The organism is Bradyrhizobium australafricanum (assembly GCF_020329495.1).
GTDB classification, from domain to species: Bacteria; Pseudomonadota; Alphaproteobacteria; order Rhizobiales; family Xanthobacteraceae; genus Bradyrhizobium; species Bradyrhizobium australafricanum.
The window spans coordinates 1-57,671 of sequence record NZ_JAGKJL010000020.1; the positions used below are offsets into that span (position 1 = coordinate 1).

The 57,671-nt window shown below is 58.0% G+C and carries 49 protein-coding genes and 3 pseudogenes (1 of these 52 running past the window's edge); 20 read left to right on the plus strand and 32 right to left on the minus strand.

Features of this window, described 5'->3' with window-relative positions; translation table 11 throughout:
• A pseudogene (locus J6525_RS19035) lies at nucleotides 1-284 on the plus strand (pimeloyl-CoA dehydrogenase large subunit); the annotation flags it as partial.
• A 44-nt stretch (nucleotides 285-328) separates the two neighbouring features.
• Here the strand turns inward: J6525_RS19035 and J6525_RS19040 are convergent.
• The 3 genes and pseudogenes from J6525_RS19040 to J6525_RS19050 form a co-directional block, all read right to left on the minus strand.
• Nucleotides 329-1,108: pseudogene (locus J6525_RS19040) on the minus strand (acyl-CoA dehydrogenase family protein); the annotation flags it as partial.
• Nucleotides 1,109-1,120: 12 nt separating this feature from the next.
• A complete protein-coding gene (locus tag J6525_RS19045; RefSeq protein ID WP_225645793.1) occupies nucleotides 1,121-1,858 on the minus strand; it encodes an SDR family oxidoreductase in 738 nt (245 codons plus the stop codon).
• Between the two features lie 20 nt (nucleotides 1,859-1,878).
• Nucleotides 1,879-3,450, minus strand: a complete 1,572-nt coding sequence (locus tag J6525_RS19050) for a class I adenylate-forming enzyme family protein (protein WP_225645794.1) — start codon at nucleotides 3,448-3,450, stop codon at nucleotides 1,879-1,881.
• A 217-nt stretch (nucleotides 3,451-3,667) separates the two neighbouring features.
• Between J6525_RS19050 and J6525_RS19055 the strand changes: the two genes are divergently transcribed.
• On the plus strand, nucleotides 3,668-4,411 hold the full coding sequence (locus J6525_RS19055; RefSeq protein ID WP_225645795.1) for an SDR family NAD(P)-dependent oxidoreductase: 744 nt from the start codon (nucleotides 3,668-3,670) through the stop codon (nucleotides 4,409-4,411).
• A 1-nt stretch (nucleotide 4,412) separates the two neighbouring features.
• Nucleotides 4,413-5,093, plus strand: coding sequence for a glutathione S-transferase family protein (locus J6525_RS19060; protein WP_225645796.1), 681 nt, complete (start codon nucleotides 4,413-4,415; stop codon nucleotides 5,091-5,093).
• On the opposite strand, the gene J6525_RS19065 is transcribed toward J6525_RS19060, so the two are convergent.
• Both J6525_RS19065 and J6525_RS19070 read right to left on the minus strand, forming a co-directional pair.
• Nucleotides 5,090-6,289: a CaiB/BaiF CoA transferase family protein gene (locus J6525_RS19065; RefSeq protein ID WP_225645797.1), complete on the minus strand. Its 1,200-nt coding sequence runs from the start codon at nucleotides 6,287-6,289 to the stop codon at nucleotides 5,090-5,092. The two genes, J6525_RS19060 and J6525_RS19065, sit on opposite strands and share 4 nt — an antisense overlap.
• Before the next feature lie 55 nt (nucleotides 6,290-6,344).
• Nucleotides 6,345-7,025, minus strand: coding sequence for a 2-hydroxychromene-2-carboxylate isomerase (locus J6525_RS19070; RefSeq protein WP_376708531.1), 681 nt, complete (start codon nucleotides 7,023-7,025; stop codon nucleotides 6,345-6,347).
• Between the two features lie 185 nt (nucleotides 7,026-7,210).
• Here J6525_RS19070 and J6525_RS19075 point away from each other — a divergent pair, with 185 nt between their 5' ends.
• Nucleotides 7,211-7,726, plus strand: a complete 516-nt coding sequence (locus J6525_RS19075) for a winged helix-turn-helix transcriptional regulator (protein ID WP_225645799.1) — start codon at nucleotides 7,211-7,213, stop codon at nucleotides 7,724-7,726.
• A gap of 644 nt (nucleotides 7,727-8,370) precedes the next feature.
• Here J6525_RS19075 and panE read toward each other — a convergent pair.
• The 6 genes from panE to J6525_RS19105 all read right to left on the minus strand — a co-directional run bounded on the left by panE (nucleotide 8,371) and on the right by J6525_RS19105 (nucleotide 15,570).
• Entirely contained in the window at nucleotides 8,371-9,312 is a 942-nt protein-coding gene (gene panE, locus J6525_RS19080; RefSeq protein ID WP_225645800.1) for a 2-dehydropantoate 2-reductase, read from the minus strand.
• A gap of 131 nt (nucleotides 9,313-9,443) precedes the next feature.
• Nucleotides 9,444-11,063 carry a long-chain fatty acid--CoA ligase gene (locus J6525_RS19085; RefSeq protein WP_312009806.1) on the minus strand — a complete coding sequence of 540 codons (1,620 nt, stop codon included), beginning with the start codon at nucleotides 11,061-11,063 and terminating at the stop codon, nucleotides 9,444-9,446.
• 34 nt (nucleotides 11,064-11,097) lie between these two features.
• Entirely contained in the window at nucleotides 11,098-12,297 is a 1,200-nt protein-coding gene (locus J6525_RS19090; protein ID WP_225645801.1) for an ABC transporter substrate-binding protein, read from the minus strand.
• 247 nt (nucleotides 12,298-12,544) lie between these two features.
• On the minus strand, nucleotides 12,545-13,870 hold the full coding sequence (locus tag J6525_RS19095; RefSeq protein WP_225645802.1) for an MFS transporter: 1,326 nt from the start codon (nucleotides 13,868-13,870) through the stop codon (nucleotides 12,545-12,547).
• Nucleotides 13,871-13,928: 58 nt separating this feature from the next.
• Nucleotides 13,929-14,726 carry a class II aldolase/adducin family protein gene (locus J6525_RS19100; protein ID WP_225645803.1) on the minus strand — a complete coding sequence of 266 codons (798 nt, stop codon included), beginning with the start codon at nucleotides 14,724-14,726 and terminating at the stop codon, nucleotides 13,929-13,931.
• Between the two features lie 22 nt (nucleotides 14,727-14,748).
• Nucleotides 14,749-15,570: a class II aldolase/adducin family protein gene (locus J6525_RS19105; RefSeq protein WP_225645804.1), complete on the minus strand. Its 822-nt coding sequence runs from the start codon at nucleotides 15,568-15,570 to the stop codon at nucleotides 14,749-14,751.
• 296 nt (nucleotides 15,571-15,866) lie between these two features.
• Here J6525_RS19105 and J6525_RS19110 point away from each other — a divergent pair, with 296 nt between their 5' ends.
• Nucleotides 15,867-16,799, plus strand: coding sequence for a LysR substrate-binding domain-containing protein (locus tag J6525_RS19110; RefSeq protein WP_225645805.1), 933 nt, complete (start codon nucleotides 15,867-15,869; stop codon nucleotides 16,797-16,799).
• Between the two features lie 115 nt (nucleotides 16,800-16,914).
• On the plus strand, nucleotides 16,915-17,739 hold the full coding sequence (locus tag J6525_RS19115) for an enoyl-CoA hydratase-related protein (RefSeq protein WP_225645921.1): 825 nt from the start codon (nucleotides 16,915-16,917) through the stop codon (nucleotides 17,737-17,739).
• Between the two features lie 25 nt (nucleotides 17,740-17,764).
• Here the strand turns inward: J6525_RS19115 and J6525_RS19120 are convergent, their stop codons facing one another.
• Entirely contained in the window at nucleotides 17,765-19,327 is a 1,563-nt protein-coding gene (locus J6525_RS19120) for an acyl-CoA carboxylase subunit beta (protein WP_225645806.1), read from the minus strand.
• Complete coding sequence (locus tag J6525_RS19125; protein ID WP_225645807.1) at nucleotides 19,317-19,571, minus strand: acyl-CoA carboxylase biotin carboxyl carrier protein subunit; 255 nt, start codon at nucleotides 19,569-19,571, stop codon at nucleotides 19,317-19,319. The genes J6525_RS19120 and J6525_RS19125 overlap by 11 nt, the downstream gene beginning before the upstream one ends.
• A gap of 233 nt (nucleotides 19,572-19,804) precedes the next feature.
• Here J6525_RS19125 and J6525_RS19130 point away from each other — a divergent pair, with 233 nt between their 5' ends.
• Entirely contained in the window at nucleotides 19,805-20,602 is a 798-nt protein-coding gene (locus tag J6525_RS19130; protein WP_225645808.1) for a TetR/AcrR family transcriptional regulator, read from the plus strand.
• A 217-nt stretch (nucleotides 20,603-20,819) separates the two neighbouring features.
• On the opposite strand, the gene J6525_RS19135 is transcribed toward J6525_RS19130, so the two are convergent.
• The 11 genes from J6525_RS19135 to J6525_RS19185 form a co-directional block, all read right to left on the minus strand.
• On the minus strand, nucleotides 20,820-22,037 hold the full coding sequence (locus tag J6525_RS19135) for a CaiB/BaiF CoA transferase family protein (protein ID WP_225645809.1): 1,218 nt from the start codon (nucleotides 22,035-22,037) through the stop codon (nucleotides 20,820-20,822).
• Nucleotide 22,038: 1 nt separating this feature from the next.
• A complete protein-coding gene (locus J6525_RS19140; protein WP_225645810.1) occupies nucleotides 22,039-22,845 on the minus strand; it encodes an enoyl-CoA hydratase/isomerase family protein in 807 nt (268 codons plus the stop codon).
• A 133-nt stretch (nucleotides 22,846-22,978) separates the two neighbouring features.
• A complete protein-coding gene (locus J6525_RS19145) occupies nucleotides 22,979-23,947 on the minus strand; it encodes a Bug family tripartite tricarboxylate transporter substrate binding protein (protein ID WP_225645811.1) in 969 nt (322 codons plus the stop codon).
• Between the two features lie 267 nt (nucleotides 23,948-24,214).
• Complete coding sequence (locus tag J6525_RS19150) at nucleotides 24,215-25,033, minus strand: SDR family NAD(P)-dependent oxidoreductase (RefSeq protein WP_225645812.1); 819 nt, start codon at nucleotides 25,031-25,033, stop codon at nucleotides 24,215-24,217.
• A gap of 319 nt (nucleotides 25,034-25,352) precedes the next feature.
• The gene (fahA, locus tag J6525_RS19155) at nucleotides 25,353-26,606 is read right to left on the minus strand and encodes a fumarylacetoacetase (RefSeq protein WP_225645813.1); all 1,254 of its coding nucleotides are present in this window, start codon (nucleotides 26,604-26,606) and stop codon (nucleotides 25,353-25,355) included.
• Between the two features lie 215 nt (nucleotides 26,607-26,821).
• Complete coding sequence (locus J6525_RS19160; RefSeq protein WP_225645814.1) at nucleotides 26,822-28,048, minus strand: CaiB/BaiF CoA transferase family protein; 1,227 nt, start codon at nucleotides 28,046-28,048, stop codon at nucleotides 26,822-26,824.
• A gap of 3 nt (nucleotides 28,049-28,051) precedes the next feature.
• Complete coding sequence (locus tag J6525_RS19165; RefSeq protein ID WP_225645815.1) at nucleotides 28,052-28,846, minus strand: enoyl-CoA hydratase/isomerase family protein; 795 nt, start codon at nucleotides 28,844-28,846, stop codon at nucleotides 28,052-28,054.
• Nucleotides 28,847-28,887: 41 nt separating this feature from the next.
• The gene (locus J6525_RS19170; RefSeq protein ID WP_225645816.1) at nucleotides 28,888-29,070 is read right to left on the minus strand and encodes a hypothetical protein; all 183 of its coding nucleotides are present in this window, start codon (nucleotides 29,068-29,070) and stop codon (nucleotides 28,888-28,890) included.
• 247 nt (nucleotides 29,071-29,317) lie between these two features.
• The gene (locus J6525_RS19175) at nucleotides 29,318-30,169 is read right to left on the minus strand and encodes an FAD binding domain-containing protein (protein ID WP_225645817.1); all 852 of its coding nucleotides are present in this window, start codon (nucleotides 30,167-30,169) and stop codon (nucleotides 29,318-29,320) included.
• A complete protein-coding gene (locus tag J6525_RS19180) occupies nucleotides 30,166-32,538 on the minus strand; it encodes a xanthine dehydrogenase family protein molybdopterin-binding subunit (RefSeq protein ID WP_225645818.1) in 2,373 nt (790 codons plus the stop codon). The genes J6525_RS19175 and J6525_RS19180 overlap by 4 nt, the downstream gene beginning before the upstream one ends.
• Complete coding sequence (locus J6525_RS19185) at nucleotides 32,535-33,026, minus strand: (2Fe-2S)-binding protein (protein ID WP_225645819.1); 492 nt, start codon at nucleotides 33,024-33,026, stop codon at nucleotides 32,535-32,537. The genes J6525_RS19180 and J6525_RS19185 overlap by 4 nt, the downstream gene beginning before the upstream one ends.
• A gap of 478 nt (nucleotides 33,027-33,504) precedes the next feature.
• On the opposite strand from J6525_RS19185, the gene J6525_RS19190 reads away from it, so the two are divergent.
• The 8 genes from J6525_RS19190 to J6525_RS19225 all read left to right on the plus strand — a co-directional run bounded on the left by J6525_RS19190 (nucleotide 33,505) and on the right by J6525_RS19225 (nucleotide 41,172).
• Nucleotides 33,505-33,939, plus strand: a complete 435-nt coding sequence (locus J6525_RS19190; RefSeq protein ID WP_225645820.1) for a MarR family winged helix-turn-helix transcriptional regulator — start codon at nucleotides 33,505-33,507, stop codon at nucleotides 33,937-33,939.
• A 50-nt stretch (nucleotides 33,940-33,989) separates the two neighbouring features.
• Nucleotides 33,990-34,640 (plus strand): DUF8737 domain-containing protein, encoded by a 651-nt coding sequence (locus tag J6525_RS19195; RefSeq protein ID WP_225645821.1) that lies wholly within the window; start codon nucleotides 33,990-33,992, stop codon nucleotides 34,638-34,640.
• Between the two features lie 360 nt (nucleotides 34,641-35,000).
• Entirely contained in the window at nucleotides 35,001-36,230 is a 1,230-nt protein-coding gene (locus J6525_RS19200; RefSeq protein WP_225645822.1) for an ABC transporter substrate-binding protein, read from the plus strand.
• A gap of 164 nt (nucleotides 36,231-36,394) precedes the next feature.
• Nucleotides 36,395-36,958 (plus strand): winged helix-turn-helix transcriptional regulator, encoded by a 564-nt coding sequence (locus J6525_RS19205; RefSeq protein WP_225645823.1) that lies wholly within the window; start codon nucleotides 36,395-36,397, stop codon nucleotides 36,956-36,958.
• An 823-nt stretch (nucleotides 36,959-37,781) separates the two neighbouring features.
• The gene (locus J6525_RS19210; RefSeq protein ID WP_225645824.1) at nucleotides 37,782-38,555 is read left to right on the plus strand and encodes an ABC transporter ATP-binding protein; all 774 of its coding nucleotides are present in this window, start codon (nucleotides 37,782-37,784) and stop codon (nucleotides 38,553-38,555) included.
• The gene (locus J6525_RS19215; RefSeq protein WP_225645825.1) at nucleotides 38,552-39,265 is read left to right on the plus strand and encodes an ABC transporter ATP-binding protein; all 714 of its coding nucleotides are present in this window, start codon (nucleotides 38,552-38,554) and stop codon (nucleotides 39,263-39,265) included. The genes J6525_RS19210 and J6525_RS19215 overlap by 4 nt, the downstream gene beginning before the upstream one ends.
• A 9-nt stretch (nucleotides 39,266-39,274) precedes the next feature.
• Complete coding sequence (locus J6525_RS19220) at nucleotides 39,275-40,153, plus strand: branched-chain amino acid ABC transporter permease (protein ID WP_225645826.1); 879 nt, start codon at nucleotides 39,275-39,277, stop codon at nucleotides 40,151-40,153.
• Between the two features lie 2 nt (nucleotides 40,154-40,155).
• Nucleotides 40,156-41,172: a branched-chain amino acid ABC transporter permease gene (locus tag J6525_RS19225; protein WP_225645827.1), complete on the plus strand. Its 1,017-nt coding sequence runs from the start codon at nucleotides 40,156-40,158 to the stop codon at nucleotides 41,170-41,172.
• Nucleotides 41,173-41,351: 179 nt separating this feature from the next.
• Here J6525_RS19225 and J6525_RS19230 read toward each other — a convergent pair whose 3' ends face one another.
• Together J6525_RS19230 and J6525_RS19235 are read right to left on the minus strand one after the other, a co-directional pair.
• On the minus strand, nucleotides 41,352-42,563 hold the full coding sequence (locus J6525_RS19230) for a CaiB/BaiF CoA transferase family protein (RefSeq protein WP_225645828.1): 1,212 nt from the start codon (nucleotides 42,561-42,563) through the stop codon (nucleotides 41,352-41,354).
• Between the two features lie 2 nt (nucleotides 42,564-42,565).
• Entirely contained in the window at nucleotides 42,566-43,333 is a 768-nt protein-coding gene (locus tag J6525_RS19235) for an enoyl-CoA hydratase/isomerase family protein (protein WP_225645829.1), read from the minus strand.
• Between the two features lie 235 nt (nucleotides 43,334-43,568).
• Between J6525_RS19235 and J6525_RS19240 the strand changes: the two genes are divergently transcribed.
• Nucleotides 43,569-44,615, plus strand: a complete 1,047-nt coding sequence (locus J6525_RS19240) for an AraC family transcriptional regulator (RefSeq protein ID WP_225645830.1) — start codon at nucleotides 43,569-43,571, stop codon at nucleotides 44,613-44,615.
• A 173-nt stretch (nucleotides 44,616-44,788) separates the two neighbouring features.
• Here the strand turns inward: J6525_RS19240 and fahA (J6525_RS19245) are convergent, their stop codons facing one another.
• The 5 genes from fahA (J6525_RS19245) to J6525_RS19265 all read right to left on the minus strand — a co-directional run bounded on the left by fahA (J6525_RS19245) (nucleotide 44,789) and on the right by J6525_RS19265 (nucleotide 50,533).
• A complete protein-coding gene (gene fahA / locus J6525_RS19245; protein ID WP_225645831.1) occupies nucleotides 44,789-46,135 on the minus strand; it encodes a fumarylacetoacetase in 1,347 nt (448 codons plus the stop codon).
• Between the two features lie 25 nt (nucleotides 46,136-46,160).
• Nucleotides 46,161-46,754 carry a DUF302 domain-containing protein gene (locus J6525_RS19250; protein WP_225645832.1) on the minus strand — a complete coding sequence of 198 codons (594 nt, stop codon included), beginning with the start codon at nucleotides 46,752-46,754 and terminating at the stop codon, nucleotides 46,161-46,163.
• Between the two features lie 58 nt (nucleotides 46,755-46,812).
• Nucleotides 46,813-48,498, minus strand: a complete 1,686-nt coding sequence (gene actP / locus J6525_RS19255; protein WP_225645833.1) for a cation/acetate symporter ActP — start codon at nucleotides 48,496-48,498, stop codon at nucleotides 46,813-46,815.
• Nucleotides 48,495-48,803, minus strand: a complete 309-nt coding sequence (locus tag J6525_RS19260) for a DUF485 domain-containing protein (protein ID WP_225645834.1) — start codon at nucleotides 48,801-48,803, stop codon at nucleotides 48,495-48,497. Before J6525_RS19260 ends, actP begins: the two co-directional genes overlap by 4 nt.
• 455 nt (nucleotides 48,804-49,258) lie before the next feature.
• On the minus strand, nucleotides 49,259-50,533 hold the full coding sequence (locus J6525_RS19265) for an alpha/beta fold hydrolase (protein WP_225645835.1): 1,275 nt from the start codon (nucleotides 50,531-50,533) through the stop codon (nucleotides 49,259-49,261).
• A gap of 201 nt (nucleotides 50,534-50,734) precedes the next feature.
• Here J6525_RS19265 and J6525_RS19270 point away from each other — a divergent pair, with 201 nt between their 5' ends.
• From J6525_RS19270 to J6525_RS19280, 3 genes are all read left to right on the plus strand, one after another.
• Nucleotides 50,735-51,331, plus strand: coding sequence for a winged helix-turn-helix transcriptional regulator (locus J6525_RS19270; protein WP_225645836.1), 597 nt, complete (start codon nucleotides 50,735-50,737; stop codon nucleotides 51,329-51,331).
• 415 nt (nucleotides 51,332-51,746) lie between these two features.
• Nucleotides 51,747-52,895, plus strand: a complete 1,149-nt coding sequence (locus J6525_RS19275; RefSeq protein WP_225645837.1) for an efflux RND transporter periplasmic adaptor subunit — start codon at nucleotides 51,747-51,749, stop codon at nucleotides 52,893-52,895.
• On the plus strand, nucleotides 52,895-56,005 hold the full coding sequence (locus J6525_RS19280) for a multidrug efflux RND transporter permease subunit (RefSeq protein WP_225645838.1): 3,111 nt from the start codon (nucleotides 52,895-52,897) through the stop codon (nucleotides 56,003-56,005). The genes J6525_RS19275 and J6525_RS19280 overlap by 1 nt, the downstream gene beginning before the upstream one ends.
• A 115-nt stretch (nucleotides 56,006-56,120) precedes the next feature.
• Here the strand turns inward: J6525_RS19280 and J6525_RS19285 are convergent, their stop codons facing one another.
• Complete coding sequence (locus J6525_RS19285) at nucleotides 56,121-56,540, minus strand: winged helix-turn-helix transcriptional regulator (protein WP_225645839.1); 420 nt, start codon at nucleotides 56,538-56,540, stop codon at nucleotides 56,121-56,123.
• Between the two features lie 388 nt (nucleotides 56,541-56,928).
• Here J6525_RS19285 and J6525_RS19290 point away from each other — a divergent pair.
• Nucleotides 56,929-57,671 (plus strand): annotated as a pseudogene (locus J6525_RS19290) (beta-ketoacyl-ACP synthase) (it continues 466 nt past the right edge of the window).

Genomic DNA, 57,671 nt, shown 5'->3' on the forward strand with positions numbered 1-57,671 from the left:
TCTGCCTGGTTCGTACCGATCCCACCACCAAGCCGCAGTCCGGCATTTCCTTCCTCTTGATCGACATGAAGTCGCCGGGCGTCACCGTGCGCCCGATCATCACCATTGACGGCTCGCACGAGGTCAACGACGTCTTCCTGGAGAACGTCCGCGTCCCCGCCGAGAACCTGATCGGCGAGGAAAACAAGGGCTGGACCTACGCTAAATTCCTGCTCGGCAATGAGCGCACCAGCATGGCCGGCATCGGCCGCTCGACGCGCTACATCGCGCGGCTGAAGAAGATCGTGAAGGCGGAGATCCCCGAAGATGATCCGGCGCATCTGGAATTCATCCGGGACATCGCCCGCGTCGAGCGGCCGATGCCGGCCATGCTGGTGCGCTCATTGCCGAGCAGGAATTTAGCGTAGGTCCAGCCCTTGTTTTCCTCGCCGATCAGGTTCTCGGCGGGGACGCGGACGTTCTCCAGGAAGACGTCGTTGACCTCGTGCGAGCCGTCAATGGTGATGATCGGGCGCACGGTGACGCCCGGCGACTTCATGTCGATCAAGAGGAAGGAAATGCCGGACTGCGGCTTGGTGGTGGGATCGGTACGAACCAGGCAGAAGATCCAGTCGGCGTGCTGCGCCAGCGTGGTCCAGGTCTTGTGGCCGTTGACGATGTAATGGTCGCCGTCGCGCACCGCCTTGGTGCGGACGGTCGCGAGGTCGGAGCCGGAGCCCGGTTCCGAATAGCCCTGGCACCACCAATCCTCGCCGGACAGGATGCGCGGCAGGAATTTCTTCTTCTGCACATCGTTGCCGAAGGTGTAGATGACGGGCCCGACCATGGTGACGCTGAACGCCAGGGGCGGCATCGTGCCAGCGCGCGTCGTCTCCTGCTCGAAGATGAAGCGGCGGGTGATCGACCAGCCGGGCCCGCCATATTGCTTCGGCCAGAGCGGCGCGATCCAGCCCTTCTTGTGCAGGATGCGATGCCACAGCAGCATCTGCTCCTTGGAGAGATCGGTCTCCGGATTGGCGACGCGCATCTCCGCCGGGTAGTTGTCCTTGATGAAGGCGCGAACCTCATCGCGGAACGCCGCATCTTCAGGGGATAGCGCGAGCTCCATCTGACCGGCTCCCTACCACTTCTCGCCGAAGGGCCGGATTTCCAGCTCGAAGGTCCAGGCGCTCTTCGGCTGCTGATAGAGCTGCCAATAGGCGCCCGCGACCGATGCCGGCGGCATCAAGAGATCGGGATCGTCGAGCGCGTTCGGGCCGAGCGCCTCGATGCGGCGCTGCCGCACCCATTCAGTATCGACGCCGGAATCGATGATCAGATGCGCGACATGGATGTTCTTCGGTCCCAGTTCGCGCGCCATGGCCTGCGCCACGGCGCGCAAGCCGAACTTGGCGCTGGCAAAGGCGGCATAGCCGCTGCCGCCGCGGAGTGACGCGGTGGCGCCGGTGAAGAAGATGTTGCCCTCGCCGCGCGGCATCATCAGCCGCGCCGCCTCGCGCCCGGCCAGGAAGCCGGAGTAGCAGGCCATCTCCCAGACCTTGCGGAACACGCGCTCGGTGGTCTCGAGAATCGGGAAATTGACGTTGGCCCCGATATTGAAGATGCAGACCTCCAGCGGCGCATGCTTGTCGGCGTCGTTGAGGAAGGCCGTGATCTCCTCTTCCTTGCGCGCATCGAGCGAGCGCGCATGGATCTCGCCGCCGGCGGCCTCGATCTCCTTGACCAGCGGAGCCAGCTTGTCGCCGTTGCGGCGGCCAGCGAAAATCGTAAAGCCTTCGGAGGCGAACTTCTTGGCGATCTCGCCGCCGATGTAGTCGCCGGCTCCGATAACGGCCACCGTTGCGTTTTTCTTGGACATAGCCATCTCCGTTGGTTTGATTATGCTGCCGAGCCGCGCGGCGCGTCTTTGTTCGTTTCCAATGCTCGCTCTGCGAGTTGGTGCTTAAGTATCTTCCCGGTCGAAGTCGCCGGGAGCGCGTCCAGCATTACGAGCTCCGTGGGACGCTTGTACGGCGCAAGCTGAGGTTCGACGTAGGCCATCAAATCCAATGGTCGCGTCCGAGCACCTCGAATGAGCTGAACGAAAGCGACGACTTCTTCATTGCCATTAGCAGCGCGTCCCACCACCGCGGACTGCAACACATCCTCATGGGAATTGAGAACAGCCTCGACTTCCGCCGGATAGACATTGAAGCCGGACCGGATGATCATCTCTTTGCTTCGTCCGACAATGTAGAGATTGTCGCCCTCAAAGCGAGCGAGATCGCCGGTATTGAACCACCCTTCACTATCGATAACTTTTGCAGTCAACTCCGGCGCACGATAGTAGCCTCGCATAACATTCCGGCCGCGCACATGGAGCTCGCCAATCTCCCCAAAATCCACCGGAATTCCATCGAGCGTCCTTACCCGCGCCTCGACGCCCGGCAAGAGCACCCCCACGGAATCGTCAGCGCGCCGCGCCTCGAACGGAACGCCGGAGATTCCCGATGAACATTCCGTAATGCCGTAACCATTCGACAACGACAAGCCGAACTCGGCTTCCACGCGGGACTTCAGCGCAAGATCCAGCGGTGCGCCGGCAACGGCGATCACCCTCAACGCGCCAGGGTCGAGGCGTCGCGTCCCGGAAAGCGTCTTGTACTCAAGCAGGCGTTGATAGGTAGTGGGAACTCCATTGAGGACAGTAATTCCTTCTTCAGCGATAGCCCTCGAAAGCGCCCCGGGATCATGCTTGGTGACGAGGCGCGCGGTGCCACCGACCATCAGAGTCATCGTAAGCAGGGAGATTCCCACGATGTGCGAGATGGGTAATACGAGACACACCTTGTCACGCGACGTCAGCCTGCGGACATTTGCCGTTGTCTTCGCGCTGATCAGTAGATTCTCATGCGTCAACATGACGCCCTTCGGCGCGCCGGTCGTCCCGGATGTGTAGATCAGAACGGCAACCTGCTTGGCCGGATTCACCTCGGTCGGCTCAACGACCGAATGCTCATTCAATGCGCCGACCGCGATCTCATCAAGCGGCCCGATCACGCGTTGCTCGGCCCCGACGCGATCAGCGTGAATCGCGGCCTCCTTCGAAAGCGCAGCTGTGTAGAACACGCGGCGCGCACCGCTATGATCGTAAATCTGATCGACTTCGCGCGCCGAAAGCTTTGGATTGACGACGATCGCCCAAGCATCCAGACGACTTGCCGCCAACAGCAGGCCGGCGAGCGCAATGCAGTTTTCGCTGACGATCATCATGCGGTCACCACTTCGAATGCCCAGTGAAGTGAGAGCATCCGCGATATGACCGACGTGCAGGACAAGGCTCCCGTAGCTCCACGCCTCTCGGTCGTCGATAAGCGCTACATGGTCGGGGATTCGGCCAGCCTGACCTTCTGCAGCATGATGAAGCCGGCGCGGCAGATCAGCAAGGATCTGGTCGATTGCCTCCGACACGTCTTACCTCCCGAACTCCGCCGGCCTCTAGCAGACCGCCAGACGCTTGATCCCGACTAAACGTTCTATTTTAGAACTCGTCAAGCGCATTTCGAGCGGCGAACGCGCCTCTTGAGCTCTGATGATAACCTCCCAGAATAGTAACGAATGCTATTTACAAGCGTCTTGCGCCGTCCTAATAGTTCCGTTCTCAAATAGAACTTAAAGGAGGAACCCTATGGCTCAGACGCGTGGTGTGGCAGTGCTTGTCGGCGCGGGAGATGCCATCGGTGCGGCAGTTGCCCGGCGCTTCGCCAAAGGTGGCTACAGCGTTTGCATTTGCCGCCGTGATGCCACCAAATCACAGGACCTTGTTGACGAGCTCAACGCTAGCGGGCACGAGATCTCTGCCTTCAGCGTCGACGCCCGCAAGGAATCTGAAGTTCAAGAGCTTTTCTCGCGAATAGAGAGGGACATCGGGCCAATCGAGGTCTGCCTCTTCAATGCCGGCTCAAACGTCAATAAGCCTCTACTTGAAACTACTGAAAAGCTCTTCTTCAAGGCTTGGGAGTTGGCCTGTTATGCGGGCTTTCTAGTCGGACGCGAAGCGGCGCGCGTGATGTCGGGCCGTGGGCGCGGAACGATCCTGTTCACCGGCGCGACCGCAAGTCTTCGGGGCGGCTACGGCTTTGCTGCCTTCGCAGCCGCAAAGTTTGGCTTGCGCGCCGTCGCACAGGCCATGGCACGCGAACTTGGTCCCAAGAATATCCACGTCGCCCATCTGATCATCGACGCCGCGGTCGATAGCGACGCAATCAGGGCGCGTCTAAAGGCCGGAAGTGGTATTGAGGCGAAGGATATCGCACCGGATAGTCTTACAAAGACGAACTCGATCGCTGAAGCCTATTGGTTTGTCCACCAGCAAGCGAAAGACGGCTGGACCCATGAGCTGGACCTCCGTCCTTCAGTGGAGAAGTGGTGAGATGACGAGCGCCCCTGACCTAACTTTGTGGGGAGTTGGAACCAGCCGCACCGTTCGGGCGCACTGGGCGATGTTCGAACTTGATCTCCCTTACAAAACAATGCCGATCGGTCCGCGCACCGGCGAAACCAAGACTGCCGAATACACCAAACTGAATCCTCGTCAGAAGGTACCGCTTCTGCGGGATGGCGATTTTTGCATCGGTGAAAGCGCCGCGATCGTCGCCTACTTATCTCGCACGTACCCGAAGCCCGAACGCTCGCTTATTCCCGACCGCCAGCGCGACTATGCGGCCTGGCTTGAATGGTGCTTCTTCATCGTAACCGAACTGGACTCCACCAGCTTGTACGTGATGCGCCGTCACAGCGCGGATGCGCTCGGCCCGATTTACGGCATCGCGCCCGACGTTGTGGCAAAGGCGGGAGAATACTTCCGGGAGCAACTTCGGCACGTCGAGACAGCGCTTCACGACGGGCGAACTTACCTAATGGGAGACCAATTCACCAGCGCCGATATCCTGCTGACGACCTGTCTCGACTGGGCGATCGCATACGGCGTCGGAATTTGCGACAACGCTCATCCATATCGCGACCGCATCCACCAGCGCGCCGCGTATCAGCTGGGCAACAAGGCAAATGAGCCTCTTGCGCCGATCACACGTGCGACTCCGCCGTCCGCCTAGCCTGCTAGGCGGACCGCACTCTCCTCGACCATGCTCTGGATAGCCTGCTCGTCGTAACCCAGCTCGAGCAGGATCTCCCTGGAGTGCTCACCAATCCGGGGCGCGGGACCGGCGATTTTCGCCTCGTTCAACGTGAAGCGGGCTGCGGGCTTCGGCTGCCGCACTTTACCGACGCTGGGCTGATCGAACTCGGTGATGATGCCCCGCGCAACGACTTGCTCGTTTGCGATGATTTCAGAACGACGCAGGATAGGGGCGCAAGGGACATCGGCCGCATCCAACCGTTCGAGCCATTCGGCAGTAGTATGCTGACCAATATACTCCTGCATCTTGTTGATCCGGGCCGTCGCATTTACGCTCCGTCCCGTCGGTGTAGCGAAGCGAGGATCACTTGCAAGCTCCGGGTCACCGCTCGCGCGGCAGAAGCCTTGCCACTCCGAATCTGAGATCGTCCCACACGTAATATAGCCATCGCTGGTCTTGAAGACGAGGTCCGGGCGGTCGTTCGGATCGCCGGCCTTTGCCTCGGCGCCAACCACCGTGTATTGCATCATGCCCTCCGGCCACAGATAGGAAATCATCGTGTCGAGCATCGCAACCTGGATGTGGTCGCCCTGGCCGGTCTTTTCACGGGCGTAGAGGGCGGCAGCCACAGCCTGTGCCGTCATCACTGCTGTCGTCTTGTCGCAAACGATCGTGCGGATCATCTGCGGCCGATTTGTAACCGGCTGAGATTGGATGTCGGCAAATCCCGACAAACCTTGAATGATCGGATCGTAGACCCGCTTCTTGACATAAGGCCCTGTCTCACCGACACCACTGATGGACACATAGATCAGCCTCGGATGACGCTGACGCAAATCGTCTACTCCGAGGCCGAGCCTCTCCATCGTGCCGGGACGAAAGTTCTGCACCAGGACGTCCGCCTTCGCGACGAGCTTGGCCAGCACCTCTCGCCCGGCCGAACTCTTCACGTCGATCGAAAGAGACCGCTTGCCGCGGTTCGAAGAGATGAAGAGTGCCGAAAATTCGCCTTTCTTATCGATTGTCGCGCGGCTGCGTCGGGTGATGTCACCCGAGATCGGCTCAATCTTCAGGACATCGGCTCCCTGATCCGCCAAGAACATTGTCGCAAATGGTCCGGACACGACACCGGTCAAATCAAGCACACGCACGCCATTCAGTGGACCCGGCATAACAATCTCCTGCTCTCTATTCTTGGTTCAACACGCGACTGCGCAATCCTGACGCCTAACCGGCTCTGGCCGCAGCTCCCTGCTGTTTAACGATTTCATCCTCGACGTCGCGCAGCTGGTCTTTGCCGAAGAACATTTCGCTTCCCACAAAGAAGGTAGGCGACCCAAATGCGCCTCTCGCGACCGCATCATTGGTGACTTCAATCAGGCGCTTCTTGACCTCATCCTGCTGTGCGCGGGCGATCAAGCGATCAATGTCGATGTCGGAGGATTTGAACGCAGCGTGGAACACCTCCACGTCGTCCATTTTCTTCGGATCTTCCCACATGTGATGGTAAGCCGCCCGGAAGTAAGGCTCGAACATATTCTCAAACTTGGCAGCGACTGCACCACGCATCAACATCAGTGTGTTGACCGGGAAGAACGGATTCTGGACGAACTTCGTGATGCCGTGCCGACGAATGAACCGCTGCATCTCGAGGGCCTGATACTCCGGCTTGTTCTTGATGCCGCGAAGCGAGTCGCTCGGGGACATGTTGCCGGTGGCCTTGTAAACTCCACCCAGGAGAACAGGTACGTACTCGAACTTGATACCCGTGCGCTTCTCGATGCCCGGGATCAGATATTCCGCCAGATAGGCGTTTGGACTACCGAAATCGAACTGAAACTCGACCTTAATCGGATTTGTCACCAGCCTCTCCTCAAAAGCGTCACGGCAAATGCGGACACGAGCCATAGGCGTCGCTGACCGGCCTCCTTCCCTATAGTTCTAAAATTGAACTGTCAATTCGGAACTGGCTCGCCGTCCCGCTAATTTTCCACCTAGTTGACGAGCAAGGTGGTTGTGTCAGCGTTAGTGCCTATTTAGAATGCCAGCGTAATGCCTTGGCGATGCGGACCTTCGGCGATTTGGAGACTGGAATGAAGTGGGACGCCCTTGAGGAGGAGCCCTGTTCGGTTGCCCGAACGATCGGCGTTATCGGCGATCGCTGGACACTCCTGATACTGCGCGAGTGCTTTCTAAGAACGCGACGCTTTGAAGGGTTTCAATCTGCGCTCGGCATTACCCGGCATTTGCTCGCAGAGCGCCTGAAGAAGCTTGTCCGTACCGGAATTCTGCGACGCATCCCCTACCAAGAATCGCCGAAGCGCCATGAATATATCCTGACCCAGAAGGGACTCGACCTTTATCCGATCATGATGGCGATCGTCCATTGGGGCGACACCCATATGGTCGATGAGCGCGGCCGTCCGTTACTGCATGAACACCGCAAGTGCGGGAAGCTGTTCAACCCCGTGATGGTATGTTCCGAATGCAGAGAGCCGCTCGCCGCCAAGGAGGTTGTTACCCGTCCCGGTCCGGGTGCCGCCCCTTCGGGGCAGCGACCCGCGGCGGCTCGCGCCGAAAAATCAGCCACAAAAAAGAAGGTCGCCTGAGCTAATCGCAGCGGACATTTTCGTTCCTTGGCTCCGCCCCCCCGAGAAGCCGGTACATTAACCGGCTGACTCGTCGAAGCCAGTCCGCTCTACGGTCCTAGCGACCGAAGACGGCGCCAGTTCGTCACTCGTGGTTCGTTGCCCTAACAGCTGCGCAAGCAACTTGGTAAATTCGGCAACCTCGGCTTCCGACAACTTGCCTGCGATATCCGCTTCGATAGTGGCCAAGTACGTCTCCGCCATACGCTCTTGCAAGGAGCGGCCGCGCTGAGTGATCGCTACCCAAGTCGGCTTGCCTCGTGCTTGGCCTCGACGGCGCACGACATGATCCCCTTCGACCAGACACTCGATCAAACGCCACAGTCTGTATTGAGGAATGGATAGCCGGCGCTGCATTTCCGTCGACGTCAATTCTCCGTTTGGCGTAGTTGCAAGAGCAAGCAGTGCATCGTGCCATATCAACGCAGGAAGCGCTGAGCGCCTCAAACGCCGCTCGACAAGCTGAGTCCAGTGACGTCGGCTCTTGGCTAGCCGATGCCACACCTCCATCGACCTGCTTGTATTGATCTTTGAAGCTCCGACGATATGCTCCTTTGGCCGTTCTCGCCCTTCATCCAACGCTTCATTCAGCCCATTCTCGCTAGTCATGCCGGTTGCAAAACACTCCGCTCGCGCGATCGGCGACTTTCATAAGTCTTCAGATGCGAATAGGCCACAGACAACAACGGGGACGCACTTCCGATGTCGCATGCTCTCTTCAGCAGATCTCCGACAATATGATCAGCTTCAATCGCCTGGCCGGTCTCGATATCGCGCAGCATGGACGCAGTGAAGGGTGAATTGGGCGCAGTCAAGATCGACAAGTACCGATCCACAGCCGGCTTGCTCGGAGCAAATCCACACGAAGTAGCGATTGCGACGCATTCGTCGAACATAGCAACGGTGAGTTCGGCGGAGTTGGCCGCGACAATGTCACCGACTGAGCCTCGCATCAGACTTGTCGCGCCAGCCGCCGCGGCAATGAAAATCCATTTCTCCCACATCTCTTGAACAATGTTATCAACGTGGGAGACTTCAAACTTCGCTCCAGCGAGCGCCTCCCTCACTTCCTCTGTCCGAGCGGATTTTCCACTTTCCTGCTCACCAAAGGAAATTGTGTGAAATGGCTGCAAGTGTCGGATTTTCCCTTGATCATTCATCGTTGCAGAGATTGCGCACCATCCACCCAGGATCTTAGATCTTTCAAAGCGCGCATTTAGCGCATCCATATGGGACATGCCGTTGAGCACGGGTAGAATCAGCGTGCGATCATGTACAGCGGGCGCCATTGCATCCATCGCGCCTTGAAGATCATAGGCTTTGCAGCTTAGCAGTATCAGGTCATAGGGCTGATTGAGCCGATCTGCCGTCACCGTGGGCGGGTTCGGGATCGTGATGCTGCCGGCCACGCTCTCAACCTGCAAACCGGCTTGAAGCTTTATGGCACGTGCCGGACGAACGAGAAACGCCACATCCCGCCTAGCCTCGAGCAATCGCGCCCCAAAATAGCCTCCAAGCGCGCCGGCGCCGATTACGAGTATTCTCATCCGTACACTTCCAATGTTCAGTTAACCCGTTTGTTACAAAAGCGACGACGAGGACTTTGCGAGCCTCGGCCCGGGCTCCTCACCCGACGGCCCGATGATGGTGAGCTATCATTACGTCTTCTCTGGCCAGGTCACGGCGTATAATGCGTTGCGTAGCGCCTTCGCAGCTCCGTCTTCTGAATCTTCCCCGTGGCACCGTAGCTCAGAGACTCAGTGAACACGACATCATCAGGCATCCACCATTTTGCTATTTTGCCTTCGAGAAAGTCGACCAATGCGTTCCAGGAAAGATCGGCACCCGGCCTCGGCACGACGACAAGCAGAGGCCGCTCCTCCCATTTCGGATGGGGAATCCCGATAACAGCCGCCTCGGAGACTCCTGGACAACCCGCAACGATATTCTCGATGTCGATCGAGCTGATCCATTCGCCTCCAGACTTAATGACGTCCTTGGCGCGATCGGTCAGCCGGATATTGTTGTCACCACTCATAACCGCAAGATCTCCAGTGTCGAACCACCCGTCCTGGAGTACATTCTTGTCATCTCTGAAATAGCCAGAAATGACCCAGGGTCCGCGAACCATGAAGCGGCCGCCCGAATTCCCATCCCTTTCCTTTTCACGCCCGTCCTCATCAGCGATCTTCACGTCGATGCCATAGATCGGGTAGCCCTGCGATGCCTTGCGTTCGCGTTGATGATCGACGTCAAGAGTTACCGCGAACCGTGAGGGCTGCGAGGTCGTGCCGCTCGGGCTGGTCTCGGTCATACCCCAGATGTGATGCACCGAAACGCCCATTCGTTCGAAGCCCTCGATCAAGCTCGGAGCCGGCGCGGAACCCGCGACAACGATCCTCCGTAACGCAGGCGGTTGCGTTCCCGTCGCTTCATAGTGACGAAGCAGATTCGCATAGTGCGTCGGCACGCCTGCTGTAACGGTGACTTCCTCACGATCGATCAATTCGGCAACGGACGCGCCGTCCATCTTGGGGCCCGGCAACACCAGCTTAGCGCCGACCATCGGGGCCGCGTGAGTGAACCCCCACGCTCCATTCGCATGAAACATTGGGGTCATCGGCAGAATGGTATCGCGGGCAGTAAAGCCCATCGAGTACGCACCCGTAATGGACAAGCAATGCAGGACATCCGAACGGTGTGAGTATAACACCCCCTTCGGATTGCCCGTCGTCCCCGATGTATAGAAAAGCGATGAGGCGGACAATTCATCGAACACAGGCCACTCAAACTCCTCCTGGCCAGAGTCGATGAACTCCTCATAACAAAGCAAGGATGGTAGCGTCGACGTCTTCGGCATGTCCGCGCGGGCGACCATCAGTACGACGGCATCCAGGGTCGGCAGCCCCGGCGCAAGCGTTTCGACCAATGGCAGAAAGCTGGCATCCAGGAACAAGACCTTATCCGCCGCATGATTGACAATGTAGGAGATCTGCGCCGGAGAGAGACGCGGATTGATTGCATGCCACACTGAACCAAGGCCGGTGACACCGTGCTCCAACTCGAAATGTCGGAACGTGTTCCATGCCAGCGTGGCTACGCGGTCGCCAAGGCCAACGCCCTTGCGCCGAAGTGCATCGGCGAGCTTCCTTGTCCGCTGCGCCGCTTCACCGTAGCCGTAACGGTGGATGGGCCCCTCCACCGTTCGCGAAACGATCTCGGTATCCGCGTGATACCGATCCGCGAATTTCAGTAGTGAGGAAATGAGAAGCGGTTGATTTTGCATCAAACCTTTCACGATATCCCTCCTCGGCCCCACTCGTAGAGCTCAACTATTCAGAAGTCGCATCCAATGGTTCGCTGAATAGATCCCAATCCTTTCCAGTCCAGCGCTGCAGACGTAACTGGGTGTAGTTCATGTTGATCGTCTCGGAGGTGTTGATCTTGATACCGGGCAAGATGGTCGGCAGCTCCACATCCCGGAGATGCTTCGCCTGCTTGATGATGTTTTCTCGAGACAGATCATCTCCGCACTGCCGGATAAGCGTTTCGAGCAGCATGCCCTGCGTGTAACCAAAGAGGTAGTTGTTCTCGGTAATGTCAACACCAGGCATGTATTTGTCGATAAACGCGAGATAGTTCTTCATACCTTCGTCAGTCGCCCATCGCGGATCCACTGGATCCTTGGTGACTGTCCCGACGACGACGCCGGTCGAGACGTCAAGGCCAGCGGGCTTGAGCGAAGCACCGACCGAACTCGAAGGATAGTTCAGGACTATTAGCGGCTTCCAATTGATCTCATGCGCTTTCCGTATCGCTTGAGCGGCAAACTTCGGCGTCCCGGCGACCAGAAGAGCGGCAGCGCCCGAGCTCTTTAGGCTGACAATCTGCGAGTCCACGGTCGGTTCGGAAATTTCGTAGGAGACCGCAACGACTTTCTTATCGAAATCGCTTCTCAAGAACTGCTTGAACGCATTTACGTAGTCTTTTCCGAGATCGTCATTCTGGTAAAGGATCGCGTACTTTGCCTCCGGAAGGGCTTTGGTCAGATACTTCGCGTAGATCTTGCCTTCGGTGTCGAAGCTCACCAGGCTTGTGGTCGTCAGCGGGAAGTTTGCGACTTCCGTAAACTTGCTCGACCCAGAGACAATACCGATAGCCGGCACGCCCCTGCTCTTGAGGTATTTGGCGGTCGCCGTATTGCCTGGTGTCCCAAGCTGGCTGAACATGAATGCGACTTCGTCGCTCTCGACAAGCTTGCGCGCGTGCTCGACCGCTTTTGGCGGGCTGTAGGCATCGTCGTATGCGATGTAATTTATCTTCCGACCGTTGATTCCGCCACGATCATTGATCGATTGCACGTAGGCCAGGATACCCCGCCCGACTAGGCCGATCGCGGACGCGGGTCCGCTGAACGGGAATATGCCACCAACCCTGATTTCCTTCGTTGTTACGCCCGGGGTCTCGGCAGCGAGCGACGATGTCACCAACGCGACCATGAGCGCACATGCAGCAGCAAATGTCCTGAGCATCAAATTTTCCTCCGACTTATGATTTGGCGACACCGCTCCGGGCGTTGAGACCGAAACTAAAGTTCTTTTTTTGAACTTGTCAAGATATCCCGCCGCCCGGAAAAGCCTGCCATCGGTCGACCAATACCGCCAAGCAGCCCGGTTTTTATCAAGCTTTTAAAGCCATTTGACAGCTCTCTGGTCCTGAACCCGTTAGCCAGATCATCTTTCAATTCTTTTTTCAGACGGACTAGTATCGCTGGAGGGATTAGCGCGAGCCAAACTCCGCATTCCCATCATGTTTCAGGAGGGTCACAATGGCTGCAGCCAACAGAGGCAGCACGGACAAGAACAGCAAACCCGCGACTGCACTCCCGGTCCCGTCTTTGATCCAACCAACGAGATAGGGTCCGCCAAACCCGGCCAGGCTTCCGATTGAATTGATGAGCGCAAGCCCTCCTGCGGCGGCCGCACCGGTTAGCAGTGCTGACGGGAGCGTCCAGAACAGGCCAAATGCTGCAAACCCCGCCATCGACGCGACGATGAGAGCAAGCATCGTGATGACGAGGCTGCCGCCATAGGCCGACGCGGCCAAACCTCCTGCTGAAACGAGAAGTGCTAGGACGATGTGCCAAACCCGCTCACGCTTGCGGTCAGACCTCGCTCCCCAGAAGATCATAGCGAGTCCACCGAAAGCGAACGGCAACGCGCTCACAAAGCCAGTCTGCAGGTTGGAAAGACCAAAGCCCTTGACGATCTGCGGTAGCCAGAACTGAACACCATAGAGCCCAGCCAGAAGGCCGAAATAAACCAGCCCCAATGCGATAACTCGGGGCGAACGAAGCGCCTGGCCCAGAGAATATTTGTGAGTGGTTTCGACCGACGCACGCTCGTTTGCCAGCCGTCCCTCGAGCCAGGTCTTCTGCTGCGGCGAGAGCCACCTTGCGTCTGCCGGTCGATCGTCGAGATAAAGCAATGCCACGATGCCGATGACGACGGATGGGATACCTTCCGTGATGAAGAGCCATTGCCAGCCCTTGAGGCCCAGGAAGCCATTCAGTTCGAGCAGCAAGCCGCAGAGCGGACCACCGATGACCGCTGAGAGCGGCGCACCAAGGATGAAAGCGGACATCACCCTTGCCCGATATTCGGCCGGGAACCAGTAAGTGAGGTAGAGGATAATTCCAGGAAAGAAACCTGCTTCCGCGAGTCCGAGCAGAAACCGTGTCACGTAAAAGCTCGTTGGCCCGGTCACGAACGCCATGCCTGCGGAGATGATACCCCACAGGATCATGATACGAGCAATCCAGCGCCTCGCTCCGAACCGGTGGAGTGCCAGATTGCTCGGAATCTCCAGAATGAAGTAACCGAAGAAGAAGATGCCCGCACCCCAGGCGTATACAAGTGGCGAGAACGAAAGATCGGCATTCATTGTCAGCGCCGCAAAGCTGACATTCACCCTGTCAAGGACGCAGAAGAAGTATGCGACGATCAGAATTGGGATCAGTCGATACGAAATCTTCGTGATCGTCGTCTGTTCAATATCCTGGGCTCCTGAAGTCAGGCGCGCGTAGTCGTTGATTGCTTCGCTCACGTTACCCCCCCAATTAGATTTCTGTTTTGTGCATTAAGCGGAAAGACGGGCCTTCCCGTCAGTCCCGGAAGTTATGACCGGCCGCGTCTAACTGCCGGACGAGCGCGGCGTAGGTGTCCTCACCAAATCCGCTTGCCTTGTCGAAACCTTTGGCAACCGACGACTGGGCTTGTCGAGCGGTCTTGGCCAATATGTTTTCTGCCAGAGGACGCAGCTCCGCTCCCATCTTCATCGTGTTGACCTGCACTTCGCAAGCGCGCTGCAACTGGTACATACGAAAAAAGGCGGCTGCGGCAGTCTCTCCGCATGTGAGAAGACCGTGGTGACGCAGTATCATGTAGCTCTTGTCTCCGAGCGAGCTTACCAGCCGCTCCCGCTCACCAAGATCGATCGAGATACCCTCGAAGTCGTGATATGCGACCTGGCCATGAAGCTGTGCACCGTAGAAATTGTGCGGCGATAACCCATCTTGCGAGCAAGCCACCGTCACACCTTCGGTCGTATGCGTATGCACGATGAAGTGCGCATCCTTGCGCGCGATATGGATCGCCGAATGGATGGTGAAACCAGGCGCGTTGACGCGAGCGTTGCTGCCGTCCACGACACGACCGTTGACGTCGATTTTGACGAGGTTTGACGCGGTCATCTCGCTATACATCAGGCCAAACTGGTTAATGAGAAAATGTCGTTCCGGCCCGTCGACGCGCGCTGTGATGTGATTGTAGATGAGCTCCGTCCAGCCGAACATGTGGCAGATGCGATAGAATGCAGCGAGGTCCACACGCGCTTTGCGTTCGGCCACCGATTGGTCGAACGCGACTGAGGCTCCCGAAAGTTGGGTGGCATGGTTAGTCATGATCCGCTCCCTCACGTCTTCGTCAGTCCAGAAAATCAGGCTGCTCTTTCAGAATCCGCGCATACAAGGACTGAAACTGGAACCAGCCACTGAAGGGCGTGCCGACAATCCCGAAGGCCTGCTCCGCTGCCTGTTCCGAGATCATCTTGAGTGGCTGCCCGGTTCGTGCTGCGGCCGCTTCTGCGAGTAGCTGAACCTGACAGGATCGCTCCATGGTGATGAACCACCACGCTGCTTCATCCACGGTAGCGCCAACTGTCAGCAGGCCATGGTTCAGCAGGATCGCAGCCTTGCGAGGCCCGAGCGATTCCGCGATCCGCTGCCCTTCATCGAGCTCGACCGCGACGCCGCCGTAGTCATCGTACAGCGCATGATCATTGTAGAAGGCGCAAACATCCTGCGAGATCGGATCAAGCGTGCGGCCCAATGCCGCAAAAGCGCGTCCGTAGGTGGAATGCGCATGCGCGGCGCCGACCGATTCCGGTCGAGCGGCATGAATCCGCGAGTGGATCGCAAAGGCGGCGGCGTTCACCGGGCGTCCCCCTTCCACGACCTTTCCGGTGTGGTCGACTCTGATGAGATCGGACACCTTGATGAGGCTGAAATGCAATCCGAAGGGATTGACCCAGAACGTATCAGTAAACTCTGGATCACGCGCCGTGATATGCCCGACGACCCCCTCGTCGAAGCCGAACTTCGAGAACAAGCGAAATGCGCCCGCAAGCCGCTGCTTGCGATGGGTACGCTCCTCGCTCACGGATGCGAACACTGGCGGCTGCGGCAGCCCAGTGTACATCCTCTTTGCATCGGCAGTGATAACCTCGTTCTTCTGAATCACGTTCATTTTATGCTTTCCTTGACTGCTGGTGGTGGTTTGCCTGAAAGGAATTCACGCGCGATCGCTCTGTTTGCGTCAGCGCCTGCGGGTAGAAAGCCCACGGTCCATTCAGGACGACAATTCTTACGACCGCAGACGGCCTGCGGTATCAACTTGGCGCCATCCTCCCTTTATGCAACTGCATGATCTAACCGGCATCTTGCGATTGGCTGCGTTGCTTGTTTCGCTCTTTGATGCGAGCATGAAGAGGCGCCCAAGACGCGGCAATTGAATTCCATTGAGACCAATTGAACAGAATTCACATGCAACGCCTTCGATCATCGCTGCCCCCTCTTTCCACGCTTCGCGCCTTTGAGGCCGCTGTCCGGCTTGGCAGCTTCAAGGCAGCCGCTGAGGATTTGCGACTCACACAATCGGCGATCAGTCACCAAATTCACGCGTTAGAAACGCACTTTCGGCGCAAGCTGTTTCTTCGTGTCGGAAACAAGCTGCTATTGACGAGGGATGGCGAGGCGTACGGCGCCTCCATACAGAAAGCATTTTCGGAAATGAGCCGTGCCGGGGAAGGACTGCTTGGCAAGAGTGGGAGCGACATTGTGCGCGTGAGCGCGTCCCCCAGCTTCGCTGCATTTGCCGCACTGCCGCACATAGAGAAGCTGAAGAGTATGAACGGCTCTCTTGAAGTACGGCTAGAGGCTCGAAACACAAACGTCGATTTCGGCGCCGAGAGCATCGATGCTGCAATCCAAGTAGGTCCTCCCTTAGATCGCCAATTGAGCGGGCACCGCGTATTCCGCTCTAAGCTCGTTCCGTTAGTTCACCCCGAGCTCTGCGATCGGCACGGGCCGATCAAGACCGAACGCGATATCGCCAGATTGCCGTTAATCGAGCTCAACAATATTCCCGGCCTCTGGACACACTGGTTTAGACGGGTCGATCCTTCAATCGGCGTACCTGACCTTGTTCTGTCCAGCGATAGCCTGCTCGCAGCGCTTCAAATGGCGGAGTCCGGCGTGGGTGCTGTACTGGCGCCGCTGCCGCTCGTTGCGCCCCTTGTGTCTTCCGGGCGCCTGAAAATGCTCGTCAAGCCGCGGACGTTGCCGGAAGCACCCGATTTTCACCTTGTCTATCGAACCGAGGACGCGACGACGGCGCGCATCAAATCGATCAGGCGATGGGTGGAGGAGATCGCTGCGACGCTCGAGCGTCAGTCCGTTTCGTGCGATCGAGCTTGAGATCTTCGCTTGCGGCGTGACGGCTTGCGGCCCGATCGTGCCATTGCACGGAGCCGCGGGCTTGACGCTCCGGGCAATCTTTCTACATGATGATCGTCATGTCACCAACTGCGGAATGGCGGCGATGAGATCGATAGACACGGGAACGGATGAACTGCTGTGCGGAATCGATGATCGGGTGGCGATCATCACCCTAAATCGTCCGGCCGCCCGGAACTCGTTATCCGACCAACTGACGCCGGCACTACGGCGCATGATCAAGGAGTGCGGCGACGATGAGACGGTGGGATCCATCCTCATCACAGGCGCCGGCACGGCATTCTGCTCTGGTGGTGACGTGAAAGGCATGGGCAACAGCGCCCCAAAGGTCGATGCTTCCCTCGAAGATCGCGTCGCGACTCTTCGAATTCGGCAACGCACCCTCACTGGCGCACTCATCGCCGTACGCAAGCCGACAATCGCGGCCCTCCCCGGCCCCGCAGCTGGCGCCGGCATGGCTATTGCCCTCGCTTGCGATATCCGGATCGCGGCAGAGTCGGCAATCATGTCGACGGGGTATGCCCGCATCGGGCTCACGGGAGATTATGGCATTGCCTGGCTCCTGACTCGGCTCGTGGGGCCAGCGCGTGCGCGCGAACTGATGTTCTTGTCGGAGCGACTTAGCGCGAAACGATGCGAATCGCTCGGTCTCGTAAGCATGGTGGTGGTAGATACTGAACTTCGTCACGCAGCTCATGAGCTTGCTCGACAGCTCGCTCACGGTCCAACATCTGCGTTTAGCATGATGAAGGACAATCTCGATCACGCGATGGTCTCTGACTTTCTGAGTTCAATGGACCAGGAAGCAGAAAACATGGCATTGGCCGCGCGGACGAATGATCACAGGGAAGCTGTTCGCGCGTTTGTCGAAAAGCGTAAACCCACATTCTCCGGTACCTGACCCACGTCAGCTCACTTTCAAAACGCTAAGGCCGATAGCTAAAGCGAGGGGGCCCCAGCTCCGCAGCGAGCTTTGACGAAACAATCCCTAGCCATTCAATCAGACGGTCGCGTGTCTCGCGCGGATGGATGATATCGTGCACGGAAAACGCTTCCGCCTGCCGAAACGGGGATTGGAGTGACGCGAATTGATCTTCCAGTTCAGCGCGCTTGGCCGCGGCATCTGGCGCCGACTCGATCTCGCGTTTGAACGCTATCGCTACACCGCCTTCGACTGGCAAGGCACCGCTTTCTGCAGATGGCCAGGACAACTGATATGTTCCGGATGGCCGGTGCGCATAAGCACCGAGGCCCATCGCCTTCCGGATCACTACCGACGCCCAAGGGACGGTAGACAGGGCAACGGCCGCAAGCGCTGCGGCACCATACCGAATCGTCGCTGCGGCTTCCGCTTCGGGGCCAATCATGAAGCCAGGCTCGTCGACGAGCGTAACGATCGGCAGATGAAAGAGCTGGCACAAGTCGACGAAACGCCGAAGCTTCTGCGCGCCTGCGGCTGTGAGCGATCCTGCGTTTTGACGCGCGTCGTTCGCGAAAACGCCAACTGACTGACCCGCCAACCGAGCAAATCCGGTGACCTGCCCAGGCCCGAAACGGCGCCCCATTTCAAAAAACGACAGATGGTCGAATATCCCCTCAATGATCCTGCGTACGTCGTAGGTACGACGGCGGTTAGCAGGAACGATGCTCTCAAGACCTTCGCTCGCCCTTGCGGACGGCTCCTGCGGCGGCAGCTTCGGCGCCAACTCCCATACATTTTGGGGCAAGTATGACAGAAATCTGCGGATGGTATCGAAGGCGGCCTGCTCGTCCTCGACGATATCGTCGACGAGTCCGCTGCGTGCGTGGACATCTGGGCCGCCGAGTTCTTCCTTGGTGAGCTTGATTCCAAGTGCGCGCTCCACCAGCGCCGGACCGCCGGACATGATCTGCGATGAACGTGTCATCAGGGCATAGTGCGAGCCAGCAAGTCGTCCAGCCGGGAGGCCGGCGACGGCACCGACTGCCGCGCTGACGACCGGCACCGTGCCGAGGCAACGGGCGATCGATTCAAACCGGTTCGTTGCGTAAACCGGCTCCGGAAGCGTACGCGCGTTCTTTCCCCCGCTACCAGTGATGCTGGCACCAGAGCCTTCGTGCAGCCTCACCAACGGCAGCCGATAGTGCAGAGCCAGCTCCTCAGTGTAGATGCTCTTGCGTAGGCCGGCCGGATTTGGCGATCCTGCCCCCATCGTAAAATCTTCACCGCCGACGACGCAGTGACGGCTGTTGATACGACCGATTCCGAGCACGAAGTTCGCCGGTGTAAAAACGAGCTTGCCGTTCTCGTCGACTTCGCCGGCTCCTGCGATCGGACCAACTTCGCTGAAAGAGCCCGGGTCGACAACACCGAGGACGCGCTCCCGAATTGTGAGCTTGCCCCTGTCATGCTGCCTGCGAACCGCTTCCTCTCCACCCTGGAGCTTGGCAAGGCGGCGCCGTTCATCGATTTCCACCGCCCGCTCCTGCCATGGCACATCACGCGTCATGGGAGCCTTCCTCCGAGGCAAATTTGATTGAAAGGATCGGAGCGCCCTCGGACACCATCTCATCCGGCTGGCAGAACACGCCGACAACGACACCGCTGACAGGGCTGGCCAACGGGATTTCCATCTTCATGGCTTCGACCACCGCGACTTCCTGCCCTTCCCCGACCTTGTCGCCAACACCAACGCTTAAGCTGATAATTCGGCCTGACAGTTCAGCGACAATTCTCGTCTCTACCATAAGCATCGACCCCGTCAGTTTCGAAATAGAACTAACAGCTTGGTTCTCCGCTGTCAAAACCGAAGCCGGGCTCTATTGCCGATGCGCATCGATGCCGCGAGCTCAACCGCATGAGAGTAGGCTCGAGGCGCCGGTAGTGCTGCATATCCGCTGCCGATCGCGCCATGCATCATCGTTCGCTTCGCTCTCGAACGGCGAGCTAGGCCGTTGCCTCGCTTTCCTGTCGGAGGTTATATTTCATGGCAAATCAGCTGCCCGAACCAGAGATGCGCTCAAAACGCTCTTTTCCCAGAACGAATGACTATCACCATGGCGACTTGCGCAACGCCCTCATAGCTGCGGGCCGGCGAGCGCTTCAGGATATAAGTCCTCAAGATCTGAGTTTGCGATATCTCGCAAAGGTCGTCGGCGTCTCAGAAGCTGCACCATCGCGCCATTTTGCCGGAATGGACGCCCTTCTTGCCGCGATCGCAGCTGGCGGTTTCAGAGAACTGGCGGCTCTACGCGCCGATATTCAAAGTTCCGGCGACGATGTGATGTCGACCGCGTATCGGATGATGCGCGTCTACGTCGAATTCGCCATGCACCACAAAGGACTGTTCGGACTTATGATCGGTCCGCGAATCGTGTCCCGCACCGCTCATCCGGAGCTCTCCGAGGAGGCGAGTAGGTCATTTCAGCTGTTCGCTGGGGCGATCGAAGCGCTAGCGATTGAAAATGGCTGGAAGCCCAATCAGCTCAACCTGGTAGCCCATGCCGCATGGAGCATGGAGCATGGCCTCGCAACACTGACCATTTCGAACCGCGTTCCACGCGCCGATAGGCCGGTATCCGTTGAACCGATGATCGACTTCGCGATAGCAGCATTCCTTGGTGCGGTCACGGCTGGTCCCGCTCACCTCAACAAGGTGCTCACCCGGCTCCCCAAATCAGTCAAACAGACGGAACCTGAAACGAAACCCGAACTCGCTTTGCGCTCCCCAGGCAAGCGAATGATTTCTTCGACCAAGGTCTCTCCGAAAAGGCGCCGATCCTGATTGGCATGCGGCTACAATGACAACTGACCCCACCGTTGAGCGAGGTTCGCGACGTCGGCGACTGGCATGATCCGGTTCGACGTCGCAAATCGTCACTGAGCTTTGGTCCTAGTCAGACCGCAGACTTTCAGGGCGGTAAAGGTAGATCTCGCAGACGGATGCTTGCTCGATTTGAGCCTCTGTTCGCCATCTGATCGCCCCCTCTTTCAGGCCGTGGTCAAGGCCTTTGGCCACCGCCCACGAGCATGTTCGACGCGATGCACTGATCGATCTGCTCTTGCGTGAATCCTAGCTCACCGAGAATGTCCGCGTTGTGCTCGCCTTGGAAGGCAGGAGGCGACGTCTCGTCCGGAACGCTCTCTGAGAAATGCCAGGGATGCCCCGGCAAGCGATACGCTCCGCCCACCCGGTCCGGGACCTCACGGGTCGCTCCCCAATACTGAGCCCATTCGGTTTCAGAGAGCTCCTTCAAGGAGCGGACGACGCCCACCGCGATTTTGGCCTCGTCAAGTTGTGCATCGAGGGACTCAAGATCAGGAAACCCATTAATCCAGGATTGGATGATGGCGTGCAGGGCGTCATAATTGGCCCGGCGCCGCTCAGCAGTACAGAAGCGTTCGTCCTTCGCCAGATCGGGTCGACGCATGGCGCGCAGATAGTTCGGGAATGTCATACTCCCGACAATGCTTTGAGCCGCAACAAAACGCTGACCGTTGGGGCCGACAAACTGCGGCCCGTCGGTGGCTCCCAGAACAGCTGGCTCTGCTCCCGTGTCGGCCTCGACGAGGTCGACATGCGCCCGCTCATTTACCGCCAACAGCACAGCCGCCATGGCAATATCGATGTACTGTCCCCGGCCAGTCCGCTCCCGGTGCCGCAGCGCCGCCAGAACGGCGATCACGCCCTGCATCCCGGCATAGACGTCAGCATGGGACAATGGATCGGCAAGCGTCCGTCCCAGATCGCCCCCGAAATGCCGCTGGGTATTTTGCGTAAAGCCAGATTCCGCTTGGACCGTTGGCGCGTAGGCCATACGCGACTTCCAGGGTCCCCCCTGTCCATAGCCGGTGATCGAAACATAGATCAGTCGCTGATTGGTTTTCGACAGCTCGTCGAAGTCGAGTCCGAAAAACCGTAACGTTTCAGCGCGAAAGTTCTCGACCACAATGTCGGCATCGTCGCACAGCTTCCGGACGATATCGACCGCCCCAGGTACATTGAGATCGATACTGAGATTGCGCTTGCCGATATTCTGTTGGGCATAATAGCCCGACATACCGTCCTTGAACGGAAAGGCCGCACGAGATACGTCCGGACGCGGTGGCTCAATCTTGATCACGTCCGCGCCGAGGTCAGCGAGTGTACGTGCGCACAGCGGGCCCGCCAGAACACGCGAGAAGTCGACGACCTTGAGTCCTTGCAAGGGTCCGGGCATATCACTTCCCCTCGAAAACTGCGAACCCAGGGCCCCTCGCGCGGAACGAGTCGAGGCCCGTACGCAGGTCTTGCGAAGCCCAGACGGGCTTTTGGATCTCCCACATCTTCTGGTCCGCAGCATCGACGCCCTCGTTTGTCGCAATGGCGACGAGACGTTTCGTGGCTGCGTGCGCCACGGTAGGCCCATGGGCCAACTCCTGCGCGATGGTGAGTGCAGCGCTCTCGAGCTGGTCATCGGGAACGACGCGATTGATCAATCCCCACCGCTCAAGCGTTGCGGCGTCGTAGCGATGCCCCAGCAAGGCCATTTCCTTCGCGCGTACGGCACCGATACGCTGCACTTGGCGTTGGATTCCGCCCAGGAGCGGATGTACGCCAAGAGCGACTTCGACAGAACCAAGCTTGGCCGACGCAGCAACGACGGAGATGTCACATGCCAAGACCAATTCGAGCCCGCCACCAAGGCACGCTCCGTGAACAGCGGCCACGATCGGCACCGGAAGCTGCTCGAAGCCACGCAGCAAAATTAGGGGATCCATAGCCGCTCGCCCTTCATTGGCGATCCGCTCGTCCCACAAACTGACATCGGCTCCGGCGCAAAAGTGTCGAAGTCCACTCTTGAGCAAGATCGCGCGACTGCCCGCTTCCACTGCTCCCTCGAATGCAGCCAGAAGCGCGCGGTACAAAGTTGGGCCACTAAGGTTGTACGGGCGATGAACCATCGTCACGACGGCAACATTGCCGTGACGCTCGACAGTCACGATCTTGTTGTCCGCCTGACCGTTCTGATGTCCTTCCGCTTCCATCTGGGATACTCCTAATATCTGATTACGAATCATGTCGACTTGGCGTTGCGAGTGAACGAACAGCAAGTGTTATCGAGCTCGTGCTACAGCCTCGGCGCGACACCGAGCTGCGCGCGCACTTCCGGCTTTTTGATCATTCCAGCTTGATGTCCCGCGCCGAAACAACATCCTTCCATCGGTCGGCATCCTTGCGAATCATCTGGGCAAACGCGTCGGAGCTGCTCGTCCTAGATTCAGCACCGAGATCGACCAAGCGGGCCATATCCGGATTTTTTGCTGCCTGGCTAATGCTCTCGCGGATCGTCGAAATGACCTCGCTGGGAACGCCTCGACGCGCAAAGAATCCCCACCATCCCGGAACGGAAAGTTCGCTGACACCCAGCTCTCCGAACGTCGGTACATCCGGGTACGTTTTCACACGATCGGATCCCACCGCAGCAATAGCCTTGACTGCGCCGGCACTCACCAGAGGGAGCGCGGCGACAGCATCTGCGAACAGCGCTTGGATGTGGCCGCCGACTAGATCGTTTAACGCTGGCGCAGAGCCCCTGTAAGGTACGTGCTGAACCCGAATCTTCGCGGATTGGCTCAATACCTCTTGCTGCAAATGAGAGATGCTACCCGTGCCGTAGGATCCAAATGAGATCTCACCGGGCGCGGCTCTCGCGCGCTCTACGAACTGTTGATAGGTCTCAGCCCCCAGGGTCGGCGATACCACGAGAACACTTGATCCTATTGCGGCCAAACTCACCGGCTCGAAGTCTTTGAACGGATCGTAAGGTACTCGAAAAAGCTGTTGCAGCGCGTTGGACGAATTATCGAAAAGCAATGTTGAGCCATCGCTAGGCCCATTGAGCAGCGCCTGGTAAGCCGGAATCGATCTACCGCCGGGCTTGTTGACGACAATCACCGGCACATGAAGGATTGCCGCGACCGCACTTGCATACAACCGCGCAATTGCGTCCGTGCCGCCGCCGGCGGCATACGGCACATAGATTTCAATCTGTTTGGGCGCCCATGCTCCGCGAGCCGAAAGCCCACCTAACGGCGCAAGCCCAAGGAAAGTCGCTGATCCAAAGACCAGTTGCCGCCTACTGAGCATTTTCGATCCCTAATGGTTGCGACACGACGTGCCGGCCCCCTCCTTTCGGACGCAGGGCTCGTCGCACTCTGCGATCGAACTTAAGTTATCGGTGTTAACTTGTCAACGTCTGAAACCAACTGCAAGGTCTTGGCTTGAGAGCGCATGCACTTGCGTCGGCGCGAAGAGATTGGACTGTCTTGGATTATTGAGAGCAGAAAGCAGATCAAGGTCGACCAACGTGATCGGCGCGAGCGAAAGGAGCGGTGGCCGGCCATGGCCAAAACGCTATTGCCCCGTCAGGATTCCCGAATACTTGTTCGATGCACTGCGATAACGTGGCGCGGGTTGCGCATTGCCAAGATTGGGTACCATCGCCTTTCTGGCCGACAAATAAGCCTCCCAAAGGGCCGCATCATGAAGCGAAGGCAAGCTGACCGTTTCGCGCCGGTCGAAGCCAACCAGTGCGGCGTCGACGAGGTCCTCTACTCCCATGGTATCGGGGATCTCGCCAACATCTCGGCCAGAGCGCTCCCAGATCTCGGACCGTGTCGCGGCCGGCAAGACGGCTTGCAGGTAGATCCCCCTTGGTCCCAACTCGATATTGAGCGCCTCGGACATAGCGAGGACGAAGGCCTTGGTCGCTCCGTAGAAGCCCAACTGAACCTCGGGCGCCAACCCGGCAACAGAACCAATATTGATGATAGCTCCCTCACCTCGCTTCAAAAACTGAGGGATCACAGCTCCCGTGAGTCGGGCGACTGCCGTGACATTGAGGTCAATCAACTTCTCCCACGCGTTCAAGTCTGCAGTTATAAATGTCCCGTGCGTCACCGCAGCAGGATTGTTGATCAAGACGCCGATACTTGGATCCCCTGACAATCTTTTCTCGACAATCGCTCGATCGTCACTTTTCGTCAAATCCGCCTGAACAATGTCGACTTGCACCGCAGTCTCGGTCCTGAGGCGACTGGCAAGCCCTTTTAGCCGGTCCAGGTCGCGCGCTACAAGAACGAGAGCGTATCCCCGTCGTGCAAAGCGGTCAGCATAGGCAGCTCCGATGCCGGTAGAGGCGTCGGTGATAAGTACGGTCCTGCCTCTTGGCATTTGGTTCTCCCAATCAAGTCTTGTGCGGGGCACGGTCGTCGTTAGAAGGCGGCGCCGAGCTCCCACCGCAAGAGCGGAGTTCTGTGCCGATCGCAACAGCGCAACGTCAAGACCGAAGCTGAATGGGCCCGCGAGATATTTCGGCCAATCGGAGTACGCCAAGAATCAATTTTCGGGCACAATCGAAAAGCGAGATCACGCTGTCCTCGACCGGGCGCTTGATGCGTAATCGCATCAAGCGTCTTGCCCCGTCCTCTAAGAGCCGACGATGCGCCCCGTCAGTCTCCATGACCAGCCTCACGAACTGCTGGTGTCCGAGTTAATCGGGAAAGGGACAAATCAATCCCGATAAGGTGCCGAAGTCGATAGGAGGATGCCCAACCTTCTGACTGATTCCTCGAAGCTCGATACGGTCCCCATCAAGCAAATAGCTGCGAGTTGAACCGTCCGTCAGCTGAATTTTGCTGGTACCGCCTTTACTCAATTCGACGAGACAGCCAGCGCTGTCGTCTGCCGCGCCCGAAACTGTCCCGGAGCCATATAGGTCTGCCACCCTTACCGACGCTCCATTGGCAGTAAGGTGCGCAAGTTGCTGGGCTCCGTCCCAGTACATCTCCTTGAAATTTGTTCGGCTTATCGTTTGCGGCGTCAGCTTTTGCTCTCGCATGGCTGTCGTCTCGATCACAATCTCGAGCGAGATGTCGAACGAGTACTTGCCGTCATGATCCAGATATTTGACGGGCGGTCGCTCATACCCGGGATCCCGCTCGACACGATAGTCTTTCAGCGCTTCTAGCGGAACGACCCAGCTTCCCATTTGGGTACAAAATGACTTTGCGAGGAATGGACCTAGCGGAGTGCTCTCCCACCGCTGCAGATCCCGCGCACTCCAGTCGTTGAGCAGAACGAGACCAAAGACGTAATCTTCAAATTCCGAGACCTGCACGGGTCGCCCACGATCCGAGCCGCGGCCGACCACAAACCCGACCTCCAATTCAATATCGAGCGCTTGGGTCGCCGCATAAACCGCCCCTTCGGGGGTTAATATTTGTCCCTTGGGACGGAAGATAGGCTGGTCCGTGCCGACAATCGTTCCTGTCCGGCTGTGGTACCCAACCGGCATCGACTTCCAGTTGGGATGAAGCTCGCCGCGCAAGAGCCGCATCGTGCGCGCCGCATGGTGGTAGCTGGAATAGAAATCGACGAAATCCCCGGGCGCGACCGGATTTACATTCCTTAGGTTCCCGCGGTCGAGCAGGCACTGCTCCAAGGCAGCGCGCTCGCTGCTTTCGGCTGATGAGAGCAGCCGGGTGATTCTGGCGCGGAGTGCCTTGTGCTTCTTGGCGCCGAGCGCCAGAAACGAGTTTAGTGTTCTCTGCGACCAGACCCCCACGGAAATTTCGAGCTGGTCGAGCAATCCCCGTCGCGCAGTCTCCGCGAGATCGAGCGCGTATGCACCGATTGCCACGCAAGCTCGAAAATCGTTCGGTCCGACTTGGGCGATTCCATATGGTAAGTTCGCCAGGGAAAAACCAGAGTCATCGGCCCCCGGAACCCATGATCGTCCTGTCATGACAGCCTCTCCTCACATTGTTCTTCAAAGCGATCGCTTCTGCTCGCCGGCTCTCCGTGGAGCTCGATCGGCCGCACCGTTTCCCCAAAAACTCGTCGAATGCCCGCGAACAGGACATTGGCACGTTTGCGCCAAGACGCGTCCTCTCAAAGTAAGCAGGTTATCGACTCTGTTGCGGGAAGCCCAACGAGAGCCGGCGAGGGGCAGGACCCGAATCAGGCCCCGCCTGTCTGCGCAGAGGGAACGACAAGGGCTCCAGCGGAGACGAGCTTGTCGACCTCCTCGCTGGTGAATCCAAGCTCCGCGCACACTTCACGATTATGTTCGCCACGCAGAGCCGGATCGCCAATCGGAGTGAGCTCATCCTCTGAGAAATGCCAAGGGCGGCCCGGAAGGCGGTAGGTGCCTCCGTTACGGTCAGACACTTCCTGGACCCCTCCCCAGTAAGTTGACCATTCGCTTGTCGCCAAATCTCCCAGGGAACGAATCTCCCCCATCGCGATCTTCGCTTCATCGAACTGGGCATCAAGTGCGGCCATGTCGGCGAAGGTCAGCATCCAGGTCTGAATGATCTCCTGCAGTGCACTCAGATTCGCTTTCCGTAGCGCGGCGGTCGCAAACCGTGGATCGTCGGCCAAGTCTGCCCGCCGCATCGCGCGCAGATAGTTCGGGAAAGTCAGTGACCAAACCATGCTGGTGGCAACGGTGAACCTCTCTCCACCAGGACCGTTAAAGAACGGACACTCGGTAGCGCCGAGGATCGCCGGTTCATCGCCGAGATCGAAATCACCAAGATCAATGTGCGCGCGCTCATTGATCGCGATCAAAGTCGCGGCCATCGCCACATCGACATATTGCCCTTTGCCCGATTTTTCTCGACTTTGAAGAGCCGCGAGAATCGCAATTGTCGCCTGCAATCCGGTGTAGACGTCTGCGTGCGAGAGGCTGTCCGTCTGCTCGAAACCGAGGTTGTCGCCATAGTGCCGCAGGCTGTTCGATGTAAACCCGCTTTCCGCCTGGACCGTCGGAGCATAGGCCATCCGACCGCGCCACGGCCCTCCTTGCCCGTAGCCCGTGATGGAAGCGTAGATGACTCGTGGATTACGCGCCGCGATCGTTTCGTAGTCGAGTCCGAACGACGCCAATGTACCCGCCCGGAAATTCTCGACGATCACGTCAGCCACATCACAGAGCCGTAGAGCAATTTCACGGCCTTCGGGCACGTTCAGATCAATGCTGATGTTCCGCTTCCCGGAGTTCTGCTGGGCATAGTAGCCAGACATCCCCTGCTTAGATGGATGCGAAAATCGAGAAACGTCCGGCCTAGGCGGCTCAATTTTGATTACCTCGGCGCCGAGGTCCAGAAGAGTCCGCGCACAGAGCGGTCCCGCCAGAACGCGCGAAAAGTCGACAACGCGAATCTTTGACAAAGGCCCAGTCATGTCTCAACGCCCCTTGAACTTGGCAAGACCAGGACCGTTCTGCCGGAACGAGGCCAGCCCCGTCTTGAGATCCTCTGACGCCCAAATCGGCTCCTGCAATTTGTCCATCGCCTCATCGGCCGCTCGCACCCCCTCGTTAGCCGCAATGTACGCGACATACTTCGTCGCTGCGTGCGCGACCGTCGGGCCGTTGGCAAGCTCCTCGGCGACTGTCATTGTCGTCTTCTCGAGCGCCTCATCGGGCACAACGTGGTTGATCAACCCCCACCGCTCGAGCGTAGCTGCATCGTATCGTCGACCCAGCATCGACATCTCCTTGGCACGTGCGATACCGACGCGCTGCACCTGCCGCTGGATGCCACCCATCAGGGGGTGAAGACCAAGCGCAGACTCCACTGAACCAATCTTCGCGGAACTTGATGCAATGATGTAATCGCAGACCAACGCGAGCTCCACGCCGCCTCCGAGACACACACCGTGAACACTCGCAACGATCGGAATAGGCAGAAGCTCCACTTCCTTAAGGAAATCGATTCTCGACCACCCGTCGGGATTTGCGGTCCCACTGCTGCCTTGCTGCAGGCGGGCTCCGAAGAGGGTCAGGTCAGCACCAGCCGAGAAGTGTCGCAATCCGCTTCGCAAGACGATTGCTCGACTTCCCGCCTTCTGTGCGTCTTTGAGAGCCGCCTGAAGCGGAATCATCAGAGTCGGCCCAATCAAATTGTAGGGCTTGTAAACCATCGTAATGACCGTGACCGGTCCACGCTGCTCCGTGATAATCGGCGTCTCATCGGCCATCGGGAGGCCCTCCTCTGTGATTTGCAGACTTCTTGACCACGTCACATTGCTGCCGGGTTCGCCTGCGTGTCGACTACACCTAGCATTTGAGTTGCATTTTGCAAGTCAAAGACTTCTTCTTCCGTCAAAAAAATGTCGGACTGAAGCCAATGGTTCTGCCGGCGCATGCGGCAAGCCGCCAAACGGAGAGACACCCGAACAAACTCGCAAACAATGCCGATCAACGTTACATCCTGGCGTAACTGATCACCGTGGGATGCCAACTCGGCAGACTCTGCTCTCAAAAAAAGGACCGGCCGCATTGCAACCGGTCCAAGTGATCCAAGCCGAGGAAGGAGCAGCAAAGTCTCGTCTTGGACGGGAGATCAGATCACCAAGCGGTCCCAGCTCTGCCGATGATCAATGGCAACAGCGCCCGCGTCCTTCTCCGTCGGCGATTGGCGGTCCAAAATATGCTCGCGGAAACACCCATCATGAACCAAATTCGAGTAGCGCGCGCCTAGTCTCCGTCTTGATCAGACTCGCACGATATGCGGCGGACGCATAATGGTCAGATAGGCATTCAGTGTTCTCACTGAGCAGGCGAGCGGCCTCCTCGACATTAGCCGTAGTGAGGGGTTTTCCTATCAACGTATCCGTCGCGACGCGGCCTTCGAAGGCATGGTTTGCGACACCGGTGAGACCGATAGACGCATCCGCAACCAGCCCGTCCTTTAGGTGGATACCGACAGCGACCCCTAGAATGGCATACCCGCTCGCGGGGTGACGGATCTTGCGATACGCAAATCGCATGCCGCTCACAGGCCGCGGGACGATGATCGCGGTCAGCATTTCGGTTGGCTCGAGCGCGGTCGTGAAGATATCGACGAAGAAATCGCGGGCCGCTACATGCCTTATGCCGTTTCCCACTAGCTCGAGCTCGGCTTTCAGCGCGATCACCACAGCCGGCCAGTCGGCCGCCGGATCAGCATTGGCGAGCGAGCCACCGATCGTGCCGCGGTTGCGCACCTGTGGATCCGCGATACGGTTGGCAGCCCGCGAGAATATCGGCGCGACTTCGCGAAGCTCGTTGGAAGCGAGCAGTTCGGCGTGCCGCGTTAGCGCCCCAATCCGAATAACTCTGTCGGTGATCTGGATTCCCTGAAGCTCGGCAATGCCGCCGATGTCAACCAAGCGAGCGGGAGTTGCCAGCCTGAGCTTTAGCGTTGGAATCAGCGTATGGCCGCCAGCCAGCAACTTAGTTCCATCCGGATCTTTGTGCAGGAAATAAATCGCCTCCTCGAGCGAACTGGCGCGGACGTAGTCGAAGGCTGCAGGTATCATTGATGCACTCCATTACGCGCGCTCTGAACCGCGGCCCAAATACGGGGCGGCGTCAACGGCATATCGAGATGAGTGATGCCAAAGGGTGAGAGGGCATCAAGAACGGCATGGACCATGCACGGTGGGGCGCCGATTGCGCCGCTTTCGCCGACACCCTTGACGCCAATCGGATTGGTTGGCGAGGACGTCTCCTGGAACAGAGATTTGACATTCGGTACATGCTCTGCACGCGGCACTGCGTAATCAAGCAACGATCCGCTCAGAAGCTGGCCGCTGTCGGAATCGTAGCTGACCTCTTCATAGAGGGCTTGGGCGATGCCCTGCACCACTCCTCCATGGATCTGGCCTGCGGCTAGCCGCGGATTAACCAGCATACCGGAGTCGTCGACTGCCACGTAGTCAAGGATATCGACGATTCCGGTCTCCGGGTCGACCTCGACATAGGCGAGATGGACGCCGGAGGGCGAGCCCATGCCTACGGGATCGTAGAACTCTGTCTCGTCTAGACCCGGCGCCAGTCCCTCGGGCAATTGGTGACCGACATAGGCCATGCGGGCCACCTTCGCAAAGGTGACTGGCGCGATATCAGTTCCCGGAATGCTAAAAATCCCGGCGGAATAGGCAATGTCCTTCTCGTCCGCCTCCAGCATGCCAGCTGCTATTTTCTTTGCTTTGTCGACAATACGCTTCGAACAGACGTAAACGCTCGATCCGCCGACGGCCATCGATCGCGAATTGAAGGTGCCATGGCCGGCTTGCACCTGTCGTGTGTCGCCCTGCACAACGTCGATGTTTTCGATCGGGATCTGCAGCATGTCGGCAGCGATCTGCGACAGCGACGTCAAGTGGCCGTGCCCCTGACTCATCGAACCCGAATAAATTGTGGCGCGTCCGCTCGAGTCGATGGCGACTCGCGCGCTTTCCCAGCCGCCACGATCGAAGCCGCTCCTCGCTAACCATCGCGAGGGCGCTACAGCGCACATATGGGTATAGGCGGCAAGGCCGATGCCTCGGTAGACACCGTCACGGCGCAGGGTCTCGCACTCCTTGCGACGCCCCTCGTAGTCGAACGCCGAGAGCGCCTTATCGAGCAAGCTTTGATAGTTTCCGCTGTCGAACATGGTAGCCATGCTGCCATAAGGCCGGTAGGGAAAATCGGAAGGCTGGATGAAGTTCTTCCGTCGTATCTCGGCCTGATCAATCCCGAGATGACGCGCGACCGCATCGATCGCCCGCTCGGCGATATAGGTTCCCTCAGGGCGACCATAGCCGCGATAAGCATCGACCGGCACAGTATTGGTTATGACAGCGCGCGAGGTCGCCTCGTAGTTCGGGATCTTGTAGCTCCCCGTACCGTAGTTCACCGTGTTCACGGTCGGCCCACCGGTCGCCATGTTCGAAAGATATGCGCCGACGTTGCCGAGCGTATCGACCTTCATGCCTAGGATCGTGCCGTCATGCCGAATCGCGACGTCGATCGTCTCGACATGTGCACGGCCATGGCTGGTCGACTGGTGGCTCTCCGAGCGACTCTCCCACCACTTCACGGGGACGCCAAGTTCGCGGGCAAGGTAGGGGCAGAGCAGATCTTCCGGATATAGGTGCATCTTTGCACCGAAGCCGCCCCCAATATCGGGAGCAATGACACGCAAGCGATGTTCAGGGATGCCGAGCGTCTCGGCAATCCACCGTCGGTGCATGTGCGGCACTTGGCTGCCGATGTAGACCGACAACGTTCCGTCGGCTTCTGGATCAGCAATGATCGACCGCGTCTCCAGGCATGTCGGAATCAGACGGTTGTTAACGACCCGCAGGCGAATGACCTGATCGGCCTCGGCCGCCGCCTTCGGGTAGTCTCCCCCGCTCACTTTGTAGATGGTCGCAACATTGCCCGGCACGTTGTCATGGAGCTGGGGAGCCTCGGGGCGGACTGCCGCCTCCTCTCCGGTCACCGCAGGCAACACTTCGTAGTTAACTTCGATCTGGCTGGCAGCGTCATAGGCGTCGGCCAACGTCTCCGCCACGACCAGAGCCACGCACTCACCAACGAAGCGAACACGATCGATAGCGACGACGGCCCGATATGGCACCTTCGAGCCGGGAAGGATCCAGTTCGGCACAATTGGACCAATCTTTCCGTCAAGATCCCTGCCCGATAGAATCAGGCGGACGCCGGGCGCGGCCCTCGCCGCCTCAAGCTTAACGCTCTTGATATCGGCATGCGCGTGCGGGGAACGCACGACCACCATGTGAAGCATTCCCGGCAGCCTGATATCGTCGACGTAGCGACCCTTGCCGGTCAGCAGCTTGACGTCCTCGCGACGCTTCAATGGCTGGCCGATATAGCGGAGCGGGGTTGCGTTATTCATGACTGTGTCTCTTTCACTACGAGGGATTCGACGGCTCGCACAATGTTGTGGTAGCCCGTGCATCGGCAGATATTGCCGGCGAGGCCGTGCCTGATGTCCTCCTCGCTCGGATCAGAATGGTCCTTTAGTAGCTGACGTACGCTCATCACCATCCCCGGCGTGCAGAAGCCGCACTGCAAGGCGTGATGGTCGTGGAATGCGGCCTGCACCGGGTGCAACGTGCCGCCGGGCTCAGAAAGGCCCTCGATCGTCGTGATCGACGCACCATCGGCCATCACGGCCAACACAGTACAGGATTTCACAGCACGTCCATCGAGCTCGATCGTGCAGGCCCCACACTGAGAGGTGTCGCAGCCAACATGCGTTCCAGTGAGACGAAGATCCTCTCGGATCAAGTGAACCAGCAGCTTCCGCGCCTCAACTGTCACGGTCCTGCGTGCACCATTGATGGTGAGTGTTACAGCGTGATGCTTCTCTGCCTCGTGCATGCGCTCTCCTTGCTAGCAACGCTCTCAAATGCCGCGTGTCCAGTCACGGCTAGCCGCAAGCGGCAGCTGTCCGGACGAGTCTTATTACTCTAATTATCAGAGTAATAGGATTGCAAGAAGTTTGTCGAATGGTGCGCGGTCTCGCCAAAGGCTTGCAAAACAACAGCCAGAGATCTTTCAGCGCACACCGAACGGGATGGATTCGCGCATGACAACAAGCAGATGCGGAGACTGGGAGGAGCTACACAAGGAAGCTTCCGGCCCCTGCCTGCAGCAGAGAGCACCGAGAAGGTTCTACGAAATCCCGGCGCTGAAAACCCGCATTCGTTGCGCGTGACTTGTCAGGCATCGCCAACACGGGTCGCTCGAACCGCTAGGAAAACATGCTCAGCGTCGCGCCCTGGCAGGCGCCGATCTCGCATCCCCACCTACGGTCGCGGCTATTGACATTTAGTGTAATTACACATATATCTCACAAATGGAAAAATCGAAACTAAGTGCCGCAGAGTTCTCTGCCGCTTGTGTATGCCTCGGCGTGCAGCGAGCCGCACGGAGCATCGCACGACGCTATGACGAAGCGCTACGATCCTCGGGCCTCACTTCGGGGCAATTCACTATACTTTCCTCCCTGCTTAGGGACGAGCCAACTCCGCTCGGCTCGCTCGCCGACGTGCTTGGGCTTGATCGGACAACCCTGAACCGCAATCTTCGGCCGCTCGAGTCAGAGAACCTCGTATCGACCGTGCCGGATCCCACGGATGGCCGCGTACGCCGCATCGTCTTAACCTCGGCCGGACGCAAACGGGTCGAAGCAGCAATTCCGCTGTGGCGCAGCGTTCAATCCGATAGCAACGACCGTCTCGGCAAAACCGGTTGGCATACGCTAAGGCCCCTTCTTGGCCGCCTAGGTTAAGTATGGCTTCGGAGTCGGGGGATCAGAGCTCCATTTAGGTGTAACTACACATGTCGGAGAACAACATGCGAAGGATGACGAAAGCAGTCGACTTGAAGCTCGGAACCAGCACGCTGGTCGCCTCTCTGGCGGCGTGGGGATTCGCAGTTGCCGCAGCGGCATACGCCGGGTTCTTTCAAGCCATGATCCCAATCTACTATGGCCCGCTGGTCGCGGTCGGTATCGTGACGCCGTTTGCAATCTACGCCCTGACGCCGGCAGTACGAAGGTACTTCGAAAACATCGGTGTCTATCCTCTTACCGTTTTGCATACTTGGCGTATCCCCGCCTCGCTCTTTTTTTTCTGGTACGGGCTCCAAAACCAACTTCCACCCGCGTTCTGGATTCTAGCTGGTGTTGGTGACTTCCTGGCTGGCGTGAAGGCATTGCCGTTGCTGAAGGGTCCTGCCGACGATGACACCTACTTCCGCATTCATCGTTTCGGCTTCGCCGACTTCGTCGTAGCAGTCGGAACCGGGCTCCTGTTTACCGTCCTTAATGATCCACGAATGGTGACAATCCGCGAGCTACCTATGGTCCTCATCCCCCTCTACGGCGTCGGGATATCGGGCGCATCCCATCTCATCGCTTTCGACTTGCTTCGCCGACGGCGAAACGCGGCGGCCCAAGATCAAGCGGTAAGGACCAACGCAGCCGAGTAGTTACACATTCGATTATCGAAACCGGCTGGATGGTTAAAGGGCAGAGCAATGGCTCTGCCCTTTGGCCTGCGCTTGGCAAGCTCGAGCCAAGACTGCACACCCTTTTCGACTGCCCGCCCTCTCGCCCAAACATGGTGACCGCCGCGGCTTGCTGTTCTGACACTGCCCAGGCTTGCGACCCAAACCTCACTAGGCAACCATCGAGAATCCCCTGCTGCGGTAGAATGAACGAACATCAAGGCGGCATTGATGAGACGAGTTGTCGCGCGGGACTCAATCATCATCGCGAGGTCTTTGACTTGCATTATGCAAGTTATAGGCGTAGAGGCGTTATCGGTACTCTCACCAGAGGAGGAACGATTGCGCACGACAACAATCAAGATTGCGCCGCTCGCGTTTGGAATCATTTGGTTGGCGGGAAGCTGGAACGCGGGTCTGGCCGCCGAAACGAAATACGATCCCGGAGCATCCGACACCGAGATCAAGATCGGCAATATTATGCCCTACAGCGGACCCGCTTCCACCTGGGGAGAGATGGGGAAGATCGAAGCGGCCTATTTCGAGAAGGTCAACGCCGAAGGCGGCGTCAACGGCCGCAAAATTAAGTTCATTAGCTATGACGACGCCTACAGCCCGCCGAAAACTGTGGAGCAAGCGCGTCGGCTGGTCGAAAGCGACCAGATTCTACTACTCTTCAGCCCATTCGGCGTTCCAACCAACACCGCCATACACAAATACATGAACGGCAAGAAGATTCCGCAGCTGTTCATCGGCGGTGGTGGATCGAAGTGGAACGACCCCAAGAAGTTTCCGTGGACAATGGGGTTTCAGCCATCATTCCTGGACGAGGGCAAAGCATATGCTCAGTACGTGGCGAATGCTCATCCGGATGGCAAGATTGCTGTACTTTACCAGCACGATGATTATGGCAAGGACGTCCTAGCCGGATTGAAGCTTGGGCTTGGCGCCAAGGCGTCGATGATTGTTGGCGAAGCAAGTTACGAAGTAACCGAGCCCACCATTGACTCGCAGGTCGTAAGGCTGAAGGCGAGCGGCGCAGGCATCTTCATGAATTTTGCCGGACCCAAGTTTGCCGCGCAGGCAATTCGAAAGATCGCCGAGCTTAACTGGAAACCGGTGCACATCGTCAATATCCCCGCCTCTCAAATTGGAAGCGTCATGAAGCCCGCCGGGCTCGACATTTCGCAGGGGCTCATTAGCGGCGGATTCGTCAAAGACGCCACCGACCCCGGCATGGCGGATGACCCGGGCGTGAAGCGCTATCTAGCCTTCATCAAGCAATACTATCCGGGCGCCGATGTGACCGCTGGAACGAACGCGCTGGGTTACATCCTGGCACAGGTCATGGTTCACGTCCTCAAGGCAGCCGGTGATGACCTTACGCGTGAAAACATCATGCGGCAGGCGACCAACATTAAGGATTTGGAAGTCGACATGCTGCTGCCTGGGATCAAGGTCAACACGCGACCGGATGAATTTGCGCCGGTGAGATCCATTCAACTCCGGAAACTCGTCGGCGATCGTTGGGTACCCTTCGGACCGGTGATCGAACCTGTCGATGAAAAATGACGCTTGAGCTCACAGGTGGCTTTCCGAAGGGTCACCGTGGTGAGAGCTTGCACGGTTGAAATGAGTGCTAGTATCTAGCCGAGCTACTTAGAACGGTGCTAAATGATGCGAGCTCAGTCACCGTAGGCGACACCACGACAACAGAGGGCGCAGCGAGATCGAACATGGAGCGGAATGACAAGGCCAACAAACTATGCTCGGTCGCGCGTGCCATGGAGGTGGTTGGAGATAGATGGTCTATTCTGCTACTCCGCGAAGCCTACTACGGCGTGACGAGATTTGATGAATTCCAGCTCTATATTGGCGTCGCTACCAATATCCTAAGCACGAGATTGAAAAAGTTCGTCGAGCTCGGCGTCATGGAGCGCAAGGGATTGCCTGAACATTCGCGACGCTACGAATACGTGTTGACTGACATGGGGCGCGACTTCTTCCGAACCTATCTCGCTCTTAAGAAATGGGGCGACGACTGGCTGGCAGATGGAGCGGGACCGCAAGTCGTATTTCAAGATCGCCACAGCCGAAAGGAAATCGTCAGTCCTGGCGTATTGGATGCGCACGGCAAGCCACTGCAACTCGAGGATATCGAAGTCGTCGCCGGCCCCGACGCTGTCGCGTTCAACCGCAAGAGGTTCGGAAAGGGCGTTCCTCTTGCTGGTGGCAAGACTGAAGCTGCTGGAACCACCGTTGCACGGACTCCAAGCCCATCGGCTCGACGAAAAGCTTAGCCGGACAGCCAGCTTCGGCTACTTGGGTTACCCTTGGCCGCGTTCCGCGATAGTTCGAGCGTGCGCCAGTCCTAGCTACTTTAGTCCGTATCCTCTCGAGCCATTTAGTCCCTGCCTCACTTTGCATGAGCCCATCGAACCGATGCGAGTACGGCCAGGCCAGCGCATTTGGCAGCCACGTGAATTCATGCGATGTGATCGATAGGCTCCCCCTGGCAACTTCCCAACGAAGACGCGCAATTGCAGCGCGGCCCGTGGGGCCATTCCTGCTTGGCTTAGGACGCGATACGGCCGTCCAGTTCGGCGCTTGCGGCACCGCAATTCGATCTGCTTAGCCGCTACCTATGCGTCACACACGCGCTCGCATCGCCCGTCTCGCTCGACGTGACGCTTGTTGTCGGGAGGACCACGCGGTCTCGTAAAGCACTTCATCGCCACCGATTTCCGACCCGGCCCAGCCTTGCTCGATCAAAACCGACAGCGTCGCGCATTTTCAACTTGCAATTTGCAAGTTACACGATACGGTCAAGCTAAGAGAACCCATCGGCAACCGAGCGGTTCGGACAATACCATCAATGGAAGGCCTTGCTGGCCTTGGACTAAGGGCGGATGCAGGGTGACGCCGACGAACTGATACGATTGTTTTAGCGGTAAGCGTTCAGACGCGTCATCGCCTACGGTGGCGGCCGCCGCAGCGCGCTCAGCCTTGCTCCGAACATGCGACTGGCGTGGAGAGTCTGGGTGGGTTCACCCAAACCGAACACGCGCAGTGCTGATCTAACTGGAAATTTACGAGGCCGCGGGTAGAATCGAAGAGGCTGACTTGCATCCAAAAATACTTGAAATTCGCGATCTGACGATCCAGTTCGGAGGCGTTGTCGCGCTCGACGGCGTGAGCTTCGACATGGATCCGGCTACGATACTAGGGCTCATCGGCCCTAACGGCGCCGGAAAAACGACGCTCTTTAATTGCCTCAGCCGTCTCTACAATCCAGACTCCGGAGACGTTCTCTTCCAAGAGACTTCGATCCTCCAGATGGCCTCTCATCGCATCGTGGACGCCGGCATCGGACGGACGTTTCAGAATCTCGCACTCTTCGGTAGCCTCTCAGTGCTGGACAATGTGCGAATCGGCACTCATTCGCGCTTTAACGGCAGCTTCTTGAGTGACGCATTCTATTTTCCGTCCACTGGCCGCAATGAGAAGGCAGCGGAAATAATTGCGCGAGAGGCCATCGATTATCTCGGGCTGGGGCCCGTTGCAAATCGACGTATCTCAGACCTTCCGTTTGGAACGCAGAAACGTGTCGAACTCGCCCGCTCCCTGGCGACCAATCCAAAACTGCTCTTGCTCGATGAACCTGCCTGCGGCCTCAACCACGAGGAAGTAGAGGAGTTATCCTCTGTGATCCTCCAGATCCGGCGCGATCGAGGCATCGCCATCCTGCTCGTCGAACATCACATGGCGTTGGTCATGTCGATATCCGACAAGGTGGTGGCGTTAAACTTCGGCAAGAAGATCGGCGAAGGTACACCCACCGAAATACGTTCTCATCCTGAAGTGATCGCCGCGTATCTTGGAGCAGAAGCGCCATGACGAAGCTGCTTCACATCAGAGAATTGAGGGCATACTACGGTCGCACGACCGCTCTGCATGGAATCTCCTTCGACGTGCAGGAAGGAAACGTTACCGCGCTCCTCGGCGCCAACGGGGCGGGTAAGACCACCACGCTCCGCGCGATTTCAGGTATGGTCAAGCGTTCCGGCGAGATAATGCTTAAAGAGCGATCGCTCATAAACGTTCAAACTGAAGATATTGCCCGGCTAGGTGTCGCGCACGTTCCAAGCGGGCGCGGCACCTTTGAGAAGCAGACCGTCGAAAACAATCTAAAGCTCGGTGCAATCTCGCGTCGTGACAAGACCGGCATCGTAGCTGATATCGAAATGGTCTACAGCTACTTTCCGATCTTGAAGCAACGCCGAGACCAGCAGGCCGGCCTCCTGTCTGGCGGCCAGCAGCAAATGCTGGCGGTAGGACGCGCACTGATGCTGAGGCCGAAGTTGCTGCTCCTCGACGAGCCATCTTTTGGCATCGCGCCACTCGTTGTAAGAGAAATCTTCGAAATCTTCAGACGCCTGAACCGAGAATTACGAACCAGCATTCTGCTCGTCGAGCAGAACGCTTCGATTGCACTGCAATTGGCTGACCATGCTTATCTGATCGAAACCGGACGAATTGTATTCTCGGGGACCTCTGCCGATATCCGCAACAACGAGCAACTGCGCCGCTCTTATCTAGGTCACTAGGATTCTCTCATGGAATTGCTCAGACAACAGATAGCAGCGGGTGTGGCGACTGGCGCCATTTATGCGCTCTTGGCTCTCGCTCTCGTCATGATCTATCAGGCGATCGGCCATATAAACTTCGCTCAGGGCGAAATGGCCACGTTCTCGACGTTCGTCGCCTGGCAGTTGATGCAGTGGGAATTACCATATTGGGCAGCTTTTGCGGGAGCGGTGGTCATTTCCTTCGGCGGCGGCATCTTGATCAACCGGCTTGTTTTCAAGCCAGTCCGTTCCGCGCCGGTCCTCACCCAAATCGTCATGTTCGTCGGCGTTCTCGCGGTGCTCAACAGCGCTGCTGGCTTCATTTGGGATTTCTCGAGCAAATCGTTCCCTCCTCCGTTTGGAGTCGGGCCTCTCCTGGGAACCCGCATTTTGAGCACGCATCAAGCGACCATTCTCGGCGCGACGTTCCTGTTGCTGGTGTCGCTTTACGTATTCTTCCGCTACACCCGCGTCGGCTTAGCGATGCAATCGGCTACCGAAAATCCGGCCTCAGCTAAGCTTGTGGGTATACGCGTCGAGCGGATGATCGCGCTCGGGTGGGGCATGGCAGCGGCGATCGGCGCCTTGGCCGGGATGCTAATCGCCCCCGTCGTTTTCCTTGAGCCCAATATGATGCTTGGCATGTTGCTCTATGGATTTGCCGCCGCTGTTTTGGGAGGTTTATCGAGCCCAGGCGGCGCTGTGCTGGGTGGGTTCATCGTTGGGATCATCGAAAACCTGGTTGGCACCTATGTCCCCGCTGTCGGGGGTGAATTGAAGCTGACAATCGCCCTCGTCATCATTATCGGGGTATTGGCATTCAGACCGACCGGCCTGTTCGGCGCAGCGCACACGGAGAGGGTCTGAGCATGGCCGAACTGGATACAACCTCGAGCCTCCCCCATGCGCCGCTCGCTCTCTCGACCGATCGACCTCGCAATCGGCTCGTTGTCGTCGCTGTCGCGACGCTTGCTGGCTCGATCGCACTGCCGTTTGTCCTCGACCAGTTCTTCATCTTCCAGGTAACGATGGTTATGATCTATGCCATCGCTATTCTTGGGTTGAACCTATTGACCGGCTTCAATGGTCAACTTTCTCTCGGGCACGGGGCATTCTACGCGATCGGTGCTTACACAGCGGCGATTCTGATGGGCAGCTACGACGTCGCCTATTTCTGGACACTTCCTATAGCGGCGATCGTCTGCTTTATATTCGGCTTCCTGTTTGGCCTACCGTCGTTGCGACTCGATCGCGCCTATCTGGCGCTCGCAACATTTGCATTGTCTGTCGCTACGCCTCAGATTCTGAAGTTCTCTCTGCTAGAGCATTGGACCGGCGGGGTACAGGGCTTGGTGATAACCAAGCCAGATGCTCCGTTCGATCTGCCATTGTCTCAGGACCAGTGGCTCTATTTTTTCACTCTTGCGGTCGCGATCCTCATGTATGTTCTCGCGATCAATCTGATCCGGACTCGGACCGGGCGAGCGATGATGGCAATCCGCGACAATCCGCTGGCGGCTCGTTCAATGGGGATCAATAATTCAATTTATAAGGCGTCAACATTCGGCGTTAGCGGACTTTACACGGGAGTCGCCGGCGCGCTCGGCGCAATAGTTGTTCAGTTCGTAGCTCCAGACAGCTTCACTGTCAGTTTGTCGATAGCGCTCTTGGTCGGGCTGGTGGTTGGAGGGGTCGGATGGCTACCGGGAGCGCTCTTCGGCGCAGCATTCATTCTTTTCGTGCCAAACGCCGCTGACCAGATCTCGAAGGGACTTTCGGGGGCTGCATACGGTCTAATGCTGATTGCTTTGATGCTCGTCATGCCAGGCGGCTTTGCAGGAGCGATCCGGCTCGCCTCGTTAACTTTAAGGAAGCGTCGGGCATAGGTGAGCTTTGCCCCACCACACGTAGCGCCTCGCGGTAGGATATCGCCTTGAATGTTCTCGGCAAGTGCCCACCCGGCGGGTCGCAATACCCGCCGGATTGGGAGATGGCAACAAGGGCAACGACAACAGGGCCCGCTGCTAGTCCGATGATCGGCGTTCGCTTTTTCTCTCTTCGTTTGCTAGCGCCGACTGAGAAGGATATTCCGCTCCTTCATATCCTTGATCTTTTGCTCTGGGACTTGCAGCTCTTTCAGGATGTCATCATTGTGCTCGCCCTGATAGGCGGGCGCGCCGGGACGCGGCAACTGTGACTGGCTGAAGATCCAAGGATTGCCCGGCATACGCACCGTGCCGCCGTCGCGATCATCGACGTCTACGATCGCATTCCAGTCCCTCACCCAATCGGACTTTGCGAACTCGTTGACGGTTCGCACACGACCGACGGCGAGGCCCGATTCGCTTACCTGTACCTGGAGTTGCTCGAGACTGTCGAAAGTTGCGAGCCACGCCCGCACCTCCGCCAAGAGAGACGCCAGATTTTGACGACGCAATTTTGCAGTAGCGTAGCGGGGATCGGCCAACAGGTCGCTTCGGCGCATCATCGCGCAATACCGGGTAAACATCGGAGAATAAATTGGACTTCCGGCAATGGTGAGCCTGGCACCATCGGCCATTTCGAATATGTGAGATTCGTTGGCTGAAAGCGCAATCGGCTCGCCATCGTTGTCGATCTCTGACAGCAACGCCCCGGCGCGCTCGTTGACTGACAGCATTGTGGCGGCCATCGACACGTCGATATGCTGGCCTTCGCCGGTGCGGTTGCGGTGTTGGAGAGCAGCCAGTACAGCGATAACACCTTGCAACCCTGTATAGACGTCTGCGTGGCTTGAAGAATCGCCGCGCGGCTCAGTCAGTGCTTCACCGAAGTGATCCTGGACGATCGCGGTCAGGCCGGTCTCAGCCTGGACGGTGGGTGCAAAGGCCGGGCGGTTTCGCCAAGAAGTGGTCTGGCCATACCCACTAAGGGAGACATAGATAATTCCAGGATTGATTGCCTTGATGTCTTCATATCCGAAGTGGAAGCGCGCAAGCGTTCCGGGCCGGAAATTCTCGACGATGACGTCGGCGTCGCGGCAAAGCTGAGTAACAATCTCGCGCGCTTCCGCATAATTCAGATCGAGACTGAGATTTCTCTTTCCGGCATTCTGCTGCACATAGTAAAGGCCGATGCCATTGACGTAAGGCAAGCCAACACGCCCGAGGTCGCCCGATGGCGGCTCGATCTTGGTGACGGTCGCACCAAGGTCACGCAACGCCTTCGTGCAATGAGGTCCTGCGAGTACGCGGGTGAAATCGACTACCCGGAGGCCTTCAAGTGGAGCCGCGGACATGGTCAATCCCCCTCAAACGTCGCCGTCGCGGGACCTGACGCGAAGAAGGCATCAGCACCACGCTGCCGGTCCTTGGCTTTCCAGATCATATCGTTGATCTCGACCTGCTGTGCATCGGCGGCCGCGATACCGCCGCGAGCCTCTAAATTGGCCTGTCGTTTGATGCCCTTGATGACCTGCGTAGGCCCGGCCGCCAGTTGCCGCGCCCAAGTAATTGAAGCTGACCCGAGTTCCGGCTCGGGCACGACCTGGTTGATAATGCCCCAGCGTTCGAACGCTTCGGGAGTGTGCCGGCGGCCGAGCATCGCGATCTCCTTGGCGCGAGCCACGCCGGCTCTCTGAGAGAGCCGCTGCGTACCGCCGAGCAGCGGCAGGAGGCCTACCGCGACCTCGACCTGACCGAGGAATGCGGTATCTGCCGCGATGATAAGGTCGCAAGTCAGCGCCATCTCGAGACCTCCCCCGAGCGCGCCACCATTGACAGCGGCGACGGTCGGCACTGGCACGTCCTCAAGTTCCCGCATCATAGTCTCGAACCTGGGCTGACTCATGTGGATCGTCGTGCCGGTTCCCCATGATGCCATCTCGGCGCCGGCGCAGAAATGCCGCATGGCACTTCGGAGCAGTATGGCTCGGCAGCCACCCGCAACCACCGCCTTGTAGGCGTTTACGAGATCACCGATCAGCTGATCATCCAGCAAGTTGTGCGGCGGCTTCGCCAGCGTAACCACGCCGACCTTGCCATCAATTTCGTGCGTTACGTATGTCATGTCGTCCTTCGCTCATCGCTTTCCGCCCAGCGCCCGAAATCAGCACGCTCATGCGGGATTGACGTTTCCCTATTCTACTCGGCTTCGTTCTGCCCAAGCTTCACTTTCAAATGTCAAACGTCATAAGACACGTGACAATAGCCAGCTCTGCCATTTATAGTGCTCAAAGCTGCCATCTTCCCTCGAGGCACTTTTTTTGGCGCGTCAAATTGTGCCATGCAGCGAGACACGATCCATGAAACCGATTCACCTGGTAATGCCGATTTCGGCGGACCCCGACGCCCCGACGCAGAACCTGGTCGGACTGGGAGCGCTTGCGGCCGAACTCGCCGCGGAAGGGATCTCGGTCCATGATCTATTCGCGCGCACAGGTGTCGCTCTGTCGCAGCTGGAAGACGCTCGTGCCCGCATCTCGCACCGGCAACGCCTTGCCATCTACCGGAACGCCAAGCGGCTCGCCAAACGATCCGATGTCGGCCTGCTGGCCGGAGCACGACAACGCATTAGCGATTACGGCATCTATGGCTACGCGCTGATATCCAGTCGCACGTTCGGCGACGCTCTCTTGTTCTCACTCAATCATATTACGATGGCAGGTCCTGCGGTTCGTCAGATCAGTTTTCGCATCGATGGATCGACGGCGATTCTGCGCAGTCACGGACTTGATACCCTTGGCGATTTACTGCCATTCGCTGCGGAATTCTGGCGGAGCTCAATGACCGCGCTGTTCAGCCGTGTGCTGGAAGCACCATTCCCCAGCAAACGAATGCTCTTTCCTTTCGCAGCTCCCGTACACTGGCGCAACTACGAACGCGTGTTCAACTGTCCGATCGACTTCAGCTCCGATCGGATGGAATGGCATTTCGACGCGAACGTTCTCGATCTTCCCTGCCCCAATGCAAACCCGATCACTGCCGAGATTTGTCAGCAAGTTTGCGATGTGTTGATGACGGAGCGCCCTGGTGAATCCGAGCTCGTGCGAAAGATACGTAGCGCCTGCCTCAACCGGCAGAACCGTTTTCCGACCGCAGCCAACATCGCTTCGGATCTTGGGTTATCCCTGCGTACCTTTCACCGGAAATTGGCGCTGGAGGGACTATCCTATCAATCAATCGTCGACGACATGCGCCAGTCTCTTGCGACCGAGTTTCTCGAAAATACAAACATGGGAATAGATCAGATCGCAGAGCGCGTCGGTTTTGCCGACGCTGCCAGCTTTCGCAAGGCCTTTAGAAAGTGGACGAACCGTTCGCCAACCGATTTCCGCCATTCGAACTGTTAAAGCAGCGATAGTGCTTGAAGCAACCAAAAGACCGAGTACGACGTAGACAACAACAGCAGAGCGGCCAACATGGCCAGAAATTGCCCCTGCCGCACTTCATCCGGATCTAGCCCGGGCGACGCAAGTACCCCGTAGATGAGCGCAGTACGACATTCCATGGTGCTTCTCGAGTTTTAATGGTTTGCTCTGGCGATTGACAAATCGGCGGATTCTATTCTGCCAACGCACGATCCGAACCCGATGCTAGCGAAGCCCTGCCGGCTGCATCTGCCACGGAACGTGATCTCGTCGCCGTCCTGCAGGAATCCGCGCCGCTCTCCGTTCGCCAAGGTGATGGGATTTAAACCGGCGCCAGTGAATTCAAGCATGCTGCTGAGCTCTGCGGAACTGGGTCCGGAAATTGTGCCAGTACCGATGAGATCGCCCGGCTGAAGATTGCAGCCGTTGATGGTATGGTGGGCCACCATCTGCGCTGGCGTCCAGTAGAGATACTTCGCATTCGAAGTAAGAATTTCGATGGCCCGTTCGTCTGTGCTGCGCATTTTTTCAGTCGACAGCAAGACCCGCAGATGAACGTCGAGCCCACCGCCAGCCTGGTCTGCAACGTCAAACAGATAGTCGAGCGGACGCGGGTCGCCCTCCGGCCGTGACAGCGCTGCTGTCCGGAACGGCGCAAGTGCGTCAGTGATGACCACCCATGGCGAGACCGAAGTCGCGAAGCTTTTGCTGAGGAAAGGGCCGAGCGGATACATCTCCCAACGCTGGATGTCTCTTGCAGACCAATCGTTCAAGAGCGAGAACCCGACGATCTCGTCGGAGGCTTCGTTGATGGGAATTGGCCTGCCTAGGCGATTGCCGGTCGCGAGGTAGAAGCCCATTTCGAGCTCAAAATCTAACCGCTCGCACGGACCGAAACTCGGGACTGCACCAGATGCAGCCGGCGGGCGCTGCCCGAGCGGCCGGCGTACCCCGCCAGGCCCGACCTGAACAGACGATGCACGGCCGTGATAGCCGATCGGTATCCATTTGTAGTTTGCCGGCAACGGATCTTCCGGTGTCAGCAGCGCACCCGCCGCACGGGCATGGTAGATGCCCGCATAGAAATCGGTGTAATTCGCAACCTTCGTCGGCACATGAAAGGTGCACTCCTCCATCGGAGTTAGGAGATCAGCCGCGTGACGTCGGACCTGATTTCCGCTGCTGCCATGGTCGAGCATATCCCCGATGATACGGCGCGTGTCGCGTATCGCACTGCGACCTAGCGCAAATAACGCATTGAGCGAGGATTCTTGCAACGCGTTCCGCACGGGCTCAGCAAAGCGCTCGCTTGCGAGGCTGACTTTCTTAAGGTCGAGCACGTGATTGCCGATCGCGACGCCGACCCGGAGAGCGGAGTCTGCGGTGTTGCTGAAAACGCCGACCGGCAAGTTTTGGATAGGAAAATCGCTATCGGCATCATTTGCAGCTTCGACAAAGCTTCTTCGGGCTGGATCGTGCGTCTCGTCGAGGTTTTCGATCATCTTAGGCACTCGGACAAATGAGCCGCTACATGCTGGCTTTCTTCAGGAACGTAAGAAGCCGGTTGTCGAGCGACACTGCAACCGCGTCTATCTGTGGGCTCTTAAACTGACCGAACATGGAGGTCGGCCGATCATATTCCATGGTGGTTCCACCCTGCTCGTTTGCGTAGACGACCACTCGCAGTGGAGCATAGAGGCCGGCGGCCGGATTTACATTGGTCATCTCTGTCGCCGAGAGGATGTTGCCGATGTAGTAGGCCACCAACGGTTGGCGCTTGCCCTTGAGAGCCAGAAGATCGCCATGCATTGCGACGTAATGAATCGCAAGGCCATCCGCGCCGGCGATGCGTTGCGCTGCGGCGCGCAGTTCTTCGATATCGTTCCGGGCCAGCATTGCCCGCATGCTATCGTCAAGTCGACCAAGTTTTTCGATCGACGCCTTGACATCCGAATAGGGCTTCTTGGTCTTGATAACGATATGTTCCACGGGCAGTGGCGTGGATGTGACGTCGACGCCTTCGCTGGCCGAAGCCGTAAGAGTGCCGAGCGCCGGCAGCAGTGCCAAGCTCAGTGCGCCCACGATGATAGTACGTCGGATCTTGCGAAGCTGCGGTGTCATCAGACTTTGCTCTCTTTTTTCTCTAGGATTGATGCTGACAATGTCTGCTTGTTTGTTGTCAGGATGATGGGATGACCGAAACTCCTTCGACTTCCGGCGGCATCCCGATTTCCGATTGCACAAATTGCCGATTGAACGCCTTGCGCTCTCGAACTCCTCGCTCGCTACGATCCGTTACCGAGAACATCCAGATGAAGAGGAACGCGAGCGGCATGGAGAACAGTGCTGGATTGTCGTAGCCAAACAGCGGCGTCTTGAAGTTGAACATCGCGACCCAAACGGTCTTGCTGAGCACAACCAGGAGCACCGAAGCGAGAAGGCCAGCGAGACCTCCTGCGACTGCGCCACGCGTCGTGGTCCCGCGCCAGAAGATTGCCGTCACAAGGATGGGAAAGTTGCAACTGGCCGCCACCGACAAAGCGAGGCCCGCCATAAATGCGACATTCTGGTTCTCGAACGCGTATGCCAGTAACACCGCGACAACGCCAATGACGAGCGCGGCAATTTTCGAAATCCGCACCTCGCGCAATTCTGACGCTCGTCCGCGCGCAATCACCTGGCCATAGATGTCATGGCTGACGGCAGAGGCGCCAGCAAGCGTCAGGCCGGCAACAACGGCCAATATCGTCGCAAAAGCGACTGCGGAGATGAAGCCCAGCAAGACGGGACCGCCAATCGCATGAGCAAGATGGATCGAGACCATATTCGAACCGCCGATTACGTCTGCGATTTTGTCAAAATGGCCCGCGGCATTGACCCGGAAATAGCTAGGGTCCGACATTAGGATCGGCACGGCGCCGAAGCCAAGAATGGGAATCACAAGGCAAAAATAAGCAACGCAAGTCGTGGCGTAAAATACCGACTTGCGCGCTGCGGCGGCGTCCTTAACCGTGAAAAAGCGCATCAGGATGTGCGGAAGCCCAGCCGTTCCGAACACCAACGCAAGCCCAAGCGAAATCGCTGATACCGGTTCGGCAAAAAGACCGCCAGGCGCGAGGATCGCGGCGCCCTTAGGATGAATCTTGCTAGCGGCTGCGAATAACTCGTCAAACTGAAAATCGAAATGCCATAGTACGGCGAACGCAAGCAACGTTCCGCCGCTCAGCAGCAACGCGGCCTTGGTGATCTGCACCCAGGTGGTCGCCTGCATGCCGCCAACAGTAACATAAAGGATCATGAGAACGCCGACCCCCGTCACCGCGAACAGGTATTTGACGCCGAATAGAAGCTCGACGACCTTGCCCGCTCCAATCAATTGAGCAATCAGATAGAATAGCACCACCACGAGACTTCCGATTGCCGCGATCATTCGGACCGGGGTCCGCTCGAGACGGAAGCTGGCAGCATCGGCGAACGTATAGCTGCCCAGGTTGCGCATCCGCTCCGACATGAGGAACAGGACGATTGGCCAGCCGGTCAGAAAGCCAATCCCGTATAGGAGCCCGTCGAATCCGTTAGAATAAACCAAGGCCGCGATGCCAAGGAATGCGGCTGCCGACAGAAAATCGCCGGCGATCGCGAGCCCATTCTGTATCGGCGTGATAGCGTGTCCCGCAGTATAGAACTCCGCTTTTGATTTCGCGCGACCGGCAGAACGGTAAGTAATGAGCAGCGTGGCAACCACAATCGCCACGAACATACCGATTGCAATCCAGTCTGTTCCGCCGGCTGCGCCCGCTAGGCCGGCTTGCGCCATGGCAGAAACCGGGGATGCCGTCAGCAAAGCGGATAGGAGTAGCCTCATTGCGCCCAGCTCCGATTGAGTCTGCGAGAGATTTCGTCGAAGCGGGCATTTGACCGCACCACATAGAAGCCGGTCAGCAACACGACGAGCACGATGACGACGAGGGCAAGGAGAAGACCGAGCGGGATAGACCTGCCGGCGATGGTGGCTGCAAGCGCGCCCTTGGCGGTCGAGATCAACCCGATGAAGCCGAAGAACATGACCAGTGTCACGCCAGATAGACCCCAGCGTAGCTTCGCACGCGCAGCTACCAGTTCCTTGAATTCCGGATTGTCGAGCATCTCACGCGTGCGGCTTGGCGCCATGCGGTCCCCCCTTTGAGCGGCCTGTCTGTGTTACGAGCTTGCTCCAGGCACTCTCTGCCACAAGGCAGAGCCGCCCTTAGCCTCGAAACTAGACCCTTGGACTTTCGTTTCCCGAGTTTAGAGCCTCAAATAAAAGTCTGGGGTGGACAAGGTTCTATTCTGCCAAACTGCGTGTCGTTTTATGCCACCCAGCGTCGGTGCATCGTTATGTCGCAAGTTACTTGCGAGGTCCGTTCTTACTTTGCATGGGCTCATCAATGGCCGGGCAGCCGTCGAGATCCGGACTGCACGCCGCGAGCGGCACAGAGAGTCACGGGCAAGCGCGTTGTGATACCGACAACAGCTGCGCTCTAACGAAGTGGCAACACTGTTCTCTTATATCGAAGGGGCGGCCTTTCGCCGCCCCTTCCACCTCCGAGATCAAGAACGGAGGACAGGAACCGATTGCTCGACACTCACTTGTTTGCCTGTTCAGGCTTATCTCCGAGCCACTGCATGAACTCGGTAACATGCTGATACCAAAGATCGGGATGGGTCATTGTGTAATGGCCAGGCGACCTCGCCGTTCCGGGCTGAACCACGTACCGGCCGTGTTCGAGCTGAGGCACTGTCTTTTGGAGCACTTGCAGAATGTCGGGATTGAATTCGTCATCCGAAAAATTGAGCGCAAAGAGCTTCGTCTTGATCTTGGAGAGCTCAGGTTCAGGATCGTAGCTGAATGACGACTTGAGAGAGTAAAGTATGTTATTGGCGTCGACATGCTCGGCCGCAACAAGATTGGCTGCAAGGAATTTGTCTGCGCCAGCGCCGTCGGGAATCGACTGCTGGAGACTTGATGCGCTGTCAATCATCAGCCTCAGCACATTGTAGCCCAAAATCCAGCTGCGCGGCGTTTGCGTATACTCCCCGTTTTTCCATTCTGGATCGGATCGAATTGAGTCGATCACCATGCGCCGCCACAGCAAGTTGCGACCAGACACCTTGGTCGGCAACGAAACGATCGGCATGACACCGTCCATCATGTCCGGATACGATTCAGCCCATTGCCACGCATTCATCCCTCCCATGGACAAACCAACAATGGCATGCAGATGCTCGAGGCCCAGCGTCTCAGTCACCACCTTGTGCTGCAGGTCAACGATATCGCCATAGTTATAGTTGGGGAACTTGGCCTTCAGCCCGTCGCTCGGCTGACTCGACTGCCCGTGGCCTACGCTGTCCGGGAAGATGAGATAGTAGCGACTCGAGTCGAGCGGACGACCCGGATCGAACAAGGCCTTCGCAAAAGTTGGGCTCACGAGCGCGCGGCTATCCGCCCCCGTCCAATGAAGAACGAGGACGGCATTATCGACCTCGCCCTTGTCGTTACGGTGCGGTTTGCCGAGGGTCGCATAGTGAATCTTCAAGCGATCCAGCTTCTCTCCACTGCGAAATTTGTAATTGTCAAACCAAGCATCAGCCTGGACTGCAGCCGTGTTGTTCCCTTGGTCCCACGGTGCACTCTGCCTTGTAGCAGCTGCCGGCGCCGGCGACGGCTGTGATTGGGCCAATGCGCCTGGAGCCACCGCTCCGGCCAGAAGAAGCCCGAGTAGAACGCCCGTTGTAGTGCGAACGTATTGAGACTTCATGCTAATTCCTTGTTGGTTGGTGATGACTGAGATGTCTTCTCGCGCTTTTTTGATCGACGCCGCCGTATCGGGCGCCGCCGGCCGCGGGTTCGTGGACCTCATCGAAGGCAAAACTGCTGATCTGCGTTCCGCTTGACGACACGCCCGTAACGGGACGGCAGATGTGCAAAACCCGCGGGATCCGTCTGCCCCCGTGACAAAGGCCACGCTCCCTGCTTCACTCACGATCTACCCCCCGCTGAGGATTGCCTCCGCGCACCTAACTACTATTATAAGAGTTATCAAGCCCGCGGGTTTAGCCAGATGACGGTTAAGCCCGGTACAGTGATGGATCTCGGCAAAATGCGATCAAAGAGCTTTGAAGGAATGACATGCTCGATGGCGAGCGTTATGGGTGCAATGGGTGACCGGTGGGGCGCACTGATCATGCGCGATCTTTTTCTCGGGCTCACCCGCTATGACGAACTGCACCGTTCAACGGAAGCGACCCACGCAACGCTATCCGATCGCCTCAAGGTATTGGAACAGAACGGTTTAATCGAACGACGGCTTTATCAGTCGCGTCCCGATCGGTACGAGTATTTCCTGACAGCGCAAGGCAGGGACATTGGCCTTGTTTTGCTGGCAATGATCCAGGTTGGCGATAAGTGGAATCTGGCAGAGCTCGACGGCCCACCACTTCGCATCGTCGATGGCAATACCGGGCACCGGGTCAGAGTCGCGCTTGTCGATGCCAAGACGGGCGATCAGGTCAATCCCAAAAACGTGATGGTCGAAATCGGTCCTGGTGCGGACGAGCTCACCAAATGGCGCGCGACGCGGCGAATAAGAGACAGTGGTCCTGATAAGCCACGCGCTGCTGCTCGGCGCACGACTGCATCAGCGTCACAAAGACGCTGACACGGCTAAGCGGTCTGCAGATCGCTCAGCTACCATTTGCGAGGAGAATACGCCGTCGGCCGCGGTCAAGACCGCAGTCTGGATGGCGCTCGAGCTGAACGACAGAGCCTCAAGGCCTGCTCGCGCCTGACGCCAATGGATGCTGCATCTTGGTTGCAGTATCCGGCGCGGCATGCGTCGGCGAGTTAACTTTCACGCGATTGAGAACGTTGTATTCGGAAGTGAGGATCGGCCTCCTCCCGCGGTGATCTCGAAAGACCTTGTCAGCCACGAAGGTCACACGAGTTTAACTTGCAAATTCCGATCATTGGTTGATAGTGAGTTGTTTTTTACTAGTGACTAGCTTTTTTGTAATGAAATGACGAAACCTTCTAGCTGACGGGCCAAAGAGATGGGATCATGGAAGCCTTGGAGTGTGGGTCTCGTCGCGATGCTCGCGGCGGCAGGATATGCTTGGCGCACAGGTATCATTGCATGGGACGGCAAAGTAGGTGGCGGAGCCAACACGCAAGCTTCACGGCCAGTGCCGGTGACGATTGGCCCGGTTCACGATGATGACTTTCCGCTCTCTCGCACCGGTCTCGGCACCGTCCAAGCATTCAATACAGTGACTGTAAGAGTTCGGGTCGACGGCGAACTCCAAAAGATTGCGTTCCAGGAAGGCCAGGACGTGCAGGTCGGCGATGTTCTTGCCGAGATTGATCCTCGCCCTTATCAGGCGCAACTTAAGCAGGCGGAGGCCGACAAGGCGCGTGACGAAGCTCTGCTCGCCAACGCTAGACTTGATTTGGATCGGTACAGTTCGCTTGTCGTCAAGGAGTTTGCGACACGACAAAGTGTCGATACCCAGAAGGCGCTGGTCGCACAATATGAGGCTGCGATCGCCCGCGACCGGGCCGTGATCGATAACGCCCAGGTACAGTTGGGTTATACGACGATCGTTTCTCCGCTCAGGGGACGTACCGGCATACGTTTGATCGATCAGGGAAATATTGTTCATGCGAACGATGCAACCGGCCTAGTCGTCATTACCCAGATATCGCCCATCAGCGTCATCTTTACGTTACCGCAACAATATCTGCCCGAGGTGCTCGAGGCGAGCCGCAGGCAGACATTGACCGTTTCGGCTTATGCCCAGGATGACCGCACCAAGCTTTCGGACGGACAGCTCACGCTGATTGACAATCAAATCGATCAGGCAACCGGCACGATGCGGCTGAAAGCAACCTTCGAGAATCAGAATGGCGCGCTTTGGCCAGGACAGTTCGTGAGCTCGCGGCTGACGATTGGCTCCGGGCACGGCGCAGTCGTTCCGGATTCCGCGGTGCAATCGGGACCAAACGGAAACTATGTTTTCGTCGTCAAACAAGACTCGACCGTCGACCTGCGACCGATTCGCGTTGCGGCGAGCCGCAACGGACAGGCGCTCATTGCCGAGGGCATCAAGCCCGGCGAGACAGTCGTGACGGACGGCCAATATAGGCTTCGGCCTGGCAGCCACGTGATTCCAGGGGGACCGACGGCGGGTCAGCGAACGGCGTCAACGGCGCAGGGGCGGGAATGATGAATATCTCAGCGCCGTTCATCAAACGACCGATCGCGACTGCGCTTATGATGACCGGCCTTGCACTGGTCGGGTTGGTCGCCTACCTACTGCTGCCCGTCGCGCCGTTACCTCAAGTGGATTTTCCGACCATCCAGGTCACAGCGCAGTTGCCGGGCACAAGCCCTGAGACGATGGCTTCATCGGTAGCCAGCCCCCTCGAGCGGCAGCTGGCGCAAATGTCAGGCGTCGCTCAGCTCACCTCGATCAGTGGAATCGGCATTTCTTTGATCTCGATCCAGTTCGAGCTTTCGCGCAACATTGACGCGGCGGGCCAGGACGTTCAGGCGGCAATCAATGCTGCGGCGGGCCAACTTCCGAAGAATCTGCCAAGCCCCCCGACCTATCGTAAAACCAATCCCTCGGATCCGCCGGTCATGGTGCTGGCTCTAACGTCCGACAGCCTTCCGCTCACAACCGTCAACGACTACTCCGACAACATCTTTGCGCAGCAGCTGTCGCTGGTCGATGGCGTGGGAACCGTGTTGATCGCCGGTGCGCAGAAGCCAGCAGTGCGCGTCGAAGCAAACCCTATCGAACTCGCTGGCCGCGGACTCAGCCTAGAGGACATCAGATCCGCCATCGCCTCCGCGACCCTCAATGCCCCGAAGGGAACGCTTAACGGTGACCGCCAAGGCTATACCCTGGAAAACAACGACCAGCTACTGAGCGCGGCCAGCTATCGTCCGGTAATTGTCGCATGGCGCAACGGCTCCTCGGTGCGGGTCGGAGACGTCGCTACCGTGGTCGACGGCGCCGAGGATATCCGCGGATCCGGCACCTACAATGACAAGCGGGCAATCATCCTCATCGTGCAGCGGCAGCCCGGCGCAAACGTCATCGACACTGTCGAGCATATCAAGGCGGCTATTCCACGCCTCAAGGCGTCGATCCCGGCGGCAATCGACGTGAGCATCGTGACCGATCGTACTCAGACAATCCGCGCATCGGTTGAGGACGTTCAATTTACGCTGATACTGACCATCGCGCTGGTCGTAATGGTCATATTTCTGTTTCTTCGAAATATATGGGCCACGGTTATTCCTGGGATCACCGTGCCGCTATCACTGATCGGCACGTTCGCTGTGATGTACCTGATCGGATACAGCCTAGATAATCTCTCACTTATGGCGCTCACGATCGCAACGGGTTTCGTCGTCGACGACGCCATCGTAATGGTCGAAAACGTCGCTCGCTATCTCGAGCAAGGACACTCGCCACTCGAAGCAGCTCTCAAGGGTTCACGTGAGATAGGCTTCACAATCATCTCAATCAGTCTGTCGCTGATCGCGGTCTTTCTCCCGATCTTGCTTATGGGCGGCATCATCGGTCGCCTGTTTCGCGAATTCGCTGTCACCGTCAGTGTTGCGATCCTAGTGTCTACAGTTGTCTCATTGACGCTGACACCAATGATGTGCGCGCAATTGCTGCGCAATGAAAGGCTCGAGAAGCATGGTCGTCTCTATCGGCTAAGTGAAAAGGTCTTTGACGCGGCGCTGGCGACGTATGAGGCGGGCTTGCGCTGGGTCCTCCGTCACCGAGCAATCACCCTGGGCTCGACGATCGTCACCATAATACTCACTTGCTACCTTTACGTGGTGATTCCGAAGGGATTCTTTCCGCAGCAAGACACCGGCCTCATCGTTGCCGTATCGGAATCCTCGCAAGATGCCTCATATGCCGCCATGAACGAACGTCAAGCGGCGCTGGTCCGTATTGTCCTTCAAGACCCGGGGGTAGATGGCGTCATCTCGGCTGTCGGTGTCGGAGGCGTAAACCAGACGATAAATAATGGCCGCATGTTCATTAATCTCAAGCCGCGCGATGTCCGCGACGCCAGTGCTAACCAGATCATCGACCGCTTGCGGCCGAAGCTGGCTCAGGTGAAGGGAATCGTACTGTTCATGCAGGCTTCTCAAGACATCAATGTCGGCGGCCGCGCGAGCCGGACGCAGTACCAGTTCACCCTGCAGGACAGCGACCTTGACGAACTCGATCATTGGGCTCCCGTACTATTGCGGGCCCTTCAACAAATCCCATTGCTACGTGACGTCGCGACCGATCAGCAAATCGCTGGGCCTACGCTTCGACTGGAGATCAACCGCGACACCGCGTCTCGGCTCGGTGTCGCAACGCAGACAATAGACGATACGCTTTACGACGCGTTTGGGCAGCGCAAAATTGCTCAATTTTTTACCCAGCAGAACAGCTACTGGGTGGTCCTCGAGGTGGACCCTCGTTTCCAACTCGATCCCAATGCACTCGACCTGATTTACGTGCCATCGACGACGGGGAAACAGGTACCTTTAAGTGCTCTTGTTGAACAGCGGCGCACAGTGCGCTCGCTTTCAGTCAGTCACCAAGGGCAGTTTCCGGCGATCACCCTCTCCTTCAATCTTGCCGCTGGCGTCGCTTTGGGAGAGGCTGTTGAGGCGATCGAGAAGGTGAAGCGCGACCTCGGTGTACCGGCAACGTTAATCAGCACCTTCCAAGGCAACGCCCAGGCCTTTCAAGATTCGCTCCGTACCCAACCGCTGCTGATCCTGGCCGCCTTAATCGCGGTGTACATCATCCTCGGAGCCCTCTATGAGAGCTTGATTCACCCGATTACAATCCTGTCGACCATTCCGTCTGCTGGCGTCGGTGCGCTTCTGATTCTGATGGCATTCAACTATGAGCTCAGCGTCATTGCCTTGATCGGAATTATTCTGCTGATCGGCATCGTCAAGAAGAACGCGATCATGATGATTGACTTCGCCATTCAGGCCGAAAAGACGGAAGCGATCTCTCCTGAAGCCGCAATCTATCAGGCTGCAGTGAAGCGCTTTCGTCCCATTATGATGACGACATTTGCCGCCCTACTTGGCGCGATCCCCCTGGCGCTAGGTCATGGTACCGGTTCAGAAATCCGTCAACCGCTCGGCTACGCTATCGTCGGCGGGTTGCTCCTGTCGCAATTCCTGACGCTCTATACGACCCCTGTCGTCTACCTCTATCTTCACCGATTCACACGCAAAAGGACGTCAGGGCGCGCCGAGCCCGCCGGGCAACTGACGATCGCCGCCGAATGACTTCGCTGGTGGCGGAAGACGACGCACACCCCGGTTGTGGTCGCCGTTCGTGCCATCGAAGACCGCAGATGCGGTCTCCCCCGCTGCGGTCGAGGTAGGTGCGCACAAAAAGCGATTACGCCGATTTCGCTCTCCCAACCGGGCGACGTTTGAGTGCTTCTGTCGCCTGGCCGAGCAGCCTGAAGCACTCCTCATGCTGCAAGCCCTTGTTGAGTCCAGGCCCGAGATGGCGAACGCCCCAACGTGCGAGCGCCAATACAGCCACGCCCAGTTCACGTCCTTGATCCGTCAGCTCATAGGCAGCTCGCGGAGGGTGATCAGAATAGAACCGCCGACGCACCAAGCCATGGGCCTCGAGCGTCTTGAGGCGGCTTGAAAGCACATTAGGGGCAATCCCAGGAAGACGCTCCTGGAAGTCCTGAAAGCGCATGGCGCCGGTGAGGAGGTCGCGCACCAGCAGCAACGTCCACCGAGAACCGACAATGTCAAGCGTTCGAGCAATGGGACACGCTTGGCCAAGGTTAGTCTTTGCCATCTCGAGCCTTCTTCCTTCAGTAATGCTAGTCACTTGCCGGCCAATAGCCCCTACATAAGCTAATTCAACTTTGCTAGAAAGGGCTGCAGAGCTGGGAAGCCCAAGGCCATCCAAGCTGGAGCGACGCGCTCGCTCGCCTACTCCGTCAGGGTTCCCCCGGTTGCAAGGCTGAACGGGCCCCGCGATCTTGAGCGCGTTTGCTTGGTTGCTCGTGGCATCGGTTAACCAGTGGTCGCGAGCAGGCCGGAGTCGTCCGGGATCAGTATCGGCTCGACGCCCTTCCGCCACACCTAACACACAGATGATAACTATCATATATACAAAGCCAACTTCGGCGACAGTGCAGCGCAATTAGCCGAGTACCCAATCTAGAGACGAGTACGTGAATATGCGTCGCATTGTAGTAACAGGTCTGGGTGTAGTGTCCCCGCTTGGCTGCGGCACCGAATTGGTCTGGTCACGCCTGCTCTCGGGACGTTTCACATTTGCCCGCATGGGCGGAAGCGCTCCCCACGCGCGTCGCCGGAATATTACCGAGTAAAGCCGAGGATGCCGATGGAGGTTTCGATCCGGATCTCGTAGCCTCTCGCAAGGACCAGCGAAAAATGGATCGGTTCATTCCGTCGCTTTGTTTGCGGCGGCGGAGGCCGTCGCGCAGGCCGGCTGGACGCCAACCAGTATCCGCGCCTCCGAGCGAATGGCCACGGTTATTGCATTTGGCATCGGCGGATTTCCGGCGATCACGGAAGCTGTGCGCACGACAAGAGTGGCGTCCGCCGTCTCTCACCTTTCACCATTTCCTCATTTCTTGTAAACCTCGCGGCCGGGCCACATCACCATTCAATATGGCTTCAAGGGTCCGATCGGCGCGCCGGTGACGGCATGCGCTGCCAGCGTGCGGGCCATTGGTGATGCCGCGCGCTTGATCAGGTCAGGGGAAGCTGACGTCTCGATCTGTGGCGGAGCTGAGCCTGCATCGATCTCGTCAGTCTTGGACGATTCGCGGCCGCGCGTGCGCCTTCGACGGGGTTCAACGAAACGCCGACCCGGGCGTCCCGACCATTCGACCGTGACCGAGACGGCTTCGTAATGGGTGAAGGTGCAGGTATTCTGTCATTGAGGATCTCGAAC

Excerpts from the sequence above, each read along its gene's own strand:
- J6525_RS19045 (WP_225645793.1), bottom strand. The coding sequence starts at position 1,858 with ATGTCCAAGAAAAACGCAACGGTGGCCGTTATCGGAGCCGGCGACTAC.
- J6525_RS19055 (WP_225645795.1), top strand. The coding sequence starts at position 3,668 with ATGGCTCAGACGCGTGGTGTGGCAGTGCTTGTCGGCGCGGGAGATGCC.
- J6525_RS19060 (WP_225645796.1), top strand. The coding sequence starts at position 4,413 with ATGACGAGCGCCCCTGACCTAACTTTGTGGGGAGTTGGAACCAGCCGC.
- J6525_RS19065 (WP_225645797.1), bottom strand. The coding sequence starts at position 6,289 with ATGCCGGGTCCACTGAATGGCGTGCGTGTGCTTGATTTGACCGGTGTC.
- J6525_RS19070 (WP_376708531.1), bottom strand. The coding sequence starts at position 7,025 with ATGGCTCGTGTCCGCATTTGCCGTGACGCTTTTGAGGAGAGGCTGGTG.
- J6525_RS19075 (WP_225645799.1), top strand. The coding sequence starts at position 7,211 with ATGAAGTGGGACGCCCTTGAGGAGGAGCCCTGTTCGGTTGCCCGAACG.
- panE (WP_225645800.1), bottom strand. The coding sequence starts at position 9,312 with ATGAGAATACTCGTAATCGGCGCCGGCGCGCTTGGAGGCTATTTTGGG.
- J6525_RS19090 (WP_225645801.1), bottom strand. The coding sequence starts at position 12,297 with ATGCTCAGGACATTTGCTGCTGCATGTGCGCTCATGGTCGCGTTGGTG.
- J6525_RS19100 (WP_225645803.1), bottom strand. The coding sequence starts at position 14,726 with ATGACTAACCATGCCACCCAACTTTCGGGAGCCTCAGTCGCGTTCGAC.
- J6525_RS19105 (WP_225645804.1), bottom strand. The coding sequence starts at position 15,570 with ATGAACGTGATTCAGAAGAACGAGGTTATCACTGCCGATGCAAAGAGG.
- J6525_RS19110 (WP_225645805.1), top strand. The coding sequence starts at position 15,867 with ATGCAACGCCTTCGATCATCGCTGCCCCCTCTTTCCACGCTTCGCGCC.
- J6525_RS19115 (WP_225645921.1), top strand. The coding sequence starts at position 16,915 with ATGGCGGCGATGAGATCGATAGACACGGGAACGGATGAACTGCTGTGC.
- J6525_RS19120 (WP_225645806.1), bottom strand. The coding sequence starts at position 19,327 with ATGACGCGTGATGTGCCATGGCAGGAGCGGGCGGTGGAAATCGATGAA.
- J6525_RS19125 (WP_225645807.1), bottom strand. The coding sequence starts at position 19,571 with ATGCTTATGGTAGAGACGAGAATTGTCGCTGAACTGTCAGGCCGAATT.
- J6525_RS19130 (WP_225645808.1), top strand. The coding sequence starts at position 19,805 with ATGGCAAATCAGCTGCCCGAACCAGAGATGCGCTCAAAACGCTCTTTT.
- J6525_RS19135 (WP_225645809.1), bottom strand. The coding sequence starts at position 22,037 with ATGCCCGGACCCTTGCAAGGACTCAAGGTCGTCGACTTCTCGCGTGTT.
- J6525_RS19140 (WP_225645810.1), bottom strand. The coding sequence starts at position 22,845 with ATGGAAGCGGAAGGACATCAGAACGGTCAGGCGGACAACAAGATCGTG.
- J6525_RS19145 (WP_225645811.1), bottom strand. The coding sequence starts at position 23,947 with ATGCTCAGTAGGCGGCAACTGGTCTTTGGATCAGCGACTTTCCTTGGG.
- J6525_RS19150 (WP_225645812.1), bottom strand. The coding sequence starts at position 25,033 with ATGCCAAGAGGCAGGACCGTACTTATCACCGACGCCTCTACCGGCATC.
- fahA (WP_225645813.1), bottom strand. The coding sequence starts at position 26,606 with ATGACAGGACGATCATGGGTTCCGGGGGCCGATGACTCTGGTTTTTCC.
- J6525_RS19160 (WP_225645814.1), bottom strand. The coding sequence starts at position 28,048 with ATGACTGGGCCTTTGTCAAAGATTCGCGTTGTCGACTTTTCGCGCGTT.
- J6525_RS19165 (WP_225645815.1), bottom strand. The coding sequence starts at position 28,846 with ATGGCCGATGAGACGCCGATTATCACGGAGCAGCGTGGACCGGTCACG.
- J6525_RS19175 (WP_225645817.1), bottom strand. The coding sequence starts at position 30,169 with ATGATACCTGCAGCCTTCGACTACGTCCGCGCCAGTTCGCTCGAGGAG.
- J6525_RS19180 (WP_225645818.1), bottom strand. The coding sequence starts at position 32,538 with ATGAATAACGCAACCCCGCTCCGCTATATCGGCCAGCCATTGAAGCGT.
- J6525_RS19185 (WP_225645819.1), bottom strand. The coding sequence starts at position 33,026 with ATGCACGAGGCAGAGAAGCATCACGCTGTAACACTCACCATCAATGGT.
- J6525_RS19190 (WP_225645820.1), top strand. The coding sequence starts at position 33,505 with ATGGAAAAATCGAAACTAAGTGCCGCAGAGTTCTCTGCCGCTTGTGTA.
- J6525_RS19195 (WP_225645821.1), top strand. The coding sequence starts at position 33,990 with ATGTCGGAGAACAACATGCGAAGGATGACGAAAGCAGTCGACTTGAAG.
- J6525_RS19205 (WP_225645823.1), top strand. The coding sequence starts at position 36,395 with ATGGAGCGGAATGACAAGGCCAACAAACTATGCTCGGTCGCGCGTGCC.
- J6525_RS19215 (WP_225645825.1), top strand. The coding sequence starts at position 38,552 with ATGACGAAGCTGCTTCACATCAGAGAATTGAGGGCATACTACGGTCGC.
- J6525_RS19220 (WP_225645826.1), top strand. The coding sequence starts at position 39,275 with ATGGAATTGCTCAGACAACAGATAGCAGCGGGTGTGGCGACTGGCGCC.
- J6525_RS19225 (WP_225645827.1), top strand. The coding sequence starts at position 40,156 with ATGGCCGAACTGGATACAACCTCGAGCCTCCCCCATGCGCCGCTCGCT.
- J6525_RS19230 (WP_225645828.1), bottom strand. The coding sequence starts at position 42,563 with ATGTCCGCGGCTCCACTTGAAGGCCTCCGGGTAGTCGATTTCACCCGC.
- J6525_RS19235 (WP_225645829.1), bottom strand. The coding sequence starts at position 43,333 with ATGACATACGTAACGCACGAAATTGATGGCAAGGTCGGCGTGGTTACG.
- J6525_RS19240 (WP_225645830.1), top strand. The coding sequence starts at position 43,569 with ATGAAACCGATTCACCTGGTAATGCCGATTTCGGCGGACCCCGACGCC.
- fahA (WP_225645831.1), bottom strand. The coding sequence starts at position 46,135 with ATGATCGAAAACCTCGACGAGACGCACGATCCAGCCCGAAGAAGCTTT.
- J6525_RS19250 (WP_225645832.1), bottom strand. The coding sequence starts at position 46,754 with ATGACACCGCAGCTTCGCAAGATCCGACGTACTATCATCGTGGGCGCA.
- actP (WP_225645833.1), bottom strand. The coding sequence starts at position 48,498 with ATGAGGCTACTCCTATCCGCTTTGCTGACGGCATCCCCGGTTTCTGCC.
- J6525_RS19260 (WP_225645834.1), bottom strand. The coding sequence starts at position 48,803 with ATGGCGCCAAGCCGCACGCGTGAGATGCTCGACAATCCGGAATTCAAG.
- J6525_RS19265 (WP_225645835.1), bottom strand. The coding sequence starts at position 50,533 with ATGAGGTCCACGAACCCGCGGCCGGCGGCGCCCGATACGGCGGCGTCG.
- J6525_RS19270 (WP_225645836.1), top strand. The coding sequence starts at position 50,735 with ATGACGGTTAAGCCCGGTACAGTGATGGATCTCGGCAAAATGCGATCA.
- J6525_RS19280 (WP_225645838.1), top strand. The coding sequence starts at position 52,895 with ATGAATATCTCAGCGCCGTTCATCAAACGACCGATCGCGACTGCGCTT.
- J6525_RS19285 (WP_225645839.1), bottom strand. The coding sequence starts at position 56,540 with ATGGCAAAGACTAACCTTGGCCAAGCGTGTCCCATTGCTCGAACGCTT.